Raw genomic sequence first — 57,671 nt, forward strand, 5'->3', positions numbered from 1 at the left:
TTACAGATCGCCAATTAGTGAGCTATAGAGCAACATTTCTTGGCCAGGTTTCGAGCTATTATTGCCAATTAGAAAGTGATATGCATTTACCACAAGCGGGTCCGTTTGATGATATTGATGGATCTAGAAGTCAACTCCAAGATACTCTTAAAAGTAAAGTACAGCAAAGGGGTGGCAATGCGATTGTATATGGACAGTGTTATATCAGTGCACATGCAGATACTGATTGCCAAAAAGCGCTGAGTTGTGAAGGGTTTGCGTACCAAGTTGAGTATTAAGTCGTTACTTAAGGTCTTGAGCGTGGCTAATTATCCTAACGTTATCCTAGGTTTGATGTTACTTTTTCATGTTTCTATTACCAGTAGTGCTGAACTTAAACCCTTCACTACAGATGGTTGCAGCTCTTTTCCTGATGGTACCTTAGAACATAAAAACTTATGGTTGGCTTGCTGTACAGCCCATGACCTTGCATATTGGCAAGGCGGTACTTTCAAGCAACGAGAGCAAGCTGACATTGATTTAAAAAAGTGTGTTGCAAAAGTAGGTGAGCAAGAAATTGCAGTATTGATGCTTGCTGGGGTCAGAGTGGGTGGCACACCTTTTTTACCTACCAGCTTTCGTTGGGGTTATGGCTGGCCATACCCCAAGCTTTATGGCGAGCTAACAATGCATGAGCGTTCACAAGTTGAAAGCCGTTTAGCCGAGCTTAAAACTGAGCAAATTAAATAATCTATCGTTTATCTAACTTCTTTACAGGTTTTTGATGCATCATTGATCACAGTTGCATCAGTGCTTTTGGCAAAACGTGATGACATATATAGCCCTAATTGGTGGTCTGGCATTTTAATGCGTGTAACGCCATTAAAGTGGTGAGGCTCGATATCTTTTGCAATTACAGTCGGTAGGGCTGTGATACCAGCTCTATTCTTAGCTACGAAATCAACGGCTTGTTGCCATGTACTGACTTGATGCTCATGGCTTAGCGATTCATTTTTATCAATGCCTAAATATTTAAGCATTAAGGTACGTGCCCCAGTACCGCGTTTATACACGATACCGTTCAAGTTAGCCTGCCTGCGTAAATTCTCGATACTCAAATCTGGGTCTGCGCTTTGGCTTATCAGTTCATATCCAACTTGATAAATTGTTGCTGAGCGAACCGCAAATAGATCTCTCTGTGGTAATAATAAAAGTGGCATGGCTATATCTACTTCATTGTTTTGCAACATTTTGATAAGCCGTGCTTGCGGTACAGTGATAACATCGTAATCGGTATCTAGGTGATTGATCACACAACTATAAGCCGATTTTAATTCACCGTGAAAGTCTTTACGTGAGTACTTTAATGATTCGCCATTTTCGCTCGATACACCAATTGTTATTTTTGCAAAACAAGGGTGAGAGCAAAACAGGACAAGTAGAATAAGATGGGCAGTAATAAAGCCTTTTAAGTCCATTTAAAAAATCGATAGGGTGAAACTTGAGCGAAATTTATCAGTTTAAACAGAACTGGACAAGGTAGGGTTGCTTACAGTGCAATTACATTAAAATGTAAGTGTTTTATTGAGATATTAATTAATTCCCTTATTAAACAAAGGGGTGGAGCTGTAAGTTGGTTGCTTACAGCTCGATTTACCTGATTATAGCCCTGCTTTTTTAGCGCGAGCAGTGTGTAGCTTTTTGTAGCTTTCGATTAAACGAAGGTGTCTATCTAAGCCCTCAAGCTTCATGCTGGTTTCTGTTAAACCATAGAACATTACATCGCCGTTGATTGAGCCAACAACTGCATCCATCGTTTCTTGACCAAACATACGGGTAAAGCTATGAATGTAATCTTCAATCTCAAGGTCATCGCTCAGTGCGACTTCCAACGTTGCGTGCATTGCTTGGTAGAATAGGCCGCGCTCAACAATGGTATTGTCGTTATACTGTAAGAATGCTTCAACAAGCTCCATTGCTGCCTCTAAATCACCAAGTGCTAGGTAAATAAGTAGCTTCAGCTCAAGAATCGTTAACTGACCCCATACAGTGTTTTCATCAAACTCAATACCGATTAGGGTGATGATATCAATGTAGTTATCAAGTTCACTTTGTTCTAAGCGCTCAACGAGATCAGCAAGTTGATCTTCTGATAAACGATGCAGGTTTAAGATATCTTCGCGGAAGTTAAGTGCTTTATTGGTATTGTCCCAGATTAAGTCTTCTACTGGATACACTTCTGAGTAATCAGGCACTAAAATGCGACATGCAGTACCAAGGTCTGAGAATTCAGCAATGTAGGCTTCTTTACCTAAGCTTTCTAATATACCGAATAAGCTCGCTGTTTCTTCCTCATTGCTACCAGAGAAATCCCACTCAACAAAATCATAATCGTGCTTAGCACTGAAGAAACGCCATGAAATCACGCCAGTTGAATCAATAAAGTGCTCTACAAAGTTTTCTGGCTCAGACACAACCATGCTATTGAACGTCGGTTTAGGCACATCGTTTAAGCCTTCAAAGCTTCTACCTTGTAATAGCTCAGTTAAGCTGCGCTCTAACGCCACTTCAAAGCTTGGGTGCGCACCAAAAGAGGCAAATACACCGCCAGTTTTAGGGTTCATGAGTGTTACGCACATGACAGGGAACTGACCGCCTAGTGAGGCATCTTTTACAACAACTGGAAAGCCTTGTTCTTCAAGACCCTTAATACCCGCAACAATCCCTGGGTATTTGTTTAAAACGTCCTCTGGTACGTCTGGTAAAACAATTTCTTGCTCAATGATCTGGCGCTTAACAGCACGTTCAAAAATTTCAGATAAACATTGTACTTTTGCTTCGGCAAAGTTGTTACCTGCGCTCATACCGTTACTTAAGAATAAGTTTTCGATTAGGTTTGATGGGAAGTAAACAGTTTCACCGTCAGAGTGGCGTACATAAGGAATAGAACAGATGCCACGTTCTTTATTGCCAGAGTTGGTATCAATTAGGTGTGAGCCACATAGCTCACCATCTGGATTATAAATTTCACGGGTATAGTCATCTAAAATGCCCTCTGGTAGAGAGTCATCCTCAGTCAGAGCAAACCACTTTTCATTTGGGTAATGAACAAACTCACTATTAGCAATGTCTTCACCTAAGAACTGGTCGTTATAGAAGAAGTTACAGTTTAAGCGCTCAATAAATTCGCCTAAAGCTGAGCATAGCGCGCTTTCTTTCGTTGCACCTTTACCATTAGTAAAACACATAGGCGAAGCTGCATCACGAATATGAAGTGACCATACATTTGGCACAATATTACGCCAAGAAGAAATCTCGATTTTCATCCCTAACTCTTCAAGGATGGCAGTCATATTTGCGATGGTTTCTTCAAGTGGTAAATCTTTACCTAAAATAAACGTGTTGCTGTCATCACCTGGTTTTGCCATCAGCATTGCTTGCGCATCAGCTTCGATGCTTTCAACAGTATCGATTTTAAATTCAGGGCCAGTTTGAATAACACGTTTAACTGTACAGCGCTCAACAGAGCGTAAAATACCCGTGCGATCTTTCTCAGAAAGGCTTTCTGGTAACTCAACCTGAATTTGGAAAATTTGGTTATAGCGGTCTTCTGGGTCAACGATATTGTTTTGCGCAACACGAATACCGTCAGTCGGGATATCACGTGAATTACAATACACTTTAATAAAGTAAGCCGCACACAATGCAGAAGATGCTAAGAAGTAATCGAATGGACTTGGTGCAGTGCCATCACCCTTATAGCGAATAGGTTGGTCTGCAATGACAGAGAAATCATCAAACTTGGCTTCAAGTCTGAGGTTGTCGAGAAAATTAACTTTAATTTCCATTAAAAAATTCCACCTTTGTGCGCGTTGCCATCTAAAGCGTTATGCCAGATAAGCATTTTCATCATAATAGGTGTAATTATCTGCTTTTTCGAAGTAATAGTCTTGGGTAAATCGAAAAAAAACTAATTTTAATGCAATCAGTGTCTGGTTGAGTAGGAAGTAGGCGATAACAAGGCTGTTATCGCCACAAAATTAAACACTCGAACCGCGAATAATTAATCGCGGTGGTAAAAGGGTATTCTCTACATCTTCACCACGAATAAGCTTGAGCAGGTTATCGACCAACATTTGCCCGGCAAGAGTGGTGTCTTGTTGAACAGTGGTGAGTGGTGGGTTTACAAAGCTGGCAACAGCAATGTTATCAAAGCCAACAACATGCACATCATCAGGGACCTTTATTTTTGCTTCTTTCAATGCGCGAATAGCACCAATAGCAATAAGGTCACTGGCGGCAAATAATGAGTTAAAGCGAATGTTATTTGCTATGAGAGAGCGAGTCGCGTGATAGCCAGATTCTTCTGTCGAAATGGCATTCGCCATTTTACGTTCGTTAAGTTTTATGCCTTTTGCTAAAAATGCATCTTTAAAGCCTTGGTAGCGGGCAAAAAACTCCGGGCTATGATCAGAAGCATCGCCGATAAATGCACAATCAGTTCTACCGGTTGCAAGTAAATGTTCTGCTGCTAATTTACCACCGCCGTAGTTATCGCAGCTCACCGTTAAATCTGGGCGGTTATCAACACTTGCACCCCAGCAGACAAATTTCGTGTGTTGATCAATTAAGGTTTTAAATTTAGGTTGATAATCGAGGTAATCACCATAACCAAGCAGAATTAAGCCATCTGCACGGTGGCTGTCTTCGTAATCGGCTTGCCAATCAGAGCTACTCGACTGAAACGACACCAGTAAGTCGTAGCCTTCTTTCGCACAGGCTCTAGTAATACTGCCAAGCATTGCCAAAAAGAAAGGGTTTATTTGTGATTCATCCGAAGTGGGATCTTCAAATAACAACAGGGCGAGGGTGCTACTTTGCTGTGTTCTTAAGTTACTGGCATTTTTATCAACTTTATAGTTGAGCTGCTTTGCTACCTCATGAACACGTCGACGCGTTTCTTCGTTGACCAAAGGACTATTTCGCAGCGCGCGAGACACGGTTGACTGCGACACACCCGCATAATGTGCAATGTCAAAAGATGTCGCCTTACCTTTCATATGGTTACCAAATAACAGAAGTAGTATTTGCCATTTTCGGCTATTTATTATTTTTTTCAAGCTATTTGTGACAAGCGGCGTGTGTGTGGCTGTTCTGTAAACAGCTAGGCATTTTTTATGCGTATATAAATGCTTTTTCGATACTTAATACGCAGGTTTTTCCAATAAATACGTATGCATGCACAAATAATGAAAATTTTTATTGATCCTAATCTGACACCGGTGTCATAATGTCACTGTTTTATCATTTTGTTGTCAAAACGTATTTGGCTGCCCATTCATTTGGGCAGCATTTTTTTAATACAAAAGATAGCTTCTTTGAGGCAATGACCCAAAGTTTAGCAGACACAGTGGCTTTGCCATTGAAAACTAGAAAAATAAGCGGCAACTAGCTTAGACAAATAGAGAAAACATCATGAACACACAGACAACCACAGAATTTGCTCCTATTCTTGTTGCCGATATCGGCGGCACTAACGCTCGTTTCGCTTTAATCACTGACTTTAATGCACAAACTAACCAGTTTGTTATCGAGCACAATTTAACATTCCCAAGTGCTGATTTTGGCTCATTAGAAAGTGCAATTAATCAGTACTTCAGCCAAATTTCATCTCCAAAGCCAAGCCGTGCATGTTTAGCAGTAGCAGGCCCAATTAAAGCAGGTCAAGTTCACTTAACAAACCTTGGCTGGCACTTTAATGTTGCGGATTTAAAAGCAGAATTCTCATTCGAGCAACTTGAAGTAATCAACGACTTTGCTGCATTTGCTTATGCGGCACCGTATTTAGATGATTCGCAAAATATGGCTGTTAAAGCAGGTCAGGCTGATGAAAATGCGAACATTGCGGTTATGGGACCAGGCACTGGTTTTGGTGCCGCGTGTTTAGTTCGCACATCACAAGGCAGCGCTGTTCTTAGCTGCGAAGCAGGGCATATTTCTCTTGCGGCAGTGACAGAATTAGACCGCTTGTTAATCACTGAGCTTAAAAAGCAGTTAAATCATGTATCTGTTGAGACTGTGTTCTCGGGTCCAGGGATCGCACATTTATATCGTGCTATGGCAGCGGTAAAAGGTGTTGAAGCAAAAAATTTAGATGCAGCACAAATTAGCGAGCTTGCAACCACTGGTCAATGCGAAGTGTGTGATGCAACACTTAATCAATTTTGTGATTGGATCGGCAGCGTAGCAGGGGACTTAGCCCTGACATTCGGTGCTTTAGGTGGCGTATTTATTGGTGGTGGTATTTTACCTCGCATGCAACAACGTCTATTATCTAGTCGATTTGTAGAGCGTTTTGCAGACAAAGGCATTATGTCGCAATATACTTCACAGATCCCCGTTACGCTTGTAACACAAGACAACATTCCATTCATTGGTGCTGCTGCGTGTTTACATGTAAATAGTAACGCGTAACTAGCAGTTGGATGTAGAGCGGATGAAGAAAGTAACCATCAACAGTGTCGCCAGCTATGCCGGTGTATCGAAAAAAACAGTATCTCGCGTACTCAACAATGAGCCTAACGTGAGTGATGCAACGCGCGAAAAAGTACTTAAGGTATTTAAAGAGCTTGATTACACGCCAAACCCAATCGCTCGAGGTTTGGCTCAAAACCGTAGTTTCATTATTGGTTGCTTATACGATAATCCGAGTAAAAGCTATATCACCCGTGTGCAAACCGGTGCTTTAGCTGCGTGTCACGAGCTTAATTACAACTTATTGATCCACCCTTGCGAGTTACGAGGAGAAGAATTAATTAGCAACATTGAACATTTAATTCAAACTTCTCGTTTAGACGGTATTGTACTTACCCCTCCATTTTCAGATTTTCCTGAACTTGTAAGCTTTCTAAAATCGAAAAAGATCCCGTATGCTCGTGTCGCATCAGCGGTACTTGAAGACGACTCTATTTCGGTAAGAAGTAATGACGAGCAGGGGGCTTTTGAAATAACAGAGCATCTTATTAAGCTTGGTCATAAAGAAATCGCTTTCATTAAAGGTCACCCTGATCACAGTGCGACAGAGCAGCGTTTTAAAGGTTACCGCAGAGCACTTGCCTCAAATGGTATTGAGTTTGATGAACGCTTAGTTGAAGAAGGTAACTTTAGTTATCACTCTGGTGTTGATAGTGCGCGTACTATTCTAGATTTAAACCCTCGCCCAACAGCAGTATTTGCTTCTAATGACTACATGGCAGCGGCGGTGCTAAAACTTGCTACGCAAATGCAATTAAGAGTGCCGGATGATATCTCTATTGCTGGATTTGATAACGCACCTATTGCTCGCCATATCTGGCCAGGGTTAACGACCATTGCACAACCAGTAGAAGAAATGACCCAGCAAGCGGTTAAGCAACTGATCACCCATATTAGCGACCCACAAGAGTCTCCTTACCAAGTAACCCTTGAGGCAAAATTGATTACTCGCGAGTCGACAGCAGCGATTAAATAAATTTCATCTTGTTTTTTCACAGTAGCCCGAGAATGAGTGACGCGTTCTCGGGCTTTTTTATTTTCAATCTAAAAATTGCATTTTTATGATCTAAGTTGCTGTTTTTAAATAAAGCTCACAATATAACCTTTCTTATGGTTACACCTTTGATAGTGGTGCTTTACATGAATTCTACTCATATTCTATTAAAATAAAACTGTTCATTATTTGGTCATTTTAAAAAATTAAACTAAATTTAACAGATAGGGTTGACACCGGTGTCACAGTCGTGAGTTAATACAGTGACACCGGTGTCAGGTTGGTTGTGAGAGACAGCCTGTCAGCGTACCTTTGAACGGGTAAATCAAAGATGCTCAGTACAATTATTTTCGTGGAGTCTGTAATTGTTACTGAGCCTTTATCCTCTAACTATAGAGATGAGTCGAATTTTATGTTGCATCCTCGTATCCAAGAAGTCACCGAACGCGTTATTGAACGTAGTAAAGAGACCCGCCAAGCTTATTTAGAGCGAATCGCGCACGCAAAAAAACAAACAAGAGTTCGTGCTGGTTTAGGCTGTGGTAATATTGCACACGTTATGGCTGCTTGTAGCAGCGATGACAAAGCTCGTTTAAAAGCAGACGAGCAACCAAATCTAGCGATTATCAATTCATATAACGACATGCTTTCTGCGCATGTGCCTTACAAAGACTATCCAGAAATCATCAAAAACCTTGCAACTAAGTATGATGCAACAGCACAAGTTGCTGGCGGCGTACCTGCAATGTGTGACGGTGTGACACAAGGCCGTGATGGTATGGAACTGTCATTGTTTTCGCGTGATGTGATCGCAATGTCTACAGCGGTTTCTTTATCGCACGACGTGTTCGATGGTGTTTTCTGTTTAGGCGTATGCGACAAGATTGTCCCTGGACTTTTAATTGGTGCCTTATCATTTGGTCATTTACCAACGTATTTCTTACCAGCAGGTCCAATGCAATCGGGTATCCCGAATAAAGAAAAAGCCCGTGTACGTCAAAAATTTGCACAAGGCTTAGTAAGTCGCGAAGAGCTTTTAGAAGCAGAAAGCGCATCGTATCACAGTGCGGGTACGTGTACTTTCTACGGCACAGCAAACTCGAATCAAATGTTAATGGAAATCATGGGTCTACATTTACCAGGTAGCTCTTTCATTAACCCTTACACAGAACTACGTGATGGTTTAACAGGTCATGCTGTCGAAACCATGTTAAAGCAGCTAATCGAAACAAAAGATGCTAACTGCCTTGCTGATGTAGTGAGTGAAAAAACAATTATTAATGGTTTAGTTGGCTTGTTATCAACAGGCGGCTCAACAAACCACGCAATCCACTTAGTGGCTATTGCGAAAGCAGCAGGTGTGATCCTAACGTGGAAAGACATGGCTGACTTATCTGAAGTTGTGCCACTTCTTACACGTATCTATCCAAATGGCTCAGCTGATGTGAACCATTTCCAAGCAGCTGGCGGTATGGGCTTCTTAATGAAGCAACTGCTTAGCAAAGGTTACTTACACAACGACGTGAAAACGATTGTAGGTGATGGCCTAGAGGCATACACCACAGAGCCAATGCTAGATAAAGACACATCAGTGATCATGACTAACAGCACAGGTCCAAGCAAAGTTAAATGGGTTGCATGTCCTGAAAAGTCACACGATGAAGAAGTTTTACGCCCAATTGATAACCCGTTTAGCAAGCAAGGTGGTTTACAGCTTCTTACAGGTAACCTTGGTAAGGCAGTAATTAAAGTATCAGCAGTGGCTGAATCACATCAGGTTGTTTCTGCACCAGCGAAAGTATTTAGCTCACAAGGTCAGTTACAAGAAGCATATAGCCGCGGTGAATTAAACACAGACTTTATCGCTGTAATTAAAGAACAAGGTCCGAAAGCGAAAGGCATGCCTGAGCTTCACAAGTTGACGCCAGTAATGGCAACACTACAAGACCAAGGCTACAAAGTGGCGATTGTGACAGACGGTCGTATGTCGGGTGCATCAGGTAAAGTGCCTGCTGCAATCCACTTAGCACCAGAAGCGGTTGAAGGTGGTGTAATCGCTAAAATTCACGAAGGTGATTTAGTGACACTTGACGCACCAGCGGGTGTATTAAAAGTACACGTAAGCGATGACGAATTAGCAAAACGTGAATTACAACTTAGCCAACCAAGTCAAACATACGGTACAGGCCGAGAGTTATTCGCAGGTTTCAGAAATATAGTAAGTAGTGCAGACCTTGGCGCTAGCGCCTTCGGTTTAGAATAATAATACGCCGTTACTGGGCTATGAGGAACATACAATGAGCATTGAGAAAATTTTATCATCGGCACCTGTGGTACCGGTTGTTGTTATCGAAAAACTTGAAGATGCAGCACCCCTTGCACGTGCGCTTTATAACGGAGGCTTAAAAGCATTAGAAATTACTTTGCGAACGCCGATTGCGGCAGAAGCAGTAAAGCTAATGAAAGAAGCTGTACCAGAAGCATACGTTGGCACAGGTACTGTTATTGATAAAGCGACATTTAATGCATCTGTTGAAGCTGGTGCTGACTTTATGGTGAGCCCAGGTGTAAACGACGAATTATTAGCACTGGCTAAAGAGTCTGATATTCCATTTTTACCCGGTGCAGCAACACCAAGTGAAGTAATGAAATTAGCAAGCCAAGGCTTTAAGTTTTTAAAGTTCTTTCCTGCAGAAGCAGCGGGTGGCACTGCAATGCTTAAATCAATTGGTGGCCCTTTACCGCAAGTGACTTTCTGCCCAACAGGCGGCATTAGCCTTGAAACAGCACCTAACTACCTGGCACTTAAAAATGTAATTTGTGTAGGTGGTACTTGGATGTTAGATAAACAACTTATTGAAAACAAAGACTGGCAAGCCATTGAAGCGCTTGCTCGCCAAGCAAGTGAAGTAAAATAATTAACGGGAGATATTAGAATGATTAATGTTGCAATTAATGGCTATGGACGTATCGGTCGTAACGTATTACGTGCTCTTTATGAGTCAGCTCAAAACAACGAAATCAAAATTGTTGCTATCAACGATTTAGCACCAGCAAATGTTAACGCGCATTTAACTCAATTTGACTCTGTACACGGTCAATTTTCTCAAAAAGTAACACTTGCTGAAAACACCATGCTAATTGGTAATGATGAAATTACCCTTACGCAAGAGCGTGATCCTGCAAACCTTCCTTGGAAAGCATTAAACGTCGATATCGTATTAGAATGTACGGGTTTATTCACTTCACGTGAAGCCGCTGCAAAACATATTGAAGCCGGTGCTAAAAAAGTAATCGTTTCTGCGCCTGGTACTGATATGGATGCAACGGTTGTTCATGGTGTTAACAGCGAAGTTTTAAACGCTGACAGCAACATCATTTCAAATGCATCATGTACAACAAACTGTTTAGCACCGATTGCAAAAGCAATCAACGACACAGTAGGTATCGAGCAAGGTAGCATGACAACCATTCATGCTTACACAAACGATCAAAACTTATCTGACGTTTATCACCCAGACTTATACCGTGCACGTAGCGCAACTCAGTCAATGATCCCAACTAAAACAGGTGCAGCTAAAGCGGTTGGCTTAGTGCTTCCTGAACTTGCGGGTAAACTTGACGGCATGGCAGTGCGCGTTCCAACAATCAACGTTTCTTTAGTAGACTTAACGTTCGTTGCTAAGCGTGAAACAACTGCAGCAGAAATCAACGAAGTCGTTAAAGCAGCATCAGAAGGTGCAATGCAAGGTATTCTTGAATACAACGAACTACCACTTGTTTCTATCGACTTTAACCACAACCCAGCGTCTTCAATCTTCGATTCTACTCAAACTAAAGTAGATGGTAAGCTTGTTAAAGTGATGGCTTGGTACGATAACGAGTGGGGTTTCTCAAACCGCATGTTAGACCAAGTTAAAGCGTTAGGTCAGTTCTTATAATAGAACAGTAAAAGTTTAAGCTTTATCCAACAAAGCCACGTTTATCGTGGCTTTTTTGGTTTTTATATAATTCCACATTGAATTTCCCTATAAGCAAACTAATCTGTATGTGCTGTAACGAATATATGATTACATTTAACCTTAAAGGAAAATTAAATGGCAAATTCACTAAAAGGAAAAACTGTTTATGTTTTTCATGACAATACTGGTTCACAAGGACAGTTAGTTTTTTCTGACAACGTATCAGCTACTTATAATGTTGGAGGGCAATCAACTTCAGCTAAGTGGGGAGAAAAATGGATGGGTAACCTCTGTTATTTGTGGGTAGTATTTGATAATCAAACAGGAATTAGAATTTGGGGAATACAACTGACTCTAGATGGTGAGGTTATAAAAGGTCAGGGTGTTTCAGCTATGGGAAATGCTGATCCAAATGATCCCGGTGACTCTAGTTTTATCAATGATGATTTAGAAATTAACTCTTCACCAAGAACTTAGATATTTCGCGGAAGAATTTTGTGGTTTCCGCAACCTCCAATGGCGCAATCTGTTCCTACCTTATTACATAGCAAATTAAAAATAAAAAATTTGTAGTAAAGCTAATATCATCATGTTTCTGTTCATATTTGTTCCTAAATTCTTCTGTGTTATGCTGCAAAAAATTGATAAATGGATTTTATATCATGACACGTCTTTATCATCGGCTATTTAGAGCTGAGCAGTTTCAAGTGGGTGAAGGCAATATTAGCGGTTATATTGCTTGTTTCTTAGCGGTGTTATCCTGCTTAGGGGTGTTAGCTTTTCATTTTCCAGAGTACTTAACGACCCCAGAGCTTAGGCAAAACTACAGTGTCGAGTTTTTACGTCAGCTGATGTTTATGGCATTAATTATTTCAGGCAGTTTAGGGTTGTTGAACTTTGTTCGTAATACTAATAAACGGCTCGGTGCAACGGCTTGGGTGTTGATCTTGCTTGCTATTGCATTTGGCGGTCCGAATGTTGAAGTGGGCGACTTTAAAGATAATACGCCGTACTTGGGGCTGGATTGGTTCATTCTTGACTTACTTGGCTCCACACTGATTTTTATTCTAATTGAGAAGCTACTGCCGCACCGTAAAGAGCAAAAAATTCTCCGCTCTGAGTGGCAGGGTGATTTAAATCATTTCTTTGTTAATCACTTAATTATTGGTTTTGTGTTGCTGGCAACCAATCAGTTCGTGCATCATGCATTTGGCTGGGCTGTGTCTGATACAGTGCAAGGCTTTATTATTCAACTGCCCTTTTTACTGCAGCTATTTCTAATCATTTTAGTAGCTGATTTAATGCAATATTTTGTGCATAGGGCTTATCACGAAGTGCCTCTGCTTTGGCGTTTTCATGCCGTGCATCATAGTGCAAAAGAGATGGATTGGCTTGCAGGCTCTCGTCAGCATATTTTAGAAATACTCGTGACGCGCAGCTTAGTGCTCACGCCAATTTTTGTACTCGGCTTTCCATCGGATGTTATTAGCCTCTATGTCATTATTGTTGGCTTTCAGGCAGTATTTAACCACGCTAATGTTCGGGTGAAGTTTGGTTGGCTAAAGTATTTGCTGGTTACACCTCAGTTTCATCATTGGCATCATTCATCTGATAAAGCGGCCATTGACCGTAACTATGCTGCGCATTTTTCTTTTTTAGATTATCTTTTTGGCACTGCTGTGAAAGGTCAAGCAGAGTGGCCCGATAAATATGGTGTGGTTGGCGATTACATGCCCGAAGGTATGTTAAAACAGCAGGTGTTCCCGTTTAAAAAGCAAAAATAAAGCCTCATCGAGGCTTTATTTATTATTACCAATACTCATAATCGCGAAACTAGCTCAGAAAGGCGAGGGCGTTTGTCTGAGTTTAGTACCAAGCACTCTTGAGCTATGTCAGAAAGCATCTTAGTAATGTCGTTTTGTTCACTCACTACGGTCAGTAGATCATCAATGAAATAACCAAGGGCGCGCACTTCAATGCCTTCTAATAGCTGCTGTTGATCAGGCGTCAGCATTGATAAGTCTGTTGCTGCACCAAAGTCACCGAATAATAAATCGCCCTGTGAATTGATCATGCTGTTATGGGCATAAATGTCACCATGGCTTACTTGCTTTTGATGCAAATGAGCGAGGGTACTGGCCATTTGCTTAACAATTTTTAGCACCATTTCTGGCGCGTACTGGCAGTTGTCTTCGAATGTGTCACGGGTACAAGTTGCAAGGGAAGGTGGCAAACCAAGATTACTAAACTCTTTACTGATAAGCTCCATCACTAAACCAAGTTGTGACTCTTCATCAACATAGCCTAATGCTTTTATGAGATTTCGATGCTCACTGGCTTTTAAACAGCAATTTAGCTCATCAAGTGGATAGCCATCACTGGTGATCTCGCCTTTAAATAACTTAAGGGCAACAGGCTGTTGATGCCAATTGGCTAAGTGAATAACCCCAGATGCGCCTTGGCCAATCTGCTTTTTAACATCGATTTCATCCAGTGCGATTTGGCTAAACTGCTCACAGTGCAAGCTAGTTGAGCGATTTAAATCGTTACCAGAGAAGGCAAGCCAAGCAAGTTTCGGTAAAGCTAAAAGCCAATCTTCAATTTTTGTAAGTTTATTGGCACTTAAACGTATTAGCTCAAGCTCTTTACAATTAGCCATTGAGACTGGCAAATGTGTTAACTGATTACCTGCCAGTGCGAGCTTTTTAAGCTTGCTGTACTCACCAAATGTATCTGGTAAAGCGGGGATTTGATTATCAGTTAAGATTAACCATTCAATCTGCGTTGGCAAACAGTGCGCTTTAAATTCAGTAATTTGATTACCTTTAAATGCCACCATGATTAAGTTTGGGCATTCTCTTAGCACGTCTGGAATATGTTTAAACTGATTAAATGATAAAAACAGCCGTTTGAGATTTTTTAATTTGTAAAAATCGTCAGGTAAATCACTTAGCTGATTATTAGATAAATCGAGGATTTCTAACGTATCGGCTAGGGTATAAATTTCTTTTGGCAATTCAGTTAGTTCTGCAACAAGCTGAAGCCGTGAACAACCTAGTAGAGAACCGGCTTTTAACTCTTCGAGGGTATTCAATGTTGATTCCTTTGGGCTAAAAGGTAAAAGGCCAACTTGGTTGGCCTTTTTAATTAAAACTGTGCGTTGTGGTAAACGTTTTGTACGTCGTCACAGTCTTCTAGCATGGCTAAAAAGCGTTCCATGACTTCAACGTCTTCACCTTCAATGGGTGCTTCTACTTGCGGCACAAAAGCAATTAGATCTTCGTGGAAATCAGTAATTCCCATTTCTTCAAGTGCTGTACGGGTGTTGTTGTATTCAGTGTGTGGAGCGAATACAGTCACTTTACCGTCTTCAACTTCTACATCTGTTACATCTACATCAGCCATCATTAGTGCTTCTAAAACAGCCTCGTCATCATCACCATCAAATACAAAAATAGCGAGGTGATCAAATAAGTGTGATACTGAGTTTTGCGCACCAATTTTTGCATTCGCTTTTGTAAAACAAACACGTACGTCAGCAAAGGTACGTTTGTTGTTGTCGGTTAAACAGTCAACAATGATCATACAGTTACCCGGGCCGTAACCTTCATAGCGAGTTGCTACGTAATCTTCGCCGCCACCGCCTTTGGCTTTATCGATTGCACGCTCAATTACATGCGTAGGTACTTGGTCTTTTTTAGCACGCTCAATTAAGCGACGAAGCGCTAAGTTGCCATCGGGATCAACACCACCATTCTTAGCGCAGATATAAATTTCTTTTCCGTACTTTGAATAAACTTTGGTTTTTGCACCCGCAGTTTTTGCCATTGAGTCTTTTTTGTTTTGATAAGCTCTGCCCATCTGCGTGTTGCCTTTTTGTTATAGATAAAAATAAAGCGGTTATTCTAATCATTTAAACTACTAGTTAACAGTGTTTATTCTTCGCTTTGCTGTAACTGCCACATTCGTGCGTATTCACCATTCGCTGCAAGCAGTTGATGGTGCTGACCTTGCTCAACAACCCGTCCTTGTTTCATAACAATAATTTTGTCTGCGTCAGTAATTGTTGATAAACGATGCGCAATGACTAAGCTGGTATGTCTTTGTGCAACTTCACGCATCGCGCTGAGAATGGCTTGCTCTGAATGCGAATCTAGCGCCGATGTTGCTTCATCAAATAATAAAATCGGTGAACCTTTTAAAATAGCTCTGGCTATTGCAATGCGCTGCTTTTCACCGCCTGATACTTTTAAACCGCGCTCACCAACAAGGGTTTTATCGCCTTTGTCTAGGCTGGCAATAAATCCATCTAAATGGGCAAGGCTAATGGCTTTATCAATTTCATCTTCGCTTGCCGTTGGATTTCCGTAGGCGATGTTTTCGCGAATACTGGAGTTAAATAGCACGGTATCTTGCGGTACGATGGCAATAGCTTGGCGCAAACTTTCAAGTGTCACTGTGTTGATTGCTTGCTCATCGATATAAATTTTACCTTCATCAACATCATAAAAACGGTAGAGTAGGCGGCTTAGAGTGCTTTTACCTGCGCCACTGGCACCCACAATCGCCACTTTGCTGCCAGACGTAACCTCAAAGCTTAAGTTATTTAAAATTGGCCTTTGTTTGTCGTAACTAAACGACACATTTTCAAATCGAATAGCTGCTTTGGTTGCTTTTAATGGTTTTGCATCTTTGTCATCGCTAATGGCGGCTTTTCGATTTAACAGCCCCAGCATATTTTCAAGGTCAGTCAGCGCTCGGCGTATCTCACGATAAACAAAACCTAAAAAGTTAAGTGGTAAAAATAACTGGATCATATAAGCATTGATCATCACAAGCTCACCTATTGTCAGCTCTTTATTGACCACTGAGCTGGCACCTAGCCACATTAGCGCTGTAATAGCCGCGGCGATTATAAGTGCTTGCCCTGAATTAAGTGCCAGTAAAGATAAACGATTTTTAAGCCTCGCTTGCTCCCATTTAGCTAAAAAGCTGTCGTAGGTGTTTGCTTCATAGTGTTCATTGTTGAAGTACTTAACGGTTTCGTAATTTAGCAAGCTGTCGATAGCACGGGTATTAGAGTTATTATCAGCAGTATTTGCTTCACGAATGAATCGGTTTCGCCACTGCGTTACAATCACAGTAAAAGCAATGTAAATAGCGACCGCGATAACGGTGACTAATGCAAACCACGGTGAAAATAAGGTCGCAAAAATAATGGCTACGGTGATTATTTCAAATAGGGTTGGCACGATGTTAAACATCAAAAAGCGCATTAAAAAACTGAGGCCATTTGTACCACGCTCTATATCGCGACTGATACCACCTGTTTGCCTATCAAGGTGAAAGGCAAGCTCTAAACTGTGCAAGTGCTTAAATACTTTTAAGCCGATATGGCGCATTGCGTGCTCTGTAACACGGCCAAATAATGCATCGCGTACTTCACCAAAAAAAATACTGGCAAAGCGCAGTAAACCATAGGCGATCAGCAAGGCAATAGGAACGCTTAATAGCGGGTTGATACTCGCATCAACCGCGTCAATTATTTCTTTTAGTGCCCAAGGCATCAGCAATGTGGCGCCTTTTGCAGCAATAAGCGCTAAGACGGCTAAAATAACGCGGCCTTTAAAGGTCATTAAATAGGGCCAGAGTGTTTTGATGCTTTGTGATAGGTTCATTGCATCAGGCGATCTTGTCACCTGTTCTTTGCGGCTCATTCCACGCATGGGGGTCTCTTAAAATCAATTTGATAAAAATAGGCAAAAGCTTTCGTCTTTTAGGCAAGTGAACTTTGCAAATTTACCTCTATACTGAGTGAAGTATACACCAGTGCATTAGCAAATTAGTTAATTGCATGAGTTAAACACGAAGAAAATTAAGGAGTAAGCATGAAAACCGTCGGTTATGCAGCACATGATTCTGAAAAACCATTAGAGCCGTATCATTTTGAACGCCGTGCACTTCGTGATGAAGATGTATCAATTGAAATTCTGTATTGTGGCGTGTGCCATTCAGACTTACACACAGCAGAAAACGATTGGGGCTGGACTCAGTATCCTGTCGTACCAGGCCATGAAATTGTTGGCCGTGTCCTTGAAGTAGGCAGTGGCGTTACAAAATATAAAGTAGGCGATAATGTCGCTGTAGGGTGTATGGTTGATAGCTGTTTAAGCTGTGACCAGTGTCATCACGGTGAAGAGCAGTTTTGTCGCGAAGGGATGGTAGGAACCTACTCAGGACAAGACCGTATCAGTGGTGAACTCACTCAAGGTGGTTATTCAAAGCACATTGTGGTGCGTGAAGAGTTTGTATTGAGCGTGCCAAAAGGCTTAGACCTTGCTAAATGTGCACCAATTCTATGTGCGGGTATCACAACGTATTCGCCACTACGCACGTGGAATGTCGGCCCAGGTAGCCGTGTTGGTGTGATTGGGCTAGGTGGTTTAGGCCACATGGCGATTAAAATCGCAGCTGCAATGGGCGCACATGTTACGGCAATTAGCCGTAGTGATAAGAAAAAACAGCAGGTTTTATCTTATGGCGCAAAAGATTTATTGGTATCGAGTGATGAAGCAGCCATGCAAGCGCATGCTAATCAATTTGATGTGATCATTAATACCATTCCGGTAAAACACGACTTTACGCCGTATATTCCGCTTTTGGATATTGATGGTACGCAAGTATTGGTTGGTCAAGTCGGTGAGCTTGCTGAGTCTAACTCAGTGCCGTTATTAATGGGGCGTCGCCGTGTTGCTGGCTCATTAATTGGCGGTATAGCGCAAACCCAAGAGATCCTCGATTTCTGTGCGTTACATAATATTCTGCCAGAAGTCGAAATGATCAATATGGACCAAATTAATGACGCATTCGATAAATTAAAGCAAGGTGATATGGCCTCACGCTTTGTTATCGACATGTCATCATTAGAAGTTTAACTTGTTTAAAAAGTTAAACTAACTAAGCGGGTCTAGTTAGGCTCGCTTTATTTTAGTTACTTTTATTTAAGTAATACCTTGTGTTTTATTTTTTTACCCTCATTATAGCCCTGTTATCCGCTTAATTTATTGGTCAGTTCTTGTTACGCTTTTTCTCAGTCATTATCTTGCTATTTACTGTGTTCTTTAGTGCACAGAGCATGGCTATGCCTGACAATCACTCACACTATGCTGCGACTAAATTGTTCCAAGTCGAGCTGACTAAAACCCCAGTTATTTCTCAAACTCATACAGTTGAACACCCTAAACCGGTAGAACCATCGGGGTTTGATACCCTTGTGCCGCGTTTAACTGCCAGTAATTCATCATTGTTTCTTTATCATAGTCAGGTTGATCCTGATTACGAGCTATTGATTGAATTCTTTGCTGAAGATTGGGGAAAAGAGCACTTTTTAGCGCCGCCAGGTGCTGTGCGTGTGATCCCATGGTTTGCGTTAGCCACTCAACGTAAATCCCGCATTAGTGGCTGGAAAGACGCTAATCTCTTGTACAAAGCCAATACGATCTATCATAGCTAAACGACTTCCTTCGTTACTTTTTATTTTTTGGAATTAAATTTTTACCGGCTGACAATGCCGGAAGGAAGTCATGTATGTCACATAAATCTAAGCCGGCGCTATGGCGTCGTCTAAAAATGAGTTATGTCGCTATGATAGCGGCGTGTATTTTATTAGCGGTTAGCGCACTACCTAACCTTTACCCTAACAAATCTTGGTTGCACATTAGCTTGCCAGATCAAACTGTGACGCTGCAAAGTGTGACAACGTCACTAAATCAACATGGTTTTGAAGTGACTGAAGCCAATGATAGCCAAGCACAACTGGCTATTTTATTAGCTGAGCCGACTCAAAGTGCTAATGCGTTGAGCTTTATAAAAACGCAATACCCACAGCTAGAGGCTAAAATTGTTGAGCATGCGACAAGCCCACAATGGCTCCAGCAGCTGGGTCTTTCACCGATTAAATTGGGACTCGACTTAAATGGTGGCGTTTTATTTGTGCTTGATGTTGACCTAGATAAAGCAATGCAAGAGCACTTAAACAGTGTGTATCAACAAACTAAATTGACGCTTCGTAAAGACAAAATTCGTGGGATCCGGGCAAGTGAAGTAAAAGATGGGGTTGAGTTACAAATTTTACCAAGTGGTGAGGAGCAACTTGCAGGACTTGTCTCAACGTTACAAGGTCAATTCAAAGGCCTGATGCAAACTAAATCAACAACGAATAACCTAACCACGGTATTACTGCATTTTAATGAGCAAAGCCAAAACGAATTCAATAAACAAGTTATGGCGCAAAGCTTAACAACCCTGCGTGGTCGCATTGAAGAGCTTGGTATTACTGAAGCGGTAACGCAAAAACAAGGTAAGCAGCGCATTCGTATTGAGTTACCCGGTGTGCAGGACCCATCAGAAGCGAAACGTATTATTGGTGCAACTGCGACCCTTGATTTTTACCAGGTCGTCGAAGTCGGTGGTAAAGCGTTTAATGTACAAGGCGGTGGCGTTGTTAATTTAAATCCGATGGCGATTTTTTCAGGTGATCACATTAATAATGCCAGTGTTGGCAAAGATGAATGGGGCAAGCCTTTAGTTCAGCTTAGCTTAGATTCGCAAGGTGGCGATGCGATGTCTGCTTTTTCAAAGCACAACATAGGTAAACCAATGGCCACGGTGTATTCTGAATACTCGCGGGATGCGAATGGCGACGTTGTGAAAAAAAGCGAAGTGATCAATGTAGCAAACATTGCCCAGCATTTAAGTTCTCGTTTTAGCATTACTAATATGAAAAGCCCGCAAGCAGCTTACGATTTAGCGCTTTTACTACGCGCAGGGTCGCTCACAGCGCCAGTGACAATCGTTCAAGAACAAACCATAGGCCCAAGCTTAGGTAGTGAAAACATTGAACACGGTTTAGCAGCGTTAATGCTGGGTATCGGTATTACCCTTGCCTTTATGGCGCTTTGGTATCGTCGCTTAGGGCTGATTGCCAATATTGCTTTATTGCTTAATCTAACGGCTTTAGTTGGTTTAATGTCGTTATTACCGGGGGTTGTACTGACTTTACCGGGTATTGCAGGGCTTGTTCTGACGATAGGGATGGCAGTGGATACCAATGTGATTATCTTTGAGCGAATAAAAGAAGAGAAGCGCAAAGGTCGACCTACATATCAAGCGATTGAGCAAGGTTATAACCAAGCATTTACGACCATTTTTGATGCCAATGTGACTACGATGATCACGGCAATTATTTTATACGCCATTGGTTATGGGCCGGTGAAAGGCTTTGCAATCACGTTAGCGCTTGGGCTATTAACCAGTGTCTTTACTGGCGTTTATATTTCGAAAGCGCTTAGCCAAACACTCTACATTAAACTAACTAATTTAACGGGGGCTAAAGCATGAGTTGGTCAACATTAACTGCACCGAGTAAAGCGCGCGTTTTAGGATTACTGCTAAGTTGTGTTTTTGTCATCGCGAGCTTAAGTGTTTTATCTGTAAAAGGGCTAAACTTTGGCCTTGATTTTACAGGTGGCTACATCACGGAAATTAACACAACGTCAGTCACGACAATTGCTGATTTAAAGGCAAAGTTAAGCCCCGAGGTTGCGAGTAAATTAGCCATCAGTAAAGCGGGTGAATATCACTTTGTTTTAAGAGAAGCACCAGAGGCTAGCAAAGCGAGTACTTGGCAAGCAGAGCTGAATGAACAAGGCGTCGACTATAGCGTATTATCTAGCTCATTTTTAGGCTCACAAGTGGGTGATGAGCTTTTTGAACAGGGCTGTTTAGCTTTATTTGCAGCGCTGATTGCAATTATGGTTTATCTTGCCGTGCGCTTTGAATGGCGACTCGCAGTAGGTTCAGTGGTTGCACTGTTACATGATTTAATCTTAGTGCTTGGTTTGTTTTCCTTGCTAGGGCTTGAGTTTAATTTAACCGTGCTTGCGAGTTTACTGGCTATTATTGGTTATTCATTAAATGACTCAATTATTGTTGGCGACAGAGTCAGAGAGCTTTTACGTATTCAGCCAGACAATCAACGCATAAATACCCATGTTGTGATTAATGATGCAATTGGCTCTACGTTAACGCGTACATTGATCACCTCAGGCACAACACTTGCGACCATTGCCTGTATTTGGCTGCTTGCAGGGGCTGCATTAACGGGTTTTGCTATCGCGTTATTTGTGGGCATTGTGGTGGGGACATTATCATCGATTTGTATCGCCGCGACCTTGCCGCAGTTATTGGGGTTAAGTTCAGAAAATTACACCCAAACACTGGATGATAAAACCAAAGCCTATATGGAGATGCCGTAAGTCAGTTTTATAACTTACTTTCATCAGCCGCTATTTTTCCATAGAATAGCGGCTTTTCTGTTTTAACTGCTTTGATATGAATAAAACACACGTAATTGAACATTTACGCTTTGCGCTTGAGGCACAACTGCAAAACGCTAAAGAAGCGGCAAAAGCGGCCCATGATGCAGCAACTCACGAAGAAAGTGTTGCTGAAACTCAATACGATACCTTGGGTTTAGAAGCCGCTTATTTAGCGCAAGGGCAAGCTGAGCGAGTTAATGAGTGCTACCGTGATATTCAGGCATTCAATACGGTGTTTAAAGAAAGCGAATTTAATAAGGTTCGTGAAGGTGCATTAGTGTGTCTTATCGATGAGCAAGATAACGCAAAGTGGTTCTTTATGGGCCCAAGTGCTGGTGGCTTAGTGGTCACCGTAAAAGAGCAAGCGATTTATGTTGTAACCCGAGAAGCGCCGTTAGGTAAACAACTGATTGGCAAGCAAATTGATGATGAAGTAACACTGACTATTGCAGGCAACACACAGTTTTACAACATTACTGAAATACTCTGATCTAGAAAATTTATTAATCAATAAATTTCATCTTAAGGTAAAAAATAACTCGTTGGTCACAAAGCTAAAAACCCTCTATAAATCACATCAAGCTTAATGCTTATAAGCACCCATCTAGTTAAGTGAAGTTTAGCCTCATGCATTCACTTAATTGGTTGGGTGTTTTCATTTTTTTCATAAGACTTAATTTAGGAAAAGTCGTGTTTAAAACCTTGATTGTGGTTGATAACAATGAGCAACGTATTGCTCAAAATTTCGAAAATGTCATTACCTTTGACACCTACTTACGTGATTACCCGAAGCATAATGAGCCAAAAACGCGCATTTTAAACTTGTGTGATACAGGGCAGTATTTAAGTAAAGGTTATTATTGTTCTTTGCTTGCTGAAGCAAGAAAGCACCAGGTATTACCGAGTGTAAAAACAATTAATGCGCTCCGTAGCGATGAGCACAGCACGCGTCATAAAGAGCTTGCTGGTGGCACTGTCTTTTTTGGTCACACAGATCAAGAACAGCAAAGTAAAGCAACCAAAGCATTATTCTCGCAATATCCTGCGCCTATTTTGGTGTGTGATGAGCATGGTGTTGTGAAGCAAGGCACGATTGCATCATTAGATGACACTGGCTTTACAGAGTTTGTAAAACAACTCAGTAGCTTTACCGAGTCTGTGTGGCGCATTCACGATAAAAAACGTCGTTACCGTTGGGATATGGCTATATTGGTTGATCACCAAGAAAAAGTGCCGCCAAGTGATAAAGATGCCATTGCTAAATTTATTAAAGCAGCCGCTAAACATGGTATTTATGCTCAAGCACTGACATTTGATGAAATTACCAATATTGCACAATTTGATGCGTTGTTTATTCGTCAAACAACGGCCATCGACCATCCAACCTATCGTTTAGCGAGTAAAGCACAAAGCTTAGGGTTAGTGGTGATTGATGATGCAGAGTCAATACTGCGCTGTTGTAATAAAGTGTATTTGCACGATGCCTTTAATTATCAAAAAGTGCCGAGTTTAAAAACTCACGTTGTGGCTGATACAAGTGAAGAGACAATTGAAAGTTTAGAAGCAAACTTTAGCTACCCACTGGTATTAAAAATGCCAGAAGGCTCTTTCTCAAAAGGCGTATTTAAAGTTGCAAATCGTGATGAGTTAGTTGCTAAGTTAACAGAACTGTTTGAGTTTAGTGCACTTGTGCTTGCACAAGAGTACATGTACACCGAATACGACTGGCGTGTCGGGGTGTTAAATGGCCGTGCAATTTATGCGTGTCGTTATTTAATGGCGCGTAATCACTGGCAAATTTACAACCATGATGCAAAACGCTTTTTCTCAGGTGGTTTTGAAACCTTGCCAACGTTTGAGCTACCTAAAGTTGTACTTGATGCAGCATTAAAAGCTTGTAAAACGGTGGGTAAAGGTTTGTATGGTGTTGATGTTAAAGAGCATCAAGGTAAAGCATACGTGTTAGAAGTGAATGACAACCCGAGTATCGACCATAAAGTCGAAGATGCCTATTTAGGTGATGAGCTTTATATGATCATTATGGATGAGTTTAAACAACGCCTAGAAGCACGAGGCCGCGGTTAATGAACGCATCTGTTTGTCAAATCCGCTTTGCCAATGCAACGGATTTGACGGCTCTTGTCGCCATTGAAGAGCAAAGCTTTAGCCAAGATAGATTAAGTAGCCGTAGTTTAAAACGCTGGATCAGCGCAAGCCACGGCTTATTGATGGTGGCTGAGGTAGATAATCAACTGGTTGGTTATGGTTTAGTGTGGTGCCACAAAGGGACGCGCCTTGCTCGGTTATATTCACTGGCGGTTTTGCAATCTCAGCAAGGTAAAGGGATTGCTTCAAAGTTACTACTTGCGCTTGAAAATGAAACGGCTAAACGGGGCCGTTTATACATGCGTTTAGAAGTTGCGGTAAACAACCAATCAGCAATTCGTTTATATGAAAAACTGGGTTACCAGGTGTTTGGTCATTATAGTGATTATTATGATGACCATAGTGATGCCCATCGAATGCAAAAAAACATTCGTCGTAATATCGAATTTAATGCCGATAAGCACACGCCTTGGTATCAGCAAACAACCGAGTTTACCTGTGGTCCTGCGGCGCTATTAATGGCAATGTCATCCTTGAATGATACCGCAATGAGCCAACTCAAAGAGCTGGATATATGGCGTGAAGCCACGACTATCTTCATGACTTCAGGGCATGGAGGTTGCCATCCTCTGGGGTTAGCACTTGCTGCAATGAAACGTGGTTTTAAAGCTGATGTAGTTTTAAATACCCGTGATACTTTGTTTATTGACGGGGTAAGAAGCGAAAAGAAAAAAGCCATTTTGCATACCGTACACAATCAGTTTGTGGCTGAAGCAATCGCTGCAAAACTGCCTGTGAGGTATCAAGAGTTAACCTTGGCCTCCATTGAAGATTGGCTTGCTGAGGGTAAAGCGGTGGTGTTATTGATCAGCACCTATCGGTTTGATGGTAAAAAGTCACCGCACTGGGTGTGTGTAACGCATATTGATGAGCATTGCTTGTACGTGCATGACCCGTTTTGTGAAAACGAAAAACAATTGGCGATTGATTGTCAGCATGTCCCAATAGCCAAAGCTGATTTTAACAAAATGGCGAGTTTTGGTTCATCAAGACTCAGCACTGCGATGGCCTTTTATTTATAATTTTAATTGTTAGTTTGATTTGGAAGTACAGTGACTCTGAGTAGTTTATTTGATATTGCCCCTTATTCTTGGTCAGCAATTGGTAGCGCCGCATTTTGCGGCGCAATTATTGGTATGGAGCGTCAGTTACGCGGTAAGCCTGTTGGTATTCGTACCTCCGCACTCATTGTGTTAGGTACCTACTTATTTCTTGCTACTGCATTTATGTTGCATGGCGATGTGATAGACCATTCACGTGTAGTGGGCCAAATTATCACCGGTATTGGCTTTTTAGGTGCCGGAGTAATGCTTGCAAAAGATGGCGCGGTAGTTGGTGTAACATCCGCTGCAACGATCTGGGTATTAGCATCAATTGGTGTTGTCATTGCCACCGACAACTTACTAGCTGCAATAAAACTATCTGTGCTAGTAGTAGGTATTTTATATGGTGTAGATGTACTTGAAGCTAAATTTAAGAGTTTAGGTCGCGGCGTGCATGCCCGTGTAAAACGCTATTCAAAGTTGTATTATCGAAAAGAAAAGTGAAGTTAGATAATAGATTAGAGTGAGTCATGGAGCCTTGTTACACGATAAAGCCTGCTAGTTTAGACGATTTGTTACTTGTTGATAGTCAAATTCCTGAGTTTGATGGCCGAAATACCCTTAGCAAATTACAAGCACAGTGTCCAGATGTTGAGCACCTAGCTTTAGTTGCCTATATCGATAATAAGCCTGTGGCCTACAAACTGGGTTATGCGTTAGATTCAAACACCTTTCATAGTTGGCTTGGCGCGGTTGCGCCAGAATGTAGAGGGAAGGGCATTGCGCAGGCTTTATTAAACGCGCAAGAAGCATGTGTTAAAGCCCACAGCTATCGAGCTATAAAAGTTAAGTCGATGAACCGTTTTCCTGCAATGCTGAGTCTGCTTATCAAAAATGACTATGCAATAGTGGGTTATGAAGACAGAGGCTGCACACAGACTAGCAAAATTTTATTCTACAAAGTCTTTGATTAGCGTACTAAACTCTAGACTACTCATACTAGGTGTGATTCCATTTTTAAACGTTTGACCATGAATATTGGCCATCTCGCCTGTTGTTAAAACAAGAATACTTCCGTCACTGAGCTCAAACGGAGTATTGACGGTTGCTAAGCCACACGTTTTCTCGCCAACGAGTGTTACATTTTTAAGAGAAGATAGCCCAATTGCCAATGCTTCTGCAGAACTTGCGACACTAGAGTCAATCAAAACATAAATCCCAATAGGCTGATGTTTTAAATGATAGGTATCTGGTTGGAAATTGATTTTTTGTAGCGAGCTTTCATGGGCTATTCCATCTTTAAAACCAAATTTAGTAATGCTTCCAGATGACAAATGGAATTCACCTAATGTCTGTGTAGCGTCGAAAAAAGGGGAAAGTGCTTGTAACATCGGCCACATATTGCCGCCGCTATTTTTTCTTAAATCAATAATCCAGTATCGAGAGTTCTCGTTGTCTTGAGATCTTATTTTATTGATTGAATTACGAACATATTGAGATTTTTCTTTTGTGGTTGTTATACCAATACTGGAAACCTTTAGATAAGCAAGTTTACCTTTATGAAAATGCTGCTTAATTATGCTGTTACTAACACAGCGTTTTTTGGCGCTGAAAAAAGTTATATTTGAATCTTTATCCTTGAGATAAGTATGAGGTTCATTGAGTGATTTAATAAGCGCTTCAACGTTTGGAGTTTTATAGCCAAGATAGACTGATTTGTATGAATAATCACTGGTACGGATAAAGTGCTTGTTGATTAATTGCTTAACTTCATCATAGTTTGGCTCTGCTCTAACAAAAGAAGAAATTTGAGTAAATAGCATCAATGTAAAAAAGTATGATTTCTTCATTAAAACTTACTTAGGCAAACTAATTAAAAAGTGTGCGCCGTTGTTACTTTCTTGAACACAGATTTCACCTTGTAGTTGTTGAGTAACTATCTTCTTCGCAATGCTGAGGCCAAGCCCAATACCTGATTGGTTGTTTTTACCTTTATAAAATGGGGTGAAAATGGAGTTTTGTTCACTTATGCTGATACCGGTGCCATTATCGGTGTAGTGAACTTTTAATACCTCATCAAAATCATATATATCAATTTCTATAGCAGGGTTTTCGATGTTGTTGAACGCATGCTCAATTGAGTTTTGCTGCAAAATAAAAAGTACTTGTTTTAGCAAGTCTATTTCAACTTCGAATTGGCTGTGAGGGTTTTGATAATTAATATCTAATTTGATACCACGATGTTTTATTTGTTCTTCTAAGTGTTTGTACAGTGACTCCGAAAGCTGAGCTAACGTCATGATTGTTTTACTTGATTGTGACTTGGTATAAAGCAAATCTTGTAAAATACGTATCTTGTAAGCACATGAAGTTAAGTTTCTGTCTAAGAGTTCATTGGTATTTATTAATGTTTCTAATGTGCTTTGTAAGGCTTGTTGGCTAAGGCGTTTTTTCACAAGCCGTGTTTGTGTTTCTTTGACAGCAAGTTGAGTGACATCAACTGCGGTAATGCAGTTACCAAGTGGCGTGTTGAGCTCGTGGGCAATCCCTCTAATTAGAGTAGCCAGTTCTGCAAATTGTTGTTGTTCAAACGCTTGCTTTTGTTGGTATAACAATTTGAGTTGCGTTTCAAAGCTTTGCTTTATGGTTTCGAGTAGTTTTATGACAGGCTCTGTGTATTCATGGGGTTTGCTATCAAGGATACAAATAGTGCCAAATGGTGTGGTGTCTCCAGCACATATTGGTAAACCTAAATAAGAAATCATATTAAGTTTGATATCTGGGTTTTCTTTCCAGTCCTCATCAATAAGAGCGTTGGGGATATTCAGTAAGTTCTGGGTTTTTAATACATGCTCACAGTAAAGACCTGAATCTTCTAACTCTTCATTATCACCAATTTCATAGGGGTTTGCTTGATTATCGTTTTTAGAAAAAACACTAATAATATTATTTTCTACCTTCATTACTAAGGCGACGGGTACATCGGCAAACAAGGCTAAAACTTCGAGCGTTTTATTCCAACTTTGCACTAATTCATCATAATCAAGCTGATACATTTTTTCTTACTCAAACAAATACCAATACAACTAACTAAAAGCTTAGTAATAATTTTTAATTCAGCAACTTAAATATGATTTATCTGACTTCGACTTAGAACATTTCTTGCTATTTAGAGTTAGCCAAATAGTTTTCGTCTAACGACTGTACGGTATTCACTGGGTGTTTGTGAGAGTACTTTCTTAAATACCCGAGTTAAATGGCCTTGGTCGTTATAACCTACTTCTAGGGCAACTTCTTGAATTGATAAATTTGAAGACGCTAATAACTCTTTTGCGGTTTGTACTCGAAGCTGTTGCCAATACTCAACAGGAGTTTGGCTGGTGGCTTGACGAAAGCGGCGCGTAAAGGTGCGGTAGCTTAAACTAAATTGCGCCGCAATTTCTTGCAGGGTCAGTTCGGAGGTTAAATTGTTTTTTAGCCAAAATTGAATTTGTGCAATGAGCTCATCTGGGTGTTTATCGACAGCACCTTCAAGGTAGCGCTGCTCTTCATAGGGTTTACGAATTTCATGGGAGAAATTGCGCTCAACATGTTGTGCAGCTTCTCGCCCGTAATATTGACTAATAATATGCACAATAACATCGGCAAGGGCATTTAAACTCGCAACCGTATACATGCGCTCAGATTGCGTGATGAAAAAGTCAGGCTTAAGCTGCACTTTAGGGTAGTCACGTTTAAATTGCTCTGCGTAATGCCAGTGAGTGGTAGCAGGGTGGCCATCCAATAACCCTGCTTCGGCAACTAAACAATTACCTGTTCCAACACCAATGATATGGCTGCCTTGCTGCCAAGATTCACCGAGCCAGTTCACCAAACTTTGCTGTTTGCTCACCACAGGACGCGGGTTTCGCCAAATCCCAGGCACAATAATCAAGTCACTAACAGGCGCTGTGACGGTTTCGCAATCGGGCATAATTGAAAGCCCAGCACGATTAGGGATCGCTTTTAGACTACTTGCCACTAAATTGATGTTTAGAGGTTTAAATTCGTTCTGCTGACGATGGCTTTTTGCAAAGGCCTCACCAGCTCTGAGCATTTCGATAGGCAAGGTTAAACTGGTTATTAGTAAATGGGGATAAACCAAAATACTAATTTCAATGGCTTTTACGTGTTGAAGTTTCGTCACTCAAATTGCTCCGACCAGTTGTTTTTGGCCTATTGTGCAGGTTATTTGGCTATTTAAGCATAAAGCAGGTTAATTAATCCATTTAAACTTGGCTTAATTCTCATAACACGTTTTCTCAAGGTTTTTTATGACAGCATTACCCGTTATTGTCGGTATGGGTGGTATTAATGCCGCAGGCCGCACTTCTTTTCATCAAGGTTATCGTCGTATCGTGTTAGACAGCTTGGACGCTAAAGCCCGTCAGGAGACATTTTTAGGCTTAGCGACATTAATGAACTTAGTTACTCTTACTGAAGGTGTACTCAAAGATGTTGACGGCAATAGCATTGCTGAATCAGACATCGAAGCTAAGTTCGGTGAACAAATTTTAGCTGGCACACTTATTCGTAAAATTGAAAAAAATCACTTCGATGTGGATGCAACGCCATGGCAGCAAAAAATGACGTTAACAGCGTCAGATGAGCAGCAGATTGTTTTTGAAACGCGCCGCCGTGATTTACCAACCCCAGTACCAAGTGCTTGGCAGGTTGAAGAGTTAAGCGATAAAAAAGTGAAAGTCACAATTACTGCTGATCTTGCTATTAAACATGACAGTACCCGTGATAATCCAATTAAAGCAGCAGGCCAATTACCAACAGGTTTTGAACCTTCGGCTATGTATAACAGCCGTTATCAACCAAGAGGCCTGCAAGCGACTATCTTTGCCGCAACCGATGCAATTCGTTCGACAGGTCTGCCATGGCAGCAGGTAATGAATAGCGTTGAGCCTGATCAAATTGGCACTTATTCAGCTTCTGTTGCGGGTCAAGTTGATGATGAAGGATTTGGTGGACTGATTCGTGCACGTCAGCAGGGCGACCGTGTGAGCACAAAACAACTGGCACTTGGCTTAAACACCATGTCGACTGACTTTATCAATGCCTATGTAACAGGTAATGTGGGCACAACCTTTACTACATCAGGGGCATGTGCCACGTTTTTATATAACTTACGTGCAGCAGTAAACGATATTCAAGCGGGTCGTACTCGAGTGGCTATTGTTGCGTCTGTTGAGTGTGCTATTACACCTGAAATCGTTGAAGGCTTTGGCAATATGAGCGCACTTGCGAATGAAGAGGGCTTAAAGCGTCTTGATAATTCTGATGTGGTTGATCATCGCCGTACCAGCCGTCCATTTGGTGAAAACTGTGGTTTTACAATTGGTGAAGGTGCACAGGTTGCTATTTTAATGGATGATGCATTGGCATTAGAGTTAGGTGCAGATGTGTTAGGCAGTGTTGCAGATGTGTTCGTTAATGCCGATGGTATTAAAAAATCAATTACAGCACCAGGCCCTGGTAACTACATTACGATGGCAAAATCTGTTGCACTAGCCAGCAGTATTGTTGGTCAAGAGGCGGTACAAAAGCGTAGCTTTATTTTGGCACACGGCTCAAGTACACCGCAAAACCGCGTAACAGAATCACTGATCTATCATAAAGTGGCAGAGACATTTGCAATTGATAATTGGAAGGTTGCTGCGCCTAAAGCGTATGTTGGCCATACCATTGCGCCTGCCAGTGGTGATCAATTGGCTATGGCATTAGGTGTATTTAGTCACAACATTATGCCGGGTATTACGACAATCGATAAAGTAGCAGATGATGTGTACAGCCAACATTTAGATATTCGTACAGAACATTATCAATGTGATGCAATGGACATTGCATTCATTAACTCCAAAGGGTTTGGCGGTAACAATGCTACAGCGACTGTGTTATCACCGGCAATTACATTGAAGATGCTCGCAAAGCGGCATGGTGATGAGGTTATGGCGCAATATCAAGACCGTCACACTCAGGTAGCCCAAGCGCAAGCTGACTACCAACATCAGGCTGATTTAGGTCATTATGAACTTATTTATCGCTTTGGTGATGGCTTAATTGACGAAAATGACATTGAAATTAGTGAAGATTCAATGACAATTCCAGGTTTTGATAAAAAAGTTTTATTATCAAAATCAAACCCTTATCAGGATATGTTTTAAGATCAAGGCATGTTTAAGCACATTCTTGATTGCAAGGCGCTTTTAAAGCGCCTTTTTTAGTGCTATAAATGTTCCTATCAAAGGGAATTGGAGCAATTACTCATGATTAAATTAACTAACTCGCTGTACTTTGTTCACTTATCGCATTGCCTACTCAGGCTTTAGCTAGAGATGTCAATGACTTAGGCGTTGATGTTCAAGCTGCTACCTCTGCCTATATCGTTAAAAATACAAACCCCCGTTATCCCGGTAGTTACAATGGCTCTCGCTTAGAAGGCTGGGCATTAATGTCTTATGTGGTTGATACGCAAGGTAAGGCAAAAGACATTGAAGTGATCATGGCATCAGATACTCGGGGTAGTGAAGAAAATGCAGAGAAATACTTAACCAACTTAGAGTTTGCACCTGCCACAAAAGAAGGCAAAACCGTAGAAGGGGGTTACCTGTTTTCATTTGAAGTAGGTAAGTATTTTAATGGTTACTCAAATGACAAAGCGAGCCGTGGTTTTATTAATGAATACGATGAAATCAATAAAATGCTGCAAGCAAAAGAGTTTAATAAAGCTGAGCAAGCATTGGCTGAGTTATACAAAGATCACACTAAAAACACCTCTGAACAGGCATTATTTGCATGGCTGAAAAGCCAATATTATTATCATCAACAGCAATGGTTTGGCTTTGATGAGCAGTTGTCTGTAGCCTATTTACTGCGAGCTAAGTTACCAACAGATATACAATATCTAGTCGCTAAAAGTGCTTTACAATGGTACAGCTTCAAGGGCGATTTTAATCTTGCTTACAATGCTATTTATGCGTTAGATAATATCGAGGGTAAACAGTTTTCAGAAGAAAATAAACTTGCCACTATCAAGCAAATTGATGACCTATTGGCGCGAACACCGCAGATTAATTCACAAATCAATGTTTCAAAAGATAAGCTGTCATATTTATCTTTGTCTCGCGGTTCTATCAAAATAGAAGGCGCGAGCGATGTTTCTAAATTACAGATCCGCTGTGCAGATCAAGTCATTGACCTTGAAGCAAGTGAATCGGTTAACTATGTCATTGATGAGCAAAGCAGACGTTGCGGTTTATTAGTTAAATCTGCAAGCCCTGCTGAGATTAAAGTTAAACAAACTGGCTATGCCATAGTTAACTCAAAATATGACGCGAGTTAATTGTTTACTTTAAGCGCTTAACATATCTTAGCGTTACGAAATTAATCAACGCCATTAAAAAGGCGATTTCGTAACGACTAAATGCCACAGCAATGCCGATGAGTCCCATGTTCCAAATACTGGCTGCTGTGGCTGTTCCATAGGTAGAGTTTTTGTTCTTCAAAATGGCACCACCGCCAATAAAACCAATACCCGTGATAATCCCTTCAAGTACTTTTGATTCTGCCTCTGAACTTGTTAAAACAGACATGCCGACTAATGCATAACCACATGATGCAACAGCGACTAATGGAAATGTTCGTAGACCTGCACCATTACTGGTTTTTTCTCGATCAAAAGCCATTGGAAGGGCAAGTAAATAGGCAATACCTAGATGAATTAAATTATCGAGGATTTCATACCAATCAATATTAAAGTCCATGCTTTGTTCCTTGCTATAAAGATTATGATAGCTTTGCAATATCAATACCCGATCAACAAATTAAATAAAATCAGGAAACTAGGGACATGTAGCCGGGTTTTAAAAAGTGGGGCTTGCTATAATTTGCGATTTTTACGCAGTGCTATGTCATTTTTTCAGCCTTTTGGCTGTTTGAATTTCAGCCATGCTAACAGTATGCTAAACACGCTGACAAAATAGGCTTCACATTGAAACATTCCATCTCCTCTCTTGAAAAAACCGCGCTTGCACTGTGTATGTTTGGTGCACTGATTGCTGTGATTTTGCCTGATGTTATCACTGAGCAAGTTCAGCCGTTTGTACAAATGCTGTTAAAATGGACTGGTAGTAGCTTTTTCTTATTGGTGAATTTTTTATTGTTTGCCATCATTATTTTAGCCATTAGCCCACTCGGTAGCCGTAAAGTAGGTGGTGAGCAGGCTGTTGTTGAGTATTCAAACTTTGGCTGGTTTGCCATGTTGTTTGCAGCAGGAATGGGCTCTGGCTTGGTTTTTTGGGGCGTAGCAGAGCCTGCGTTACATTCTCTTGACCCACCACTTAAACAAAGCTTATACCCAGACCGACTAGCCAGTAGTCTCGCTTTAACCTTGGTTAATTGGGGCGCCCATGCATGGGCACTTTATGCGGTGTTTGCGTTAGTGCTTGGTGGATTAACGCAATACAGTGGTAAGTCAGGTGATATTTGTGCACCTGTTTTAACTGCACTTGGTAATCAGATAGATAAGTCTGCAAAATTTACAGTGTCATTTGTTGTGAAATTAATTGCGGTAATCGCTATTTTTTTTGGTGTCGTCGGCACCATAGCAAACTCGACTTTACTGATCAGTAAAGGTGTAGAAATCGAGTTGGGGGTTACTTCAACATTATTAGTGGGTTCATTAATCGTTTGTTTGTTAGCCGTTATTTATTCGCTGTCGGTTAAATTTGGATTACGACGCGGGGTACAGTCACTGAGTATATTCAATGTGGTCTTGGCCTTTGCTTTACTAACCTGGTTATTAACTGTTGTGCCGATTGCGCCCATTATTAAAATTGCATTAGATGGAACTGGGTACTATTTACAGTTACTTGCAACCGGCACTTGGCAATTTGATAGCCAATTAAAAACGCCTGATTGGGCCATTCATTGGACATATAACTATTACTTTTGGTGGTTAGCGTGGGGGCCATTTGTTGGTGTGTTCCTGGCTAAAATTAGTCAGGGGCGCAAGGTTTGGCAATTTATTTTGGCGGTTGTGTGTATTCCAACTTTAGTCACTATTGTTTGGTTTTCGGCCTTTTCTGGCGCAGCAATTGAATGGGATAGACTCAATCAAGCGGGCATTTTAGTCGCAATAAAACAGGATTATAGCCAAGGCTTGTTTGTATTTTTTAATCAATTAGACTGGCAAGGAACCGTGTTTATTTGGTTAAGCTTATTACTACTGTTGATATTTGTTGCCACTTCCGCAGACTCTGCGATTTTAGTCATAAGAGAGCTGGTTGGCTCTGAGCAAAATAACCGTGTGACACTCTACGCATGGTGTTTAGCATTATTCATATGCAGCTTTGCATTATTACTGTTACAAGATGAGCCGTTAAATCGTAGCGTCGCAATTTTAGGCGCTTTGCCTTTTTTATTAATATTCCTTTTACAATTAGTCGGATTTCTAAAAGAGTTTATTCGCGATATTTGTGATTAATCTACAGTTTTTTACAGTTAAATTACGCGTTTGTTATTATGCTTACAAAATAAGCTTAAGTGTATTGGAGGACCGATGCTTAAATCTCTGTATCTTATACTTTCTGTTAGTTTGCTCAGTGGCTGTACTGCAATCGGCCTAGTTGCTGATGGTATTGGTGGGCGCGCTAGCCAAGCACAGCCTGCAAGTGCCTATGCAGATAAAAAAGATAACGACCGAGTCAACTATGGTATGACCATGACAATGTTAGGTTATGAAATCGACAAAGCGATTATTGAAGGCTTAGAGAATAGCAGCAAAGATAAGGATGTTGAGCTTAAATGTCGTCAAATTAGTCGCGCAGTAAAAGAATGTGTTGAGGTTAAAGCTGAGCCGAAAAAAAGGCCCACATTAATGGATAGTTTTAATGATGAGTAACAGTCTAAAACTTGTCACTTTCTTATTTAGTTACCAATTAGTTGGATGTACAGTGGCAGGGTCATTAGTCGATGGCTATGCAAAAAACTCACAACCAACAAATCTTGCAACCACAAATGCAAATCAAACTAACAGAACTGTAACCGATGCCGACGGCTTTTCATTTGCAAAGTTAGGCTTTGAAATTGATAGCGCTGTTATTGGTTTACTCAAACCAGAAGAACAACAACCACAGTTAGTTTGTAGGCAAATCACACGCAGTATTAAAGAGTGTGAGGAAGCTAAGTCCTCACACTAAAAATGAGATATTAATCACAGATATTTTTGATGGAACATTAGGTGTTCATCAATAAAGCTGCTGATAAAGAAGTAACTATGATCATAACCCGCGTGCATGTTAATTTCGGCTGGGTAATCTTTCTCGTTTACGACAGCAAATAAGTGCTCAGTTTTGAGTTGCTCAGCTAAGAAATTATCAGCCTCACCTTGATCAATACGCATGGGTAAATAATCTTCAGCGACGGCTTTTTTCATTAATTCACAGCTGTCGTATTCAAGCCAACTTGCTTTATCACTACCAAGGTAATTGCTAAATGCTTTTTCACCCCAAGGGCAATTAATCGGGTTCACAATCGGGCTAAAAGCACTGGCGCTGACGTATTGTTTAGGGTTTTTAAGTGCAATCATCAGTGCGCCGTGACCACCCATAGAGTGACCCGCAATGGCTTTTTTAGACGTCACAGGGAAGTGTGCTTCGATAAGTGCAGGTAACTCAGAAACCACATAGTCGTACATGTTGTAGTGAACATTGTAAGGCGCTTGAGTCGCATTGACATAAAAGCCAGCACCTTGACCAAAATCGTAATTTTCATCGTCAGGCACATTTTCACCGCGCGGGCTAGTGTCTGGAGCAACAATCGCAATACCCAGTTCAGCCGCTTTTTTAAATGCCCCGGCTTTTTGCATAAAGTTTTCATCAGTACAGGTTAAACCTGACAACCAATACATGACGGGTACTTTATTGGTTTCGCTGGCACCAGGTGGTAAAAATATTGCAAAGCGCATAGCACAATGTGTGCTGCTAGCTTGGTGGGTATATTGTTTATGCCAGCCACCACTGACTTTTGTTGAGCTTATGTTTTCTAGCATAACCACATCCTTGAAACAAAGGCGCTAGGTTGATACCTAGCGCCAAATTAAAAGATTAATAATGAATTACAGAGCGGATACTCTTACCTTCGTGCATTAAGTCGAAAGCTTCATTGATATCTTCAAGTTTCATGGTGTGCGTAATGAAATCATTTAACGCAAACTCACCATTCATATAGCGCTCAACAATCTCTGGTAATTCAGAGCGACCTTTAACGCCACCAAATGCACTACCGCGCCATACACGACCCGTAACTAGTTGGAATGGACGAGTAGAGATCTCTTGGCCTGCACCTGCAACACCAATGATTACCGATTCACCCCAACCTTTGTGACAACACTCAAGAGCAGAGCGCATTACATTAACGTTACCGATACATTCAAATGAGAAATCAACACCGCCATCAGTCATCTCAACGATAACTTCTTGAATTGGTTTGTCGAAGTCATTTGGATTGATTAAATCAGTTGCGCCTAATTTAGTAGCAAGATCAAATTTACTGGTGTTGATATCAACACCAATGATACGGCTTGCACCCGCCATTTTCGCACCGATAATCGCTGATAAACCGATACCGCCTAAGCCAAAAATAGCGACTGTATCGCCTTTTTGAACTTTTGCTGTTTTAGTAACAGCACCCATACCGGTTGTTACACCACAACCAAGTAAACAAATTTCTTCAAGCGGCGCTTCTTTACTTACTTTAGCAAGTGAAATCTCTGGTAATACAGTGTACTCAGAGAACGTAGAGCAACCCATGTAGTGATAAATTGGCTGGCCATCTTTATAGAAACGCGTTGTGCCATCTGGCATTAAACCTTTACCTTGCGTTTCACGTACCGCAGAGCATAAGTTTGTTTTACCCGATTTACACATCTTACACTCGCCACATTCAGCAGTGTAAAGAGGAATAACATGATCGCCTACTTCAACGTGCGTTACGCCTTCACCGATGGCTTCAACGATACCGCCACCTTCATGGCCAAGGATTGCTGGGAAAATACCTTCAGGGTCTTCACCAGATAAAGTAAATGCATCTGTGTGACAAACACCGGTAGCAACAATCTTTACAAGCACTTCGCCTTTTTTAGGCATCATTACATCCACTTCTTCAATTGATAGTGGTTGATTTGGACCCCAAGCGATAGCCGCTTTTGATTTAATAAAATCAGTCATAACGTTCCCTTATAGTTGTTGGAAGTAAGTATTAAACTTAGTCTATTTTATTTGTTTCTCAATGAATGATAATCTCCGTTTTATTAAAACACTTTTACACTATGGTAATAATGAATCGTTGGCACGGAATTGATGAGTTTTTAGCGGTAGCAGAGACGGGCAGTTTTACAAAAGCAAGTAAACTACTGGGTATGTCAGTGGCGCATGTAAGCCGGTATGTGAGTCAATTGGAAGAGCGATTAAACACACAGCTGCTAACCCGAACGACGCGTAAAGTTGTGCTAACACAAGAGGGTCAAGTGTTTGCGCATCAAACAAAACAATTACAGCATGCTATGGATGATGCCACGGCACTACTTGCAGAGCAGCAACTGACACCTAAAGGCAGTATAAAATTAACGGCTCCTGTGATGTACGGTGAAAGCTATATCATGCCGGCAGTGCACTCGTTTATGCAAAAGCACCCAGATATTGAAGTGATCAGTCATTTAAGTAATGAGCAAGTTAATTTACTCGAAGAAGGGTATGACTTAGCAATTCGACTTGGCCACTTAAAAGATTCAACATTAAAAGCACGCCGTATTAGCCAGCGCAGACTCGTTATATGCTGTAGCCCTGAATATATTAATAATTTTGGTCAACCACACAGCGTCAGTGAATTACATCAACATCATTGCCTTATCGGTAATAACAGTTATTGGCGGGTAAAAGAGCAGGGCCAAGATAAGCACATTAAAGTGGCTGGTCGCTTAGCCTGTAATAGTGGTTGGGCATTGGTTGATGCTGCAATAAAAGGGTTAGGCATCGTGCAATTACCGGATTACTATGTAAATGAACACCTAGCCAATGGCCGTTTGACAGCCGTACTTTCGAATGTTGCACCTGAACCTGAAGGAGTATGGGGGGTATACCCGCCAAGGCAATTTATATCAACCAATGTAAAAGCATTGCTAGACCATTTAGTAGCTAGTGTTCAAGTATCAGATTTATAATTATTTTTTACAATTTCACGCATCCCATGCTGGCTAAATGTATGCTAACATGGGCGCATATTTAGCCCTTGGAATACCTACAACTCATTATGTTTCAACCTGTTAGCCTTTTTATAGGGCTGAGATATAGTCGCTCCTCAAAGGGTAATGCCTTTATCTCATTCATCTCATTTTTTTCTATTGCGGGCATTGCTATTGGCTTAATGGCCTTGTTTACAGTTAGTTCGGTAATGAATGGCTTTGAGAATAACCTTAAAACCAACATGCTCGGTTTAATTCCTCATATTGAAGTATCAGCTGAGGGTAATTCGAAAGAAACCATGTTGCAGTTAAAGCAGCAACTAGAAAATTCTCAAGATATTAAACAAGTTAACCTGTATCGTCATGGTGAAGCCATTTTACAAACTAACCAAGATTTGCATGGTGTGTTGTTACAAGGGCTCTATGATGAAGGAAGCTCCCTTTATAACGTAAAAGATAAAATTGTTGCCGGTAATTGGTCCTTGGTAATGGACAGCAATTACTACATTGCAATTAGCCGCTATTTGAGCCGCAAATTGGGTATTTCGCTTGGGGATAAAGTACGGGTGATCATGCCTAATGCCAGTACGTACACCCCTCTTGGTCGAGTACCGAGTCAGCGCTTGTTTACCGTTGCTGCACTGTATGAAACACAATCAGAAATTGATATGTCATTGGCATTTACCAGTGGCTATTCGTTAGGCCGGGTTTTAAAGCTACCAAAATCATCTGCGCCAAATTTGAGTGTGTCGCTATATGAACCTTTTGCCGTTGAACAAGTATTGCACTCTCAGTTAGCTATATTAAATGATTACGCTGTTACTGATTGGCGAGCTAGCCAAGGGACTCTATTTGCTGCTGTGGCAATGGAAAAGCGCATTATGTCGATGTTACTTGGCTTAATCGTGCTCGTTGCGGTGTTTAATATCGTGTCAGCATTAACCATGATGGTCAGTGAAAAACAAAGTGAAGTCGCTATTTTACAAACACTGGGTTTAACTCCGTTACAAGTACAGCATGTGTTTATGATCCAAGGCTTATACAACGGTCTAATTGGTACCAGCATTGGTGCGTTACTTGGCGTGCTATTAAGTAGCAACATTAATGAATTATTGAATATGTTAGGCATCAATTTATTAGCCGGTGTGAGTTTACCCGTTAAGTTTGATGTGATGAGTTTGAGTTTAATTGCCGCAGGGAGTATTGCAATGAGCTTTTTAGCTACCTTGTATCCTGCCAGAAAAGCTGCAAAAGTGAATCCAGCAGAGGTATTACGTTATGAGTGATTTAGTTATCAATTGTCAGCAGCTTAACAAAGTATATCAAGATGGTGATAACGAAGTTGCTGTTTTAAAAGGGGTTGATTTAGCGCTTCAACAAGGTGAGATGTTAGCCGTTGTTGGTAGCTCAGGCTCCGGTAAAAGTACCTTATTGCACATATTAGGCACCTTGGATAATGCAAGCTCAGGTAAAGTTGAAATTAAAGGTCAGCAAGTTGCTAAATTAAACCGTAAACAACAAGCCAGTTTCCGAAATGAAAATTTGGGCTTCATTTATCAATTTCATCATTTATTAATGGAATTTACTGCCATCGAAAATGTTGCAATGCCATTATTAATTAAAGGCTTAAACGCAAAAGCAGCAACCGAAAAAGCCCGTAACATGCTAGATAAAGTAGGGCTATCTCATCGTAGCGAACATAAACCATCGGCGTTGTCAGGTGGTGAGAGGCAGCGGGTTGCAATAGCACGTGCATTAGTAACCGAACCTGCTTTAGTGCTAGCCGATGAACCTACGGGTAACCTAGATAAACAAAACGCTATTAAGATTTACGATTTAATCAAAGAGCTAAATACCAGCTTAAAAACCAGCTTTGTTGTGGTAACCCATGATTTAGAGCTTGCAGATAAACTAGGCAAAATTGCCTATTTAGATGATGGTAAGCTTGCTATTAAAGAGTCTCAGCATGTTGCTTAGTGCCTTTATTTCAAAACGATTTCGTGCCCATAGTGGCCAAAAAGACGGACAAAACGGGTTTGTTAGCTTCATCGCTAAAGCATCGACAATCGGCATACTTTTGGGAGTCGCCGTGTTAATTGTTGCCCTTTCAGTGATCAATGGCTTTGAGCAGCAATTAGTACATCGACTTTTATCGGTAGTTCCGCAGGTTGAATATGTTGCCCCTAACAAACCAATCAATAACTGGCAGTCAAAAGTTGCTTTATTGCGTTCTCAAGAAGGTGTTACAGGTGCTGCGCCATTTATTAGTGTTAACGGCATGGCACAATATAAAAGCGAGCTAAAAGCGGTTGAAGTGCGTGGTGTTAGCCCCGAATTTGAAAACCAAGTGTCGGCATTAAACCAATTCACAGAAGGGCGTTTAGTTAGTCAGTTACAACAAGAAGATGTACTGTTAGGGCAGCAAATAGTCAACCGATTAGGTCTTAAGATTGGCGACCCAGTTACCTTATTAATTCCCCAGATAAACCAGCAAAGTAACACTTTACTGGCACCAAAGCGGGTGAGCTTGAATCTTGCGGGTATTATAAAAATGGGCGGCCCAATTGATGAAACGGCGGCTTTCATTCGCCTTGATAAAGCGCAAAGTGTGCTGAGTTTCGATGAAAACCAAGTAACCGGATTACGATTACAAGTAGAAGATGTATTTGCAGCCCATCAAACAGCGATGCGCGTGGGGCAAGTTATACCAGATTATGTCTATGTCTCGAGTTGGTTTAGAACGCAGGGTAGCTTATATCAAGATATTCAAATGGTTCGCACCATTGTGTATATCGTGGTGTTTTTAATAATTGCCGTAGCGAGTTTTAATATCGTTTCTTCATTAGTGATGGAAGTACGTGAAAAACAAGCAAATATTGCGATTTTAAAAACCATGGGCGCACAAGATAGCACCATTTTAGCAACCTTCGTAATGCAAGGTTTTACACAAGCTTTAATTGGTGTGATCTTAGGCACTATTATCGGCGTAATGCTTGCGTTAAACATCAGTGAACTATTCACTTGGGCAAGTAACTTATTTGGCGATAACCCGTTACAAGGTGTTTATTTTATAGAGTTTTTACCCAGTAAATTAGTTTGGCAAGATATCGTTATCACGGTGATTGTTACATTTGTTCTCGCTATTTTGGCAACCTTATATCCTGCGTGGCAAGCCACTAGGGTAGATCCGGCAAAAGTACTGGGTAATTAAGGAGAGTTTATGAATAAGCAAAGGATTATCGATTTTTGGTTTAATGAATTGGGCCCAGAAGCTTGGTATCAACAATCTAATGACATTGATGCATTAATTACACGTGAGTTTTCAGAGTGTCTTTTGCAGGTTATCGCTGGAGAGCATGCTGACTGGCGACTTGATGCACAAGGCTCTTTAGCTGAAATTATAGTGTTAGATCAATTCTCACGGAATATTTATCGAAACACTGCACAGGCTTTTAGCCAAGATCCACAAGCCCTAAGCTTAGCGCAAAGAGCAATTGAACTTGGCTTTGATAAAAAATTACCTAGCTCTCAAGCGGCGTTTATTTATATGCCGTTTATGCACAGTGAATCGAGAGTCATTCATCAACATGCTGAACAATTGTTTAAAGGCATGAGTAATTATGAATTTGAACTAAAGCATAAAGTGATTATTGATAGGTTTGGTCGTTACCCACACCGAAACGCGATTTTAGGCCGTGAATCAACCCCCGAAGAGCTACAATTTTTAACTGAGCCTAACTCTTCTTTCTGATTTGAATGAATAGTAGGCAAGTAATTTAAAATGCTCTTTGATAGCCCGTAAACACTTGCACGGCGCCATTTTAAACCTTAAAGTGTCATAAATGTTGTAAAAGAGTAACCACCATGGAACAAAAACAAGCAAGACCATTAACACCAGAAGAACAAGCCGAAGCGCAAAAACAAAGTGTTATTTGGCAAAGAGAATGTTTCCAAAATGCACAAAAGCATTTAGCAGAAAAAGGCGTTATTCCGCAAACTGTTGTAGAAAAAGAAAGCCGTTTTATTGCGCCTTTAGTAGCTATTTGGAAGTTTAGAGCACAAAACGGTAAAAGCTATTGGGTGATCACCGGTCGTTTACCAACCGATCATGCTGAAGCTGGTGCAGCTAGCAACGCGCGTGAAGTATTACGTTATTTCTCGATGCAATGGCAATTGAAAGCTGATCAGCTGATGCAGTCAGGTGCGGTAGATAAAACCAAAGTTGATTTCGCAAATCTACTCATCAATCGTGCTCATGGCTTATATGAACTTTTTGAAAAAGACGAAATGTGGCAAAACGAGCCAGCATAACTCAATTTGCGTAATTTCTATTAAAAAAGCTGAATAATGTTATTCAGCTTTTTTATTGATGCCAATTCGCTTAATGCACTAAAGTGAACGGCCTTGTATCAAATTGCTTGATAGGGCACAGCATTCGTTGTCTTGGAATACCGGCTTCCATAAATACTAAGCCATCTGCTGAAAAGCCATTACGTTTAAATCGATCAACTTCATTCAAAATACAATTAATACTGACACAGTCGCAGCCTTGTTTTTCTGCCATATTGACTAAGTATGTCAGTAATGATTTGTAAACTGAGCGATTGCGATGCTCAGGTAAAACGGCAATACGGCCAATGAGGCCATCACTACATAAACGCCCGGTTGCAACCGGGCATTTACACTCATCTGTAACGAGTACGTGGTGTGCTGTTTTATCTAGGTGATCAAACTCTATGTGTTTAGGGATATGTAATTCGCATACAAATACCCGTTCTCGGATTTGCTGTAAGAGTTCCTTGTCGATACTCCATTCAACTTCATCTATATGATAGCCCATAAACACACGCTCCTAACAAAACCAAATACCCTCATTTAAAAGTGTAGTAAAGGTTTTCAAGAAAATGTGATTATTTTTTGAACTATTTATGTCAGCTGTGGTCAGCCAAGTTTGATCAGTGAGCTTGGTTATCAATTCAAGCTCATCTAAATCATGCATGTAGTTAACGCCATTAATACTTAAAAGTATCTTATCGTCAATAACTTGGTAGATAGCTCGGGTACCGCCTAAACGCTCAAAAACAACCTCGTCATCATTGAGTAACTTGATTACATCATCTAATGAATAAGGGTCTTCTAGCGGGGCTAAATCCATTTCATGCTTTGGCTGGCTCATACTGTTACCAAGCCAAGTCTTGAATACTGCGTCATCATTAATCGCAGCAATCATAAGCTGCTTTACTTTTTCAGCTTCAGCTTGGCTAAGTTCACCTTTAGAAGTACGTAACTTAAGCTCTGCATCACCATATCGTTGATTGCCAAGCTCAGTATCAATGAGGTGATCGGCAAATTGAGAGAGTAAATCGCGTTGATTTGGTGCTCTAAAACCTACAGAGTAATTAAGCGCATTTTCAACGGCATAGCCTTCATGCGGACAACCAGGTGGGATATACAAAATATCACCCGGCTCTAATACACAATCGATCACGGCAGGAAATTGCTCAACTTGTAAGAGGCTTTTATTTTGTGCGAATTGTTTTAAGTTCGCATCAGGTAAACCAACGCGCCAATGGCGTTTACCTTCACCTTGAATAATAAATACATCGTATTGATCTAAATGCGGTCCCACGCCACCACCCGGCGTAGAGTAGCTGATCATCAAGTCATCGATACGCCAGTTTGGAATAAAACGAAATGGCTCCAGTAATTGCGCAGCATCGTTATGCCAATGGTCAACGGCTTGTACGAGTAGTGTTGCGTGCTTTTCAGTTAGCAAACTAAAGTCTTCAAATGGGCCATGGTATGCTTGCCAATCATCTGAGTGATTGGTGACAATACGAGATTCAATACTTTCTTCCATGGCAAGGCCGGCAAGCTCTTCAGGCTCAATAGGATCAGAAAAATCCTTAAAGCCTTGCTTAATAAGTAATGGTTTTTTTTGCCAGTACTCGGCTAAAAACTGCTCTTGGGTTAATGAGTTTATAGTTAATTGATACATAACATGACCTAAACGAAGTGGTATAAAAAAAGCGAAAGGAAGGCCTTTCGCTTTTTAAAATCTTAGTTTGAATTTAAGCTAAGTTGTCGATGAACTCAACAGCACGACCGATGTAATTAGCCGGTGTTAATTTTTTCATTTCTACTTTTGCTTCTTCAGGTAACTCAAGACCATCGATGAAATCAGCCATGATTTCTTGGTTTACACGTTTACCACGCGTAAGGTCTTTAAGTTTTTCATATGGCTTTTCGATACCATATTTACGCATTACCGTTTGGATAGGCTCTGCTAATAATTCCCAGTTTTGATCTAGCTCTTCGAGTAAACGCGCTTCGTTTACTTCAAGCTTGCTAACACCTTTTAATGTCGCTTGGTAAGCGATAAGTGTGTAGCCCATACCAACACCCAGGTTACGTAACACTGTTGAGTCAGTTAAGTCACGTTGCCAGCGAGATACAGGTAGCTTCTGCGCAAGGTGTGCAAAAATTGCGTTCGCAATACCTAAGTTACCTTCAGAGTTTTCAAAATCAATCGGGTTTACTTTGTGAGGCATGGTTGAAGAACCAATTTCACCTGCAATTGTTTTTTGCTTGAAGTGGTTAAGCGCAATGTAGCCCCAAACGTCACGGTCAAAATCAAGCAATACAGTGTTGAAACGTGCAATCGCATCGAATAACTCAGCAATGTAATCGTGTGGCTCGATTTGTGTTGTGAACGGATTAAATGTTAAACCAAGGCTTGTTACGAATTGTTCAGCGTGGCTGTGCCAATCGTAATCTGGGTATGCACTTAGGTGAGCATTGTAGTTACCTACAGCACCATTGATTTTACCTAACATTTCTACGTTAGCAATTTGGTCACGTTGACGCTTTAAGCGCATGTATACGTTAGCAAATTCTTTACCCATTGTAGAAGGAGTAGCAGGTTGACCGTGGGTACGCGTCATCATCGCAACTGACTTGTACTCAACCGCTTTTTCTTTTAATGCATTTAGAAGTTGGTCACAGTATGGAAGTAAAACTTTGTCACGCGCTTCTGTTAGCATTAAACCGTGAGATAGGTTATTAATGTCTTCTGAAGTACATGCAAAGTGAATAAATTCGTTTACTGCGTTAAGCTCTGCGTTGTCTGCTACTTTTTCTTTAAGTAGGTATTCAACGGCTTTTACGTCATGGTTAGTTGTGCGCTCGATTTCTTTAACGCGTGCTGCATCCGCTTCGCTAAAGTTATCAACAATGGCATTAAGTAAAGCATTAGCCTCGTCGCTAAATGCCGGTACTTCTGCGATTGCGCTTGCTGCAGACAAAGCTTGTAACCAACGAACTTCAACAGTTACACGGTATTTGATTAAACCAAATTCGCTGAAAATGCTGCGTAGTTCCGTGGTCTTGCTGCCATAGCGACCATCTACCGGAGAGATAGCGGTTAACGCTGAAAGCTCCATAATGACTCCTAAATTGTCTAGTTTGAACGATAATTAAATTGATTGTTTAGCAATGGCGAGGATTTTTCTTTTTGCAAAGAAAAAGTGACGGCGTTTACCGCCCATTTGTCGCCATAACACGGCACTACGAATTCCGGCCAATAATAGGGCGCGGATTTTGTTTTGCGTGAGCTGCTGTTTTAATAACTCTGGCTTGCCGTACACTTGAATACGATGCCCAAGGGGGCTTAGCACCGATGAGTAAATATCAGCAAGCGCTGCTACAACAGTATCATCTGTTATAGCAAAATGGTCGAGGCGACGTTTAACATCATCAATGCGACGACCTAATTCATTTAAACTGTTTTGTTTTGAGCTTAATGCACGCTCTAATTGCATTAAACCACCTACATACTTTACGATTTCGACGTCTTTGTCTGCGCCGGCTGAAAGCTGTGCAATCAAAATGCGATAGCCTTCTCGTAAATTATGCTTACCTTGATACACTTCTTCAGGGCTATTTGGTGATGTTTCGACAATACAGTTTAGTAATTTCTCTAATTCGTGATCACTGCCTTGGCCATATTGCGCAACTTTTTGTACTTGTTTAGCAACTTGACACATGGCAGCTAAAGCCATGACTTGGTGCTCTGTCATTACTTGATCACCGAATCAATAATACCGCCACCTAAACAGACTTCGTCAGCGTAAAATACGGCTGATTGGCCCGGTGTAACCGCTTTTTGTGGCTCATCAAATAGTACGCGTGCCATACCATCTTCACCAACGAGTAAAGTACAGCTGATATCTTCTTGGCGATAACGAGTTTTAACAGTACAGCGTGTAGTCCCTTTAGGGCCTTCACGGTCAACCCAGTGTAGCTGGTTTGCATTTAAGCCATTACTGTATAGGCGAGGGTGGTCTTTACCTTGACCAACGACTAACACGTTACGTTCAACGTCTTTATCTACAACGTACCAAGGTTCACCTGAGCCTTCTTTCATGCCGCCAATTAACAGGCCTTTACGTTGACCAAGCGTGTGGTACATCAAGCCTTCGTGCTCGCCCACTTCATTGCCATCGGTATCTTCAATTTTACCAGGCTGTGCTGGTAAGAATTTTTGTAAGAAATCTTTAAATTTACGCTCACCGATAAAACAAATACCGGTACTGTCTTTCTTATCATGCGTAATTAAGTCTTGCTCTTCAGCGATGCGGCGTACTTCAGGTTTAGCAATATCACCAACAGGGAAAAGTGTTTGCGCAATATGCTCATGGCTTAGCGTGTATAAGAAATAGCTTTGATCTTTGTTGTCATCAAGGCCACGACACATTACAAATTTATCACCGCGTTGTTCGCGGCGTACATAGTGACCTGTAGCAATATAATCAGCACCCAGTGCCTGTGCTGCAAACTCTAAGAATGCTTTGAATTTGATTTCTTTATTACACATGATGTCTGGGTTTGGTGTGCGGCCTGCTTTGTACTCTGCTAAAAAGTACTCAAACACGTTGTCCCAGTATTCGGCTGCAAAATTTACAGTGTGAAGCTCAATACCTAGCTTGTCGCACACTGCTTGTGCGTCTTTTAGGTCTTCAGCTGCAGCGCAATATTCATCATTATCATCTTCTTCCCAGTTTTTCATGAACAGGCCTTCAACTTGATAGCCTTGCTGCTTTAATAAATACGCTGATACTGAAGAATCAACACCGCCGGACATGCCCACGATGACTTTAATGTGGCTATTTTCGCTCATAATATTCGCTGTCATTTTTTAACTGCTATGGAAAGGCCGATATTATAGCATGCTTTTAGACGCCCAAACCAGCCAAAATCACAGCGGTTATTGGTAAATCAAACTAAGTGGGTAGGCTTTACCAGCTAAATGATCTTCAATGCATTTTAAAACCAAAGGGCTTCTCAGCGGCATGCTTTTAATTTGTTCAAGGCTAAACCAATCTGCACTTAAAATGTCATTATCTTGGGGTGATGTTTCAACGGGCTCTGGGCAATTAAAAGCAAAGCTAAAACGCATATAGTGGACACCATTCGCGGCATGCAAATTATAAATGCCTACAAGGTGACTGGCATGAAGGCTAATACCTGTTTCTTCAATAAGTTCGCGATGAGCTGCTTCAGCTAAGGTTTCATTGGCTTCCAAATGGCCGGCAGGCTGGTTGTAGCAAATCTCACCTGTGTGTTTATCGCGCTCTTTAACAAGTAAAAATTTGTCTTGGCTCGTGACAATAGCAGCTACTGTGACATTGGGTTTATGCATCTGGGTTGTTCACTACGTTAAATTGACCATTCTCTAAGCCATCAAGGGTATAGTTACCAATACTGTAACGAATCAATCGTAAAGTAGGGAAGCCAACATGTGCTGTCATGCGGCGAACTTGGCGATTACGCCCTTCGGTGATAGAGATTTCTAACCAGCTAGTTGGAATGTTTTTACGCTCGCGAACGGGTGGGGTACGAGGCCAAACTGATGGCTCGTCAATACGTTTAACCTTGGCTGGCTTGGTCATGCCATCTTTAAGCGTTACGCCTTTGTTAAGCGCAAAGATAGCCTCATCACTGACATCACCTTCTACTTGCACCCAATAAGTTTTAGCTGTTTTTTTATTGGGTTCAGTGAGGGTGTGTTGCAACTTTCCACAGTTAGTAAGTAGCAAAAGTCCTTCACTATCTCTGTCTAGGCGTCCTGCTGCATACACGTCTTTAATAGTGATATAGTCTGCCAACGTCTTGCGGTTTTGATCATCGGTGAATTGGCAAAGCACATCAAATGGTTTGTTAAATAGCACCACTTTGCGCTGCTCAGGGCTAATTGCTTTTTTAAATTCACGTTTTTGTGTTGGTCTTGAATAAGTGCGACCGCTACTGCGACGTGGTTTGCTATTGGTTTTATTAACCATTAAATGCACCTAGCAGGTTTAGGTAAACCAGCAATTTTAGTCGCTTGCTTAGCGGGGCCCTTAGGAAACAGTTTGTATAAATACATACTATTACCTTTTTCTTCACCTAGCTTTTGGGCCATGGCTTTGACCAGCATGCGAATAGCGGGGCTGGTGTTGTACTCTACGTAAAAATCACGTACGAAATGGACAACTTCCCAGTGCTGTTCACTTAAGGTAATGTTCTCTTGTTCAGCAATAATAGGTGCGAGCTCTTCACTCCAATCATTTGAATCAAGTAAATAGCCTTGTTTGTCTGTTTCAATCTGTTTGTTATTAAATTCAAGCATGGTTTACCAAGTAATCGTGTTCTTTGCGTTTAAAGTCAATTCTACAAATTGCCTGTAGTCTAAGGCTGATTCATTATGACTAAGTGAAATATCGCGCGCTTCTGCATCTTCTTTCAGTAAAAAAAGTGCAGAAGAAAACTGTTTAAATTGTCTGCTGTTATAACATGCGTCACTGACAAGTAGCACAGAATCTTGAGCAGTAATCAAATTAGCGAGCATATTGTTGCAGTAATGCGATAAGGGTTTTGAAAAAATATGCAAGGTACTCATAGTGTAACCACCTGATGTTGCTGTGCAATCAACGCTCGCTGTTGTTCAAAGTTAGCTACTTTGACATCAATCATTAACGTGTCTTTTGTTAAGTTAAAATCCATTAACGACTTTTCACATACATAAATGTTTTCTACATCGTATAACTCAAGGGTTTTAATGGTTTTAAAATAGTTTTTAATACCAAGTAATTCTGGCTGTTGATTTTTTTTCAAAGCCAAAACAGCTTCACCACTCAGAAGCCAGCTAATATTCTGTTCGATAGCGGCAAAAATCAGTGTGGTATCGAGTGATTCACGAATATGCTGATCATCAAATGGGCCATGTTGACTTATTACTAAAATGTTTTTCATTTAAATTGCACCCATTTATCTGCTTCACTGACAAGCATCGCAAATTCAGCGAGTCCAGCGACGGTAAACACACCTGTATTAGCGGTATCTAAGCCACGCTTTTCAGCGGCCGTTACACATAGCAGTAGGGGAATGTTTTGCTCACTTAACGACTGCCACAAGCGATTAATTGGTAGCTCGTCACTGGCAAGTTCTAAATGGTTACTTGCGTGGTAAACACCTGCTTGATAAAGAAAAATAGCTGCAATCGAGTGACCAGAATCAAGACAAGCCTGTGCAAATTTAATCAGCCGTTGAGTAGTGTCGTGATCGGTCGGTGCGGTATGAAGAGAAAGTACAAATTGTGCCAAAACGCATCCAATAAAAAAGCCCCTAGAAAGGGGCTATTTTAGCAGAACTATTTAATTAGTCATCACTTGCACCAAGTAGGTGTAGAAGTGAAGTGAATAAGTTATAAATGTTCAGGTATAAAGCAACCGTTGCACGGATGTAATTGGTTTCGCCGCCGTTAATAATACGGCTTGTGTCGAATAAGATGAAACCAGACATAATTAGTACAACAGCGGCGTTGATAACCATAAAGGTAACTGAGCTGCCGATAAATAAGTTAACTAGGCTTGCAATAATAACCACGATTAAACCAACAGTTAAAAAGCCGCCCATAAATGAGAAGTCTTTTTTAGTGGTAAGCGCATAAGCCGACAAACCAAAGAAAATTAACGCGGTAGAACCTAACGCTTGCATAATAAGGAATGGGCCATTTGGCATTGCTGCGTAGTAGTTAAGCATTGGACCAAGCCCTGCGCCCATCAAACCTGTGAAAACAAATACCCAAGCAACACCTGACGCACTGTCGGCCTTTTTATTAACAACAAAAAGTACGCCGAATGCAATCAAGCTGAATACTAACCCCATAAAATAAGGTAGATTCATTACCATAGAGATACCGGCAGTGACTGCACTAAAAGCAAGTGTCATTGCGAGTAAAAAATAGGTGTTTTTTAAAACTTTATTGGTTTCAATAGTCGACATTACTGGTCTAGCAGTATTGTACGATTGATTAAACGCCATTGTTAGAGCTCCTTTAAATGAACTTATACGTTCGTTAGTTCCAATTGTTAAACTGAACTAAGCCTATCAAGAGTTATATATTTGGGCAAACTATTGTGGATCAATAGACAGGATAAATAATTGAAAAGTTCAAATCGATTATATTTTGACTTTAATTGTGTTAATGCTGAACGATTTAGTTGTTTTTTAATCACTTAAACAGTTTTTTGAAAAAAAAGCTTCACAAGCACGGCCGCTTTATCTATTATGCACGCCGTCGGAGAGATGGCAGAGTGGTCGAATGCACCGGTCTTGAAAACCGGCAGGGGTTTGTAGCCCCTCTAGGGTTCAAATCCCTATCTCTCCACCATTATTGAAGCCGCTGAATTTATTCAGCGGCTTTTTTGTTTCTAGCGCTTTTTCTTCAGCCTGCAAATTACGACTATTGTCGATATTTCGCATTTCAACTAGTTAGTCCATGCTTATTACTTCTCGTATTATCTTTGTGAAATTAGGGAATTTATGAAACATCGTTTAGCAAAGAGTGTAGGACTTTCTTTATTATCGCCTGTGATCATCGGTTGTATCTTAGGCCTTTATTATGCGTTTACACTTGAGGGAAATGGCTTAAGCATTTTCTTTAAGCTTCTTGTTAGCGCAATAGCCAATGCACATATCGTTGGGTTAACTATGGCAGCCTTTGTCGTACCGGGATATTTGCTTATGTATAAGTATGCAAAGGTAAATTATTCAGGTGTATTAACGCTAGGTCTATTAGGTGGTGCCATCTTTAGTTATCTATTAAGTCCGACAACAGGCATGGAATTTATTGTTAATGCATTGATGTCTGCACTTGCAGCGGGTCTGTTTTTATTTGGTTTAAGACAGGGTCTTACAACACAATCTTCTCATCAATAGCAGAATATTTAATCAAGCTGACTGAAATTGAGGGCAAAATGTTTTTTTTTGCCCTTAAAAGGTTTCATTTGTCGTCTACAAAGAGTACCTTTAGCTACTGTATGTTTAATAAGAAGTAGTTTGGTATGCAAAAGCAAGATTTTTACCAGTCATTAGTTAAACAAACTGAGTCGCTAATCACTGGTGAATCAAATGTTATTGCCAACATGGCAAATATTAGTGCGCTGTTATTTACCTCTTTAGAGGATATAAACTGGGCGGGCTTTTATTTAATGGATTCACCTGAAGAATTAGTGCTAGGGCCGTTTCAAGGTAATCCTGCATGTATCCGTATTCCAGTAGGTAAAGGGGTATGTGGAACTGCCGCGCAAACACAACAAACACAACTCGTTGAAGACGTTCATGCATTTGCTGGGCACATTGCCTGTGATGCTGCATCGAATTCTGAAGTCGTTGTGCCGATTTTCAAAGACGGTAAAGTATTTGCTGTACTTGATATCGACAGCCCAAGCATTGCGCGATTCGACGCTGATGATCAAGCTGGTTTAGAAGCATTGGTAAAATGCTTTGAGGCAAATCTAAAATGAAAGATCTGCTAAATGTGCAAGATTACCTCTTTGCAATTGCTGATGTTGGTGATTGGGAAGGGGAAGAAGAAGTTGTTGCCGAAAGGCTCAACGACTTGATTCACATGGCTTGGGATCGTCTACCGGATGACCTTGACTGTGAATCAATTGATGAAATTATAAATGGTATTTGGGAACACCTTCGTGGTGATTTAGCGCTTATTGAAGCGGACTTCGAAGAGTTGACCGACTGGGTAACACACTATGTCGATTCATCATTAGATGAAAAGATGTAATAAAAGGTTCTAACATGGAAACCACAAACAAGCTAAAAGATATTAATGAAGTATTGGATTTCTTATACCAAGAATTTCCACAATGTTTTAAACAAAAAGACGGCATTCAACCGCTTAAAGTCGGTATCTTTAAAGATATTGCTGAGCGCATTGAAGGTTCTGAGAAAGTAAGTAAGACTCAGGTACGTCAAGCACTAAGAAAATACACCTCAAACTGGCGCTATTTAGAAGCCGTGACTAAGTCTGAGTTCCGTATCGACCTTGATGGTAATCAAGACGAAAAAGTGGAACAAGAGCACATTGAACACGCGCAAAAAGCGTTAGAAGAAAGCCGCGCTAAAATGGCGAAGCGTAAAAAGCCACAACGTCCACGCAAAGACGGTGACACAAAATCTTACAAAAAGAATACAGGTCATCACGCTAAATCTGGCGAAAAAGGCGCTAAAGTAAGTAATAAGCCTGCTAAAGCTGCTCCTGTAAAACGTTCAGGAAAAGTTGAACCTTTACCTGCCTCTGAGGTCAAGGTAAATAGCAAAGTTAAAGTTAAACTTGGCCAAGCACTTGTAAACGCAGTTATTACTGAAGTGAATAAAGATGAAGTTCACGTTGAGTTAGTAACAGGGATGCAAGTTAAAACCAAAGCAGACAGCCTGTATATCATTTAATAGCTGTAAAAAATAAAGGAGTTGTGTATGAGTAAAAAGTTTACGCTCATTCCGTTAGTCGCTGCCCTGTTTTCAGGTTCATTATTGGCATCGTCAGATAATCTGACAGAAAAAGATTTGCCAGTACTCAAGCAAGAAAGCCAACATAGTACAGCAAGCAAACGGGTGACAAACTTATTTACTCGTGCACACTACAAACCAATTAAATTTAACGATGAATTATCTGAACAGATTTTTGATCGCTACATTGAATCTCTCGACTACAACAAAAGTGTATTTTTAGCGTCTGACATTGCCTCGTTTGAGCAATATAAAGACCAGTTTGATAATGCATTGTCGACAGGTAAATTGGGTTTTGCCTTTGATATTTTTAACTTAAGCTTAAAACGTCGTTTTGAACGTTACGATTATTCTTTATCGCTACTTGAAAATGAAATGAAGTTCGATAATGAAGATGAGTACGTATTTGACCGTGAAGACGCTGATTGGGCAACAAGCCAAGCTGAGCTTGATGAACTTTGGCGTCAACGCGTTAAATATGATGCGTTACGTTTAAAAATGACCGGTAAAGATTGGCAGGGCATCAAAGAAGTTCTGACCAAACGCTACCACAATGCGCAAAAACGTTTAGTTCAGACAAACAGTGAAGATGCGTTTCAAATCGTGATGAATTCATTTGCACGAAGCATCGAAGCACATACCTCTTATTTATCACCACGACGCGCTGAACAGTTCAAGATGGATATGGATCTTGAGTTAGAAGGTATTGGTGCGGTGCTTAGCTATGATGAAGACTACACAGTTATCCGTAGTTTAGTGCCTGGTGGCCCAGCTGATAAATCAGAACAAATTAAAGCAGACGATCGTATTATTGGTGTTGCTCAAGAAGGCGAAGACTTTGTTGACGTAATTGGCTGGCGTTTAGATGACGTCGTTGATTTGATCAAGGGCCCTAAAGGCACAAAAGTTCGTCTGCAATATCTTAAAGGGGCAGATGCTCACGGCACACCTAAAGTGGTTGAAATTACGCGTGATAAAATTCGCTTAGAAGATCGCGCTGCAAAATCTGAAGTATTTGAAGCAAAATATTCAGACTTAACCAGCAAAATTGGTGTGATTGAAATCCCTGGTTTCTATAACAATTTATCGCAAGACGTTAAAGTTGAAATTGCGAAATTAAAAGAAGCTAAAGTAGACGGCATCATCATCGATTTACGTCAAAACGGGGGCGGTTCACTTTACGAAGCGACTCAGTTATCTGGCTTGTTCATCGACCAAGGCCCTGTTGTACAAATTCATACCCTGAATAATCGTATTGAAGAGCAAAAAGATCGTGACGGTGTCACTTTTTATGATGGCCCGCTAACTGTGTTAGTTGATCGCTACAGTGCGTCTGCATCAGAGATTTTTGCAGCTGCAATGCAAGACTATGGCCGCGCAATTGTGATTGGTGAACAAACCTTTGGTAAGGGTACCGTTCAACAGCACAAACCACTTGGCCGTGCTTATGACTTATACGATCACCCATTAGGTAGCGTGCAATATACCATTGCAAAATTCTACCGGATTAACGGCGGCAGCACACAACACAAAGGCGTGATCCCAGATGTATCGTTCCCATCAGCAATTGACCCATCAGAGTGGGGCGAGAGCCAGCAAGATAACGCATTACCTTGGGATAGCATCATCCGTGCTAAGTACAATTCGGTTGATAACCTAAAACCAGCGATTGCTTACGTTAATAAGCTTCATGATACGCGTATTGCCAGTGAGCCTGAGTTTGGCTATGTGTTTGATGACATTAAGCGCTACCAAGAAGAGAAAGACCGTAAAACTATCTCATTGGTTGAAGCGACCCGTCTAAAAGAGAAAGATGAAGGTGAAGAGCGTGCCTTAGAGCGTGCTAATGAACGACTTGTTCGCTTAGGTGAAAAGCCAGTTGAAAAGCTTGATGATTTACCAGATAGCCTTGATGAACTAGACCCTTTCTTAGAAGAAGCGGCATTAATCACCCAAGATTATATAAAATATGGTCGTATCGCTAAGAAATAATTAGCAATTAATTAGCAATATCGATTAATAAAAAGGCGCATAAGCGCCTTTTTTGCTACCTAAAACAGGTCATATTGGTATAATCACAATACTTGGCTGCATAAGGCCACTGAAGTTTTGCGTCAAAGCTTACAATAATAATTAAACACGCCACATAAGACGTGTAGGAGACTATCTTTTGAATTCAATTGAAGAGAAGCCAATTAAACAGGCCAGTTTTTTAGATGCCTTAATCCCAATTACTGTTCTCGTGTGCCTATTAGGCGCTGCTGTTTATTTATTCGGTGATAATTCATCATCAGGTCCTAACCAAATCGCTTTATTATTCGCTACATTTACCGCGGCATTAATAGGCTTAAAAAATGGTTACACCTGGAAGAAACTAGAACAAGCTATGATTGAGGGGATCACCTTATCCCTGGGAGCAATCATTATTCTATTAATGGTGGGTGCCTTAATTGGTACTTGGTTGTTATCAGGCACCGTACCTACTTTAATTTATTATGGTCTACAGATTATCAACCCTAGCTGGTTCTATGCCGCTAGCTGCTTGATTTGTGGCATTGTCGCTATGAGTATCGGTAGCTCTTGGACAACGGCTGCGACCATTGGTGTAGCGTTATTAGGTGTTGCAACTGGTCTTGGTCTTGAACAAGTTGTCACGGCGGGTGCGGTTATCTCAGGTGCCTACTTTGGTGATAAATTAAGCCCGCTTTCTGAAACAACGAATTTAGCGCCGGCAGTGGCAGGGGCTGATTTATTTGACCATATTCATCACATGCTTTGGACAACGGTACCAAGCTTTATTATCGCATTAATCATTTTCATCTTTATGGGCTTTAATGCTGGCGGTTCAGCAGAAGCAGGTCGTATTGACGAAATCGTAAATTTACTAGAACAAAATTTTAATATTGGTTTTGAAATGCTAGTGCCACTGGTGGTGCTGTTATTTTTAGCAATTCGTAAGATGCCAGCTTTCCCTGCTATTTCAATTGGTGCCGTGCTAGGTGCAATTTGGGCTATGTTATTTCAATCAGATTTAATCAATAGCCAAATTGATGCATCACAAGGTCATGCTATTGGCTACTTTAAACTAGTTTGGACAACGTTCTTCGATGGTTTTAGCATTGATACTGGCGATGAAAAAATGGACTCACTATTAAGCGGTGGTGGTATGGCTGGCATGCTAACAACAACGTGGCTGATCATGACGGCCTTGATGTTTGGCGCTATCATGGAAAAAACCGGCTTACTTGATATGTTCGTTAAGAGCATCTTAAAAATTGCTAAAAGCACCGGCTCGCTTATCACTGCAACGATTGCAACATGTATTGGTACGAATGCAGTTGCAGCGGATCAATATATCGCGATTGTTGTTCCTGGTCGTATGTTTAAAGATGAATACGAAAAACGCGGTTTAAAGCCGGTTAACTTATCTCGCACATTAGAAGATGGCGGCACAATTACCAGCCCACTTATCCCATGGAACACCTGTGGTGCCTACATGCAAAGTGTTTTATTAATCAATCCATTTGATTATGCCATGTATGCATTCTTTAATTTAATTAATCCACTTTTAGCGATTGTTTACGCTTATTTAGGTATTAAAATTTTACGTATTACCCCAAAGCACCTTAAACAAGAAGCTAACGCTGAATAAACTATATAGGCCCTGCAGTGCAGGGCCATTTGGAGTCAGTTATGTCTACTACGACTAAACCTCAAGCTCAATATTTAAAAGATTACCAAGCCCCACAATTTTCAATCCAGCACATCAATTTACGCTTAGAATTAGCCCCTTTAAAAACATCAGTACAGTCAACAATGACAATCAACCGTACCGATGAGAGCAATGCTGATCTTGCGCTTGATGGTGTTGATTTAACACTTATCTCAGTAAAGGTTGATGATCAAGCGTATGATGATTACACGCTTGAAGATGAAAAGCTGATTATTCATAACCTGCCTGCAAGCTTTATTCTTAAAATTGAAAACCATATTGATCCACAAACGAATACTTCGTTAGAAGGTTTGTACTTGTCGGGTGGAGCTTACTGTACACAATGTGAAGCTGAAGGGTTTAGAAAGATTACCTATTACCTTGACCGCCCAGACGTACTTGCCAGCTTTGATGTAACCATTATTGCCGACAAAAAGTACACTCATTTACTGTCTAATGGTAACCAAATTGAATCAGGTAACTTAGATGACGGTCGTCATTTTGTAAAATGGCAAGACCCATTTAAAAAGCCTAGCTACTTATTTGCAATAGTCGCCGGTGACTTTGACGTATTACGTGACCATTACACGACGCAGTCTGGTCGAAAAGTAGAATTAGCTTTGTTTGTTGATAAAGGTAATTTATCTAAGACGCCTCATGCTATGACGTCTTTAAAGAAATCAATGCAATGGGATGAAGAGCGCTTTAACCTTGAATACGATTTAGATATCTACATGATTGTTGCCGTTGATTTCTTCAACATGGGC

60 protein-coding genes and 1 tRNA gene (2 of these 61 only partly in view) are annotated in these 57,671 nt (G+C 40.9%); 37 read left to right on the top strand and 24 right to left on the bottom strand.

The window, feature by feature from the left end; translation table 11 throughout:
- Positions 1–278: the 3' portion of a hypothetical protein gene (locus tag C2M33_RS06440; protein WP_063705687.1), read on the top strand. It extends 127 nt beyond the left edge of the window; only the last 278 of its 405 coding nucleotides appear in the window; its start codon lies off the left edge, out of view; its stop codon occupies positions 276–278.
- 22 nt (positions 279–300) lie between these two features.
- Entirely contained in the window at positions 301–729 is a 429-nt protein-coding gene (locus tag C2M33_RS06445) for a hypothetical protein (RefSeq protein ID WP_325050841.1), read from the top strand.
- A gap of 8 nt (positions 730–737) precedes the next feature.
- Here C2M33_RS06445 and C2M33_RS06450 read toward each other — a convergent pair whose 3' ends face one another.
- The 3 genes from C2M33_RS06450 to C2M33_RS06460 form a co-directional block, all read right to left on the bottom strand.
- The gene (locus tag C2M33_RS06450; protein WP_105174034.1) at positions 738–1,457 is read right to left on the bottom strand and encodes a hypothetical protein; all 720 of its coding nucleotides are present in this window, start codon (positions 1,455–1,457) and stop codon (positions 738–740) included.
- Positions 1,458–1,640: 183 nt separating this feature from the next.
- Positions 1,641–3,827, bottom strand: a complete 2,187-nt coding sequence (locus C2M33_RS06455) for an OsmC domain/YcaO domain-containing protein (protein ID WP_105174035.1) — start codon at positions 3,825–3,827, stop codon at positions 1,641–1,643.
- A 192-nt stretch (positions 3,828–4,019) separates the two neighbouring features.
- Complete coding sequence (locus C2M33_RS06460) at positions 4,020–5,039, bottom strand: LacI family DNA-binding transcriptional regulator (protein ID WP_105174036.1); 1,020 nt, start codon at positions 5,037–5,039, stop codon at positions 4,020–4,022.
- A 415-nt stretch (positions 5,040–5,454) separates the two neighbouring features.
- Between C2M33_RS06460 and glk the strand changes: the two genes are divergently transcribed.
- The 7 genes from glk to C2M33_RS06495 all read left to right on the top strand — a co-directional run bounded on the left by glk (position 5,455) and on the right by C2M33_RS06495 (position 13,253).
- Positions 5,455–6,453 (top strand): glucokinase, encoded by a 999-nt coding sequence (gene glk, locus C2M33_RS06465; RefSeq protein ID WP_105174037.1) that lies wholly within the window; start codon positions 5,455–5,457, stop codon positions 6,451–6,453.
- Between the two features lie 22 nt (positions 6,454–6,475).
- Entirely contained in the window at positions 6,476–7,489 is a 1,014-nt protein-coding gene (locus C2M33_RS06470) for a LacI family DNA-binding transcriptional regulator (RefSeq protein WP_105174038.1), read from the top strand.
- Between the two features lie 430 nt (positions 7,490–7,919).
- Positions 7,920–9,770 (top strand): phosphogluconate dehydratase, encoded by a 1,851-nt coding sequence (edd, locus tag C2M33_RS06475; RefSeq protein ID WP_105174039.1) that lies wholly within the window; start codon positions 7,920–7,922, stop codon positions 9,768–9,770.
- A gap of 34 nt (positions 9,771–9,804) precedes the next feature.
- Positions 9,805–10,425, top strand: coding sequence for a bifunctional 4-hydroxy-2-oxoglutarate aldolase/2-dehydro-3-deoxy-phosphogluconate aldolase (locus tag C2M33_RS06480; RefSeq protein ID WP_063705675.1), 621 nt, complete (start codon positions 9,805–9,807; stop codon positions 10,423–10,425).
- A gap of 18 nt (positions 10,426–10,443) precedes the next feature.
- Positions 10,444–11,448 carry a type I glyceraldehyde-3-phosphate dehydrogenase gene (gap, locus tag C2M33_RS06485; RefSeq protein WP_063705673.1) on the top strand — a complete coding sequence of 335 codons (1,005 nt, stop codon included), beginning with the start codon at positions 10,444–10,446 and terminating at the stop codon, positions 11,446–11,448.
- Between the two features lie 156 nt (positions 11,449–11,604).
- Positions 11,605–11,946: a hypothetical protein gene (locus C2M33_RS06490; RefSeq protein WP_105174040.1), complete on the top strand. Its 342-nt coding sequence runs from the start codon at positions 11,605–11,607 to the stop codon at positions 11,944–11,946.
- 185 nt (positions 11,947–12,131) lie between these two features.
- Positions 12,132–13,253, top strand: coding sequence for a sterol desaturase family protein (locus C2M33_RS06495; RefSeq protein ID WP_105174041.1), 1,122 nt, complete (start codon positions 12,132–12,134; stop codon positions 13,251–13,253).
- Positions 13,254–13,288: 35 nt separating this feature from the next.
- Here C2M33_RS06495 and C2M33_RS06500 read toward each other — a convergent pair whose 3' ends face one another.
- The 3 genes from C2M33_RS06500 to C2M33_RS06510 form a co-directional block, all read right to left on the bottom strand.
- Positions 13,289–14,563, bottom strand: coding sequence for a leucine-rich repeat-containing protein kinase family protein (locus tag C2M33_RS06500; protein WP_105174042.1), 1,275 nt, complete (start codon positions 14,561–14,563; stop codon positions 13,289–13,291).
- A gap of 53 nt (positions 14,564–14,616) precedes the next feature.
- Positions 14,617–15,330: a YebC/PmpR family DNA-binding transcriptional regulator gene (locus tag C2M33_RS06505; RefSeq protein ID WP_054561631.1), complete on the bottom strand. Its 714-nt coding sequence runs from the start codon at positions 15,328–15,330 to the stop codon at positions 14,617–14,619.
- A 74-nt stretch (positions 15,331–15,404) separates the two neighbouring features.
- The gene (locus tag C2M33_RS06510; RefSeq protein ID WP_105174347.1) at positions 15,405–17,147 is read right to left on the bottom strand and encodes an ABCB family ABC transporter ATP-binding protein/permease; all 1,743 of its coding nucleotides are present in this window, start codon (positions 17,145–17,147) and stop codon (positions 15,405–15,407) included.
- Positions 17,148–17,357: 210 nt separating this feature from the next.
- On the opposite strand from C2M33_RS06510, the gene C2M33_RS06515 reads away from it, so the two are divergent.
- From C2M33_RS06515 to C2M33_RS06555, 9 genes are all read left to right on the top strand, one after another.
- Entirely contained in the window at positions 17,358–18,404 is a 1,047-nt protein-coding gene (locus C2M33_RS06515; RefSeq protein WP_105174043.1) for an NAD(P)-dependent alcohol dehydrogenase, read from the top strand.
- A gap of 206 nt (positions 18,405–18,610) precedes the next feature.
- Entirely contained in the window at positions 18,611–18,982 is a 372-nt protein-coding gene (locus tag C2M33_RS06520; RefSeq protein ID WP_156503650.1) for a hypothetical protein, read from the top strand.
- Between the two features lie 74 nt (positions 18,983–19,056).
- On the top strand, positions 19,057–20,868 hold the full coding sequence (gene secD / locus C2M33_RS06525; RefSeq protein WP_105174044.1) for a protein translocase subunit SecD: 1,812 nt from the start codon (positions 19,057–19,059) through the stop codon (positions 20,866–20,868).
- Complete coding sequence (gene secF, locus C2M33_RS06530) at positions 20,865–21,785, top strand: protein translocase subunit SecF (RefSeq protein ID WP_105174045.1); 921 nt, start codon at positions 20,865–20,867, stop codon at positions 21,783–21,785. Before secD ends, secF begins: the two co-directional genes overlap by 4 nt.
- A 76-nt stretch (positions 21,786–21,861) precedes the next feature.
- Positions 21,862–22,338 (top strand): GreA/GreB family elongation factor, encoded by a 477-nt coding sequence (locus C2M33_RS06535; protein WP_105174046.1) that lies wholly within the window; start codon positions 21,862–21,864, stop codon positions 22,336–22,338.
- A gap of 200 nt (positions 22,339–22,538) precedes the next feature.
- Positions 22,539–23,933: a RimK family protein gene (locus tag C2M33_RS06540; RefSeq protein WP_105174047.1), complete on the top strand. Its 1,395-nt coding sequence runs from the start codon at positions 22,539–22,541 to the stop codon at positions 23,931–23,933.
- A complete protein-coding gene (locus C2M33_RS06545) occupies positions 23,933–25,036 on the top strand; it encodes a GNAT family N-acetyltransferase/peptidase C39 family protein (RefSeq protein ID WP_063705650.1) in 1,104 nt (367 codons plus the stop codon). Before C2M33_RS06540 ends, C2M33_RS06545 begins: the two co-directional genes overlap by 1 nt.
- 30 nt (positions 25,037–25,066) lie before the next feature.
- Positions 25,067–25,561, top strand: a complete 495-nt coding sequence (locus C2M33_RS06550; RefSeq protein WP_063705648.1) for an MgtC/SapB family protein — start codon at positions 25,067–25,069, stop codon at positions 25,559–25,561.
- 26 nt (positions 25,562–25,587) lie between these two features.
- Positions 25,588–26,031, top strand: a complete 444-nt coding sequence (locus C2M33_RS06555; RefSeq protein WP_105174048.1) for a GNAT family N-acetyltransferase — start codon at positions 25,588–25,590, stop codon at positions 26,029–26,031.
- Here the strand turns inward: C2M33_RS06555 and C2M33_RS06560 are convergent.
- The 3 genes from C2M33_RS06560 to C2M33_RS06570 form a co-directional block, all read right to left on the bottom strand.
- Positions 26,008–26,907 carry a S41 family peptidase gene (locus C2M33_RS06560; RefSeq protein WP_105174049.1) on the bottom strand — a complete coding sequence of 300 codons (900 nt, stop codon included), beginning with the start codon at positions 26,905–26,907 and terminating at the stop codon, positions 26,008–26,010. The two genes, C2M33_RS06555 and C2M33_RS06560, sit on opposite strands and share 24 nt — an antisense overlap.
- A 6-nt stretch (positions 26,908–26,913) precedes the next feature.
- Positions 26,914–28,113: a GAF domain-containing sensor histidine kinase gene (locus C2M33_RS06565; RefSeq protein ID WP_063705643.1), complete on the bottom strand. Its 1,200-nt coding sequence runs from the start codon at positions 28,111–28,113 to the stop codon at positions 26,914–26,916.
- Between the two features lie 119 nt (positions 28,114–28,232).
- Positions 28,233–29,243 carry a GlxA family transcriptional regulator gene (locus C2M33_RS06570; protein WP_105174050.1) on the bottom strand — a complete coding sequence of 337 codons (1,011 nt, stop codon included), beginning with the start codon at positions 29,241–29,243 and terminating at the stop codon, positions 28,233–28,235.
- Between the two features lie 127 nt (positions 29,244–29,370).
- On the opposite strand from C2M33_RS06570, the gene C2M33_RS06575 reads away from it, so the two are divergent.
- Together C2M33_RS06575 and C2M33_RS06580 are read left to right on the top strand one after the other, a co-directional pair.
- Entirely contained in the window at positions 29,371–31,269 is a 1,899-nt protein-coding gene (locus tag C2M33_RS06575) for a beta-ketoacyl synthase (protein WP_105174051.1), read from the top strand.
- 146 nt (positions 31,270–31,415) lie between these two features.
- Positions 31,416–32,447 carry an energy transducer TonB gene (locus C2M33_RS06580; protein ID WP_158685568.1) on the top strand — a complete coding sequence of 344 codons (1,032 nt, stop codon included), beginning with the start codon at positions 31,416–31,418 and terminating at the stop codon, positions 32,445–32,447.
- A gap of 4 nt (positions 32,448–32,451) precedes the next feature.
- Here the strand turns inward: C2M33_RS06580 and C2M33_RS06585 are convergent, their stop codons facing one another.
- Positions 32,452–32,868 (bottom strand): MgtC/SapB family protein, encoded by a 417-nt coding sequence (locus C2M33_RS06585; protein WP_054561617.1) that lies wholly within the window; start codon positions 32,866–32,868, stop codon positions 32,452–32,454.
- Positions 32,869–33,095: 227 nt separating this feature from the next.
- On the opposite strand from C2M33_RS06585, the gene C2M33_RS06590 reads away from it, so the two are divergent.
- The 3 genes from C2M33_RS06590 (at position 33,096) to C2M33_RS06600 (ending at position 35,304) form a co-directional block, all read left to right on the top strand.
- Positions 33,096–34,589 carry a BCCT family transporter gene (locus C2M33_RS06590; RefSeq protein ID WP_233999124.1) on the top strand — a complete coding sequence of 498 codons (1,494 nt, stop codon included), beginning with the start codon at positions 33,096–33,098 and terminating at the stop codon, positions 34,587–34,589.
- A gap of 75 nt (positions 34,590–34,664) precedes the next feature.
- The gene (locus C2M33_RS06595; protein WP_063705631.1) at positions 34,665–35,006 is read left to right on the top strand and encodes a hypothetical protein; all 342 of its coding nucleotides are present in this window, start codon (positions 34,665–34,667) and stop codon (positions 35,004–35,006) included.
- On the top strand, positions 34,996–35,304 hold the full coding sequence (locus C2M33_RS06600) for a hypothetical protein (RefSeq protein ID WP_105174054.1): 309 nt from the start codon (positions 34,996–34,998) through the stop codon (positions 35,302–35,304). The genes C2M33_RS06595 and C2M33_RS06600 overlap by 11 nt, the downstream gene beginning before the upstream one ends.
- 14 nt (positions 35,305–35,318) lie before the next feature.
- Here C2M33_RS06600 and fghA read toward each other — a convergent pair whose 3' ends face one another.
- A complete protein-coding gene (fghA, locus tag C2M33_RS06605; protein WP_105174055.1) occupies positions 35,319–36,155 on the bottom strand; it encodes an S-formylglutathione hydrolase in 837 nt (278 codons plus the stop codon).
- A 55-nt stretch (positions 36,156–36,210) separates the two neighbouring features.
- Entirely contained in the window at positions 36,211–37,332 is a 1,122-nt protein-coding gene (locus C2M33_RS06610) for an S-(hydroxymethyl)glutathione dehydrogenase/class III alcohol dehydrogenase (protein ID WP_063705626.1), read from the bottom strand.
- Between the two features lie 110 nt (positions 37,333–37,442).
- Between C2M33_RS06610 and C2M33_RS06615 the strand changes: the two genes are divergently transcribed.
- From C2M33_RS06615 to C2M33_RS06640, 6 genes are all read left to right on the top strand, one after another.
- A complete protein-coding gene (locus tag C2M33_RS06615; RefSeq protein WP_105174056.1) occupies positions 37,443–38,324 on the top strand; it encodes a LysR family transcriptional regulator in 882 nt (293 codons plus the stop codon).
- 89 nt (positions 38,325–38,413) lie between these two features.
- Positions 38,414–39,631 carry a lipoprotein-releasing ABC transporter permease subunit gene (locus C2M33_RS06620; protein WP_105174057.1) on the top strand — a complete coding sequence of 406 codons (1,218 nt, stop codon included), beginning with the start codon at positions 38,414–38,416 and terminating at the stop codon, positions 39,629–39,631.
- Positions 39,624–40,322 (top strand): lipoprotein-releasing ABC transporter ATP-binding protein LolD, encoded by a 699-nt coding sequence (gene lolD, locus C2M33_RS06625; protein WP_063705619.1) that lies wholly within the window; start codon positions 39,624–39,626, stop codon positions 40,320–40,322. Before C2M33_RS06620 ends, lolD begins: the two co-directional genes overlap by 8 nt.
- Positions 40,312–41,556: a lipoprotein-releasing ABC transporter permease subunit gene (locus C2M33_RS06630; protein WP_105174058.1), complete on the top strand. Its 1,245-nt coding sequence runs from the start codon at positions 40,312–40,314 to the stop codon at positions 41,554–41,556. Before lolD ends, C2M33_RS06630 begins: the two co-directional genes overlap by 11 nt.
- Before the next feature lie 9 nt (positions 41,557–41,565).
- Positions 41,566–42,096 (top strand): DUF924 family protein, encoded by a 531-nt coding sequence (locus C2M33_RS06635; RefSeq protein WP_105174059.1) that lies wholly within the window; start codon positions 41,566–41,568, stop codon positions 42,094–42,096.
- A gap of 113 nt (positions 42,097–42,209) precedes the next feature.
- On the top strand, positions 42,210–42,656 hold the full coding sequence (locus tag C2M33_RS06640) for a DUF4826 family protein (RefSeq protein WP_063705612.1): 447 nt from the start codon (positions 42,210–42,212) through the stop codon (positions 42,654–42,656).
- A gap of 70 nt (positions 42,657–42,726) precedes the next feature.
- Here C2M33_RS06640 and C2M33_RS06645 read toward each other — a convergent pair whose 3' ends face one another.
- The 12 genes from C2M33_RS06645 to C2M33_RS06700 all read right to left on the bottom strand — a co-directional run bounded on the left by C2M33_RS06645 (position 42,727) and on the right by C2M33_RS06700 (position 50,708).
- On the bottom strand, positions 42,727–43,185 hold the full coding sequence (locus tag C2M33_RS06645; RefSeq protein WP_063705610.1) for a GNAT family N-acetyltransferase: 459 nt from the start codon (positions 43,183–43,185) through the stop codon (positions 42,727–42,729).
- A gap of 12 nt (positions 43,186–43,197) precedes the next feature.
- Positions 43,198–44,343 (bottom strand): cupin domain-containing protein, encoded by a 1,146-nt coding sequence (locus C2M33_RS06650; protein WP_105174060.1) that lies wholly within the window; start codon positions 44,341–44,343, stop codon positions 43,198–43,200.
- Positions 44,344–44,416: 73 nt separating this feature from the next.
- A complete protein-coding gene (gene purB, locus C2M33_RS06655; protein WP_063705605.1) occupies positions 44,417–45,787 on the bottom strand; it encodes an adenylosuccinate lyase in 1,371 nt (456 codons plus the stop codon).
- Between the two features lie 33 nt (positions 45,788–45,820).
- Positions 45,821–46,423, bottom strand: a complete 603-nt coding sequence (hflD, locus tag C2M33_RS06660; RefSeq protein WP_063705602.1) for a high frequency lysogenization protein HflD — start codon at positions 46,421–46,423, stop codon at positions 45,821–45,823.
- Positions 46,423–47,523 (bottom strand): tRNA 2-thiouridine(34) synthase MnmA, encoded by a 1,101-nt coding sequence (mnmA, locus tag C2M33_RS06665; RefSeq protein WP_105174348.1) that lies wholly within the window; start codon positions 47,521–47,523, stop codon positions 46,423–46,425. The genes hflD and mnmA overlap by 1 nt, the downstream gene beginning before the upstream one ends.
- 87 nt (positions 47,524–47,610) lie before the next feature.
- On the bottom strand, positions 47,611–48,045 hold the full coding sequence (locus tag C2M33_RS06670; RefSeq protein WP_063705600.1) for an NUDIX hydrolase: 435 nt from the start codon (positions 48,043–48,045) through the stop codon (positions 47,611–47,613).
- A complete protein-coding gene (locus tag C2M33_RS06675) occupies positions 48,038–48,685 on the bottom strand; it encodes an rRNA large subunit pseudouridine synthase E (RefSeq protein ID WP_105174061.1) in 648 nt (215 codons plus the stop codon). The genes C2M33_RS06670 and C2M33_RS06675 overlap by 8 nt, the downstream gene beginning before the upstream one ends.
- Positions 48,685–49,014: a sulfurtransferase TusE gene (gene tusE / locus C2M33_RS06680; protein ID WP_063705594.1), complete on the bottom strand. Its 330-nt coding sequence runs from the start codon at positions 49,012–49,014 to the stop codon at positions 48,685–48,687. Before tusE ends, C2M33_RS06675 begins: the two co-directional genes overlap by 1 nt.
- A 3-nt stretch (positions 49,015–49,017) precedes the next feature.
- Positions 49,018–49,284: a sulfurtransferase complex subunit TusB gene (gene tusB / locus C2M33_RS06685; protein ID WP_105174062.1), complete on the bottom strand. Its 267-nt coding sequence runs from the start codon at positions 49,282–49,284 to the stop codon at positions 49,018–49,020.
- The gene (gene tusC, locus C2M33_RS06690) at positions 49,281–49,637 is read right to left on the bottom strand and encodes a sulfurtransferase complex subunit TusC (protein ID WP_105174063.1); all 357 of its coding nucleotides are present in this window, start codon (positions 49,635–49,637) and stop codon (positions 49,281–49,283) included. Before tusC ends, tusB begins: the two co-directional genes overlap by 4 nt.
- Positions 49,634–49,987 (bottom strand): sulfurtransferase complex subunit TusD, encoded by a 354-nt coding sequence (gene tusD / locus C2M33_RS06695; protein WP_063705587.1) that lies wholly within the window; start codon positions 49,985–49,987, stop codon positions 49,634–49,636. Before tusD ends, tusC begins: the two co-directional genes overlap by 4 nt.
- 55 nt (positions 49,988–50,042) lie before the next feature.
- Entirely contained in the window at positions 50,043–50,708 is a 666-nt protein-coding gene (locus C2M33_RS06700) for a Bax inhibitor-1/YccA family protein (RefSeq protein ID WP_063705584.1), read from the bottom strand.
- Positions 50,709–50,966: 258 nt separating this feature from the next.
- Here C2M33_RS06700 and C2M33_RS06705 point away from each other — a divergent pair.
- The 8 genes from C2M33_RS06705 to pepN form a co-directional block, all read left to right on the top strand.
- Positions 50,967–51,057, top strand: a tRNA-Ser gene (locus C2M33_RS06705).
- 152 nt (positions 51,058–51,209) lie between these two features.
- The gene (locus tag C2M33_RS06710; RefSeq protein ID WP_063705582.1) at positions 51,210–51,605 is read left to right on the top strand and encodes a hypothetical protein; all 396 of its coding nucleotides are present in this window, start codon (positions 51,210–51,212) and stop codon (positions 51,603–51,605) included.
- 125 nt (positions 51,606–51,730) lie between these two features.
- Positions 51,731–52,192 carry a GAF domain-containing protein gene (locus C2M33_RS06715; protein ID WP_063705580.1) on the top strand — a complete coding sequence of 154 codons (462 nt, stop codon included), beginning with the start codon at positions 51,731–51,733 and terminating at the stop codon, positions 52,190–52,192.
- Entirely contained in the window at positions 52,189–52,467 is a 279-nt protein-coding gene (locus C2M33_RS06720) for a hypothetical protein (RefSeq protein WP_063705577.1), read from the top strand. Before C2M33_RS06715 ends, C2M33_RS06720 begins: the two co-directional genes overlap by 4 nt.
- Before the next feature lie 14 nt (positions 52,468–52,481).
- On the top strand, positions 52,482–53,132 hold the full coding sequence (gene proQ / locus C2M33_RS06725) for an RNA chaperone ProQ (protein WP_063705575.1): 651 nt from the start codon (positions 52,482–52,484) through the stop codon (positions 53,130–53,132).
- Between the two features lie 27 nt (positions 53,133–53,159).
- Complete coding sequence (gene prc / locus C2M33_RS06730) at positions 53,160–55,184, top strand: carboxy terminal-processing peptidase (protein ID WP_105174064.1); 2,025 nt, start codon at positions 53,160–53,162, stop codon at positions 55,182–55,184.
- A gap of 178 nt (positions 55,185–55,362) precedes the next feature.
- On the top strand, positions 55,363–56,844 hold the full coding sequence (gene nhaC / locus C2M33_RS06735) for a Na+/H+ antiporter NhaC (RefSeq protein WP_063705570.1): 1,482 nt from the start codon (positions 55,363–55,365) through the stop codon (positions 56,842–56,844).
- A gap of 41 nt (positions 56,845–56,885) precedes the next feature.
- On the top strand, positions 56,886–57,671 hold the 5' end (the start) of the coding sequence (pepN, locus tag C2M33_RS06740; protein ID WP_105174065.1) for an aminopeptidase N. 1,809 nt of this gene lie beyond the right edge of the window; only the first 786 of its 2,595 coding nucleotides appear in the window; the start codon lies at positions 56,886–56,888; its stop codon lies beyond the right edge, outside the window.

Source organism: Pseudoalteromonas sp. T1lg122 (assembly GCF_002964825.1).
In the GTDB taxonomy this organism is placed as follows: domain Bacteria; phylum Pseudomonadota; class Gammaproteobacteria; order Enterobacterales; family Alteromonadaceae; genus Pseudoalteromonas; species Pseudoalteromonas gelatinilytica.

Bases quoted from the DNA above. Each gene is read 5' to 3' on its own strand.
- C2M33_RS06450 (WP_105174034.1), bottom strand. From the start codon at position 1,457: ATGGACTTAAAAGGCTTTATTACTGCCCATCTTATTCTACTTGTCCTG.
- C2M33_RS06455 (WP_105174035.1), bottom strand. From the start codon at position 3,827: ATGGAAATTAAAGTTAATTTTCTCGACAACCTCAGACTTGAAGCCAAG.
- C2M33_RS06460 (WP_105174036.1), bottom strand. From the start codon at position 5,039: ATGAAAGGTAAGGCGACATCTTTTGACATTGCACATTATGCGGGTGTG.
- glk (WP_105174037.1), top strand. From the start codon at position 5,455: ATGAACACACAGACAACCACAGAATTTGCTCCTATTCTTGTTGCCGAT.
- C2M33_RS06470 (WP_105174038.1), top strand. From the start codon at position 6,476: ATGAAGAAAGTAACCATCAACAGTGTCGCCAGCTATGCCGGTGTATCG.
- edd (WP_105174039.1), top strand. From the start codon at position 7,920: ATGTTGCATCCTCGTATCCAAGAAGTCACCGAACGCGTTATTGAACGT.
- C2M33_RS06480 (WP_063705675.1), top strand. From the start codon at position 9,805: ATGAGCATTGAGAAAATTTTATCATCGGCACCTGTGGTACCGGTTGTT.
- gap (WP_063705673.1), top strand. From the start codon at position 10,444: ATGATTAATGTTGCAATTAATGGCTATGGACGTATCGGTCGTAACGTA.
- C2M33_RS06490 (WP_105174040.1), top strand. From the start codon at position 11,605: ATGGCAAATTCACTAAAAGGAAAAACTGTTTATGTTTTTCATGACAAT.
- C2M33_RS06495 (WP_105174041.1), top strand. From the start codon at position 12,132: ATGACACGTCTTTATCATCGGCTATTTAGAGCTGAGCAGTTTCAAGTG.
- C2M33_RS06505 (WP_054561631.1), bottom strand. From the start codon at position 15,330: ATGGGCAGAGCTTATCAAAACAAAAAAGACTCAATGGCAAAAACTGCG.
- C2M33_RS06510 (WP_105174347.1), bottom strand. From the start codon at position 17,147: ATGAACCTATCACAAAGCATCAAAACACTCTGGCCCTATTTAATGACC.
- C2M33_RS06515 (WP_105174043.1), top strand. From the start codon at position 17,358: ATGAAAACCGTCGGTTATGCAGCACATGATTCTGAAAAACCATTAGAG.
- C2M33_RS06520 (WP_156503650.1), top strand. From the start codon at position 18,611: ATGCCTGACAATCACTCACACTATGCTGCGACTAAATTGTTCCAAGTC.
- secD (WP_105174044.1), top strand. From the start codon at position 19,057: ATGTCACATAAATCTAAGCCGGCGCTATGGCGTCGTCTAAAAATGAGT.
- secF (WP_105174045.1), top strand. From the start codon at position 20,865: ATGAGTTGGTCAACATTAACTGCACCGAGTAAAGCGCGCGTTTTAGGA.
- C2M33_RS06535 (WP_105174046.1), top strand. From the start codon at position 21,862: ATGAATAAAACACACGTAATTGAACATTTACGCTTTGCGCTTGAGGCA.
- C2M33_RS06545 (WP_063705650.1), top strand. From the start codon at position 23,933: ATGAACGCATCTGTTTGTCAAATCCGCTTTGCCAATGCAACGGATTTG.
- C2M33_RS06555 (WP_105174048.1), top strand. From the start codon at position 25,588: ATGGAGCCTTGTTACACGATAAAGCCTGCTAGTTTAGACGATTTGTTA.
- C2M33_RS06560 (WP_105174049.1), bottom strand. From the start codon at position 26,907: ATGAAGAAATCATACTTTTTTACATTGATGCTATTTACTCAAATTTCT.
- C2M33_RS06565 (WP_063705643.1), bottom strand. From the start codon at position 28,113: ATGTATCAGCTTGATTATGATGAATTAGTGCAAAGTTGGAATAAAACG.
- C2M33_RS06575 (WP_105174051.1), top strand. From the start codon at position 29,371: ATGACAGCATTACCCGTTATTGTCGGTATGGGTGGTATTAATGCCGCA.
- C2M33_RS06585 (WP_054561617.1), bottom strand. From the start codon at position 32,868: ATGGACTTTAATATTGATTGGTATGAAATCCTCGATAATTTAATTCAT.
- C2M33_RS06595 (WP_063705631.1), top strand. From the start codon at position 34,665: ATGCTTAAATCTCTGTATCTTATACTTTCTGTTAGTTTGCTCAGTGGC.
- C2M33_RS06600 (WP_105174054.1), top strand. From the start codon at position 34,996: ATGATGAGTAACAGTCTAAAACTTGTCACTTTCTTATTTAGTTACCAA.
- fghA (WP_105174055.1), bottom strand. From the start codon at position 36,155: ATGCTAGAAAACATAAGCTCAACAAAAGTCAGTGGTGGCTGGCATAAA.
- C2M33_RS06610 (WP_063705626.1), bottom strand. From the start codon at position 37,332: ATGACTGATTTTATTAAATCAAAAGCGGCTATCGCTTGGGGTCCAAAT.
- C2M33_RS06615 (WP_105174056.1), top strand. From the start codon at position 37,443: ATGAATCGTTGGCACGGAATTGATGAGTTTTTAGCGGTAGCAGAGACG.
- C2M33_RS06620 (WP_105174057.1), top strand. From the start codon at position 38,414: ATGTTTCAACCTGTTAGCCTTTTTATAGGGCTGAGATATAGTCGCTCC.
- lolD (WP_063705619.1), top strand. From the start codon at position 39,624: ATGAGTGATTTAGTTATCAATTGTCAGCAGCTTAACAAAGTATATCAA.
- C2M33_RS06630 (WP_105174058.1), top strand. From the start codon at position 40,312: ATGTTGCTTAGTGCCTTTATTTCAAAACGATTTCGTGCCCATAGTGGC.
- C2M33_RS06635 (WP_105174059.1), top strand. From the start codon at position 41,566: ATGAATAAGCAAAGGATTATCGATTTTTGGTTTAATGAATTGGGCCCA.
- C2M33_RS06640 (WP_063705612.1), top strand. From the start codon at position 42,210: ATGGAACAAAAACAAGCAAGACCATTAACACCAGAAGAACAAGCCGAA.
- C2M33_RS06645 (WP_063705610.1), bottom strand. From the start codon at position 43,185: ATGGGCTATCATATAGATGAAGTTGAATGGAGTATCGACAAGGAACTC.
- C2M33_RS06650 (WP_105174060.1), bottom strand. From the start codon at position 44,343: ATGTATCAATTAACTATAAACTCATTAACCCAAGAGCAGTTTTTAGCC.
- purB (WP_063705605.1), bottom strand. From the start codon at position 45,787: ATGGAGCTTTCAGCGTTAACCGCTATCTCTCCGGTAGATGGTCGCTAT.
- hflD (WP_063705602.1), bottom strand. From the start codon at position 46,423: ATGACAGAGCACCAAGTCATGGCTTTAGCTGCCATGTGTCAAGTTGCT.
- mnmA (WP_105174348.1), bottom strand. From the start codon at position 47,523: ATGAGCGAAAATAGCCACATTAAAGTCATCGTGGGCATGTCCGGCGGT.
- C2M33_RS06670 (WP_063705600.1), bottom strand. From the start codon at position 48,045: ATGCATAAACCCAATGTCACAGTAGCTGCTATTGTCACGAGCCAAGAC.
- C2M33_RS06675 (WP_105174061.1), bottom strand. From the start codon at position 48,685: ATGGTTAATAAAACCAATAGCAAACCACGTCGCAGTAGCGGTCGCACT.
- tusE (WP_063705594.1), bottom strand. From the start codon at position 49,014: ATGCTTGAATTTAATAACAAACAGATTGAAACAGACAAACAAGGCTAT.
- tusB (WP_105174062.1), bottom strand. From the start codon at position 49,284: ATGAGTACCTTGCATATTTTTTCAAAACCCTTATCGCATTACTGCAAC.
- tusC (WP_105174063.1), bottom strand. From the start codon at position 49,637: ATGAAAAACATTTTAGTAATAAGTCAACATGGCCCATTTGATGATCAG.
- C2M33_RS06700 (WP_063705584.1), bottom strand. From the start codon at position 50,708: ATGGCGTTTAATCAATCGTACAATACTGCTAGACCAGTAATGTCGACT.
- C2M33_RS06710 (WP_063705582.1), top strand. From the start codon at position 51,210: ATGAAACATCGTTTAGCAAAGAGTGTAGGACTTTCTTTATTATCGCCT.
- C2M33_RS06715 (WP_063705580.1), top strand. From the start codon at position 51,731: ATGCAAAAGCAAGATTTTTACCAGTCATTAGTTAAACAAACTGAGTCG.
- C2M33_RS06720 (WP_063705577.1), top strand. From the start codon at position 52,189: ATGAAAGATCTGCTAAATGTGCAAGATTACCTCTTTGCAATTGCTGAT.
- proQ (WP_063705575.1), top strand. From the start codon at position 52,482: ATGGAAACCACAAACAAGCTAAAAGATATTAATGAAGTATTGGATTTC.
- prc (WP_105174064.1), top strand. From the start codon at position 53,160: ATGAGTAAAAAGTTTACGCTCATTCCGTTAGTCGCTGCCCTGTTTTCA.